The organism is Rhizobium sp. NZLR8 (assembly GCF_019685025.1).
Lineage (GTDB): Bacteria > Pseudomonadota > Alphaproteobacteria > Rhizobiales > Rhizobiaceae > Rhizobium.
Genome location: NZ_JABDVY010000020.1, coordinates 56994 through 113000 on the forward strand (window position 1 = coordinate 56994; position 56007 = coordinate 113000).

Sequence of the window (56007 nt, forward strand, 5' to 3'; positions counted from 1 at the left end):
GAGCAGCGCCCTGCCCTCGACGCTGTTTTCGACGAAGAGCGCATGACGACAGCCGCGTGAAACGGCTTCGAGGCCAACGGCGCCGGTTCCGGCAAAAAGGTCGAGTATCCGGGTGCCGTCGACACATTCCGGATAGGCATGGCTCAATATATTGAACAGGCTCTCGCGCGTCCGGTCGGCAGTCGGCCGGATATCGTTGGATTTTGGCACGGCGAGAGGCCGTCCGCGAAATTCACCGCCGACGATCCGCACCGCGTGTCATTCCCTTTCCTTTTGCACCACCTCTGGACGGCCCGCCCGCAGGCCTGTCGCCGCCCGGCCTGTCACTGCCTGGCCTGTCACTGCCTGGCTTGGCGCCCTTCGGCTTACCGGAAAAATTCTTGGCCCCACCCGGCTTGGCACCAAAGCCCTTGCCGCGCGGCTTGTCACCCGAAGGCCTGCCGCCCGTAGATTTGTCGCCGAAGGTTCGTTCTCCACGTGGACGCTCAGAGCGGCCTTCGCCGGCGAAGGCCCTGGCTGCGCGCGGACGTTCATCACCGTCCTCGCGCGGTCTGCGATCACCATGCGGCTTGTCGCCGAAGGGGCGATCTCCGCGGGAAGGACGATCACCGAAAGGCCGGTCGCCGCGCGGACGCTCCGAACGGGCCTCACCGGTGGAGGCTCTGGCGGCACGAGGACGCTCGTCACCATCCGCACGCGGCTTGCGATCTCCACGCGGCTTGTCGCCGAAGGGGCGATCTCCGCGGGAAGGACGATCACCGAAAGGCCGGTCGCCGCGCGGACGCTCCGAACGGGCCTCACCGGTGGAGGCTCTGGCGGCACGAGGACGCTCGTCGCCATCCGCACGCGGTTTGCGATCACCACGCGGCTTGTCGCCGAAGGGCCGATCGCCGCGCGAGGGACGATCGCCGAAAGGCCGGTCGCCGCGCGGACGCTCCGCACGGCCTTCGCCGGCAGAGCTTCTGGTACGCGGACGTTCGTCACCCCCTTCACGGGGGGGGCGTTCGCCGCGCGCCGGGCGGTCGCCAAAACCGCGGTCTTCGCGGGCAGGCCGATCCCCGAACGAGCGCTTGCGGCCGGAGCCTTCGCCCTCATCCTTGCGGTGGGGCTGCTCGCTCGAACGGATCCATTCGCCGTCCTCCTCGCGCACGCGATTGATCTGCGTGCGCGGGCGATCCTCGATATGGTGGGAACCGGCACCCTTTGCCGGCGCCTGCTCGCCGCGCCGGCGCGCGGTCTGCTCATTCTTGGCGGCTTTCGCTGCAGCCTTTTCGCCAAGTGGCCGGGCGCCGGGCGCCATCCAGACATTGGCGCTGCGACGCTGGCCGAGCGGCTGAGGACGCTTGGGCTTGTCATCATCCCTGCGGCCGCTATCGCGGCGATCGTCATCTCTACGCCCGCCACCGTGGCGATCGTCGCGCTTGGTGTCGAGGCGGCTCAGCGCCCGTTCGCGCTTGTCTTCGTCGCGGCGCGGACGCTGCTCGCGCCTTTCCGGTACTGGGGCTTCAGCCTCTTCCTCGGCCGCGACGGCCGGCGCGTTGTAGAGCGGCGCGTCGAAATTCGCCTTGGCTTCCTCGATCAGGCGCGGGCCGAGCTGGTCGCGAAGCGTGCGGCCGCGCACTTCGATGACATGGCCTTCCGGCAAGTCGCCGAGCTGGAACGGGCCATAGGAAATGCGGATCAGGCGGTTGACGTCGAGGCCGAGCGCACCCATCACGTTCTTGATTTCGCGGTTCTTCCCTTCGCGAAGACCCATGGTGATCCAGACGTTCGACGCTTGCGTGCGGTCGAGCGTCGCCTCGATCGAGCCATAGAGCACGCCGTCAACGGCGATGCCGTCCTTCAGCTTGTCGAGCGCGTCCTGATCGATCTCGCCATGAGCGCGGACACGGTAGCGGCGCAGCCAACCGGTCGCCGGCAGCTCGAGCGCGCGGGCGAGACCGCCGTCATTGGTCAGCAGCAGCAGGCCTTCGGTGTTGATATCGAGGCGGCCGATCGACATGACGCGCGGCAGTTCTTCCGGCAGATTGTCGAAGACGGTCGACCGGCCTTCCGGATCGGCATTGGTCGTCACCAGACCGGCCGGCTTGTGATAGAGCCATAGCCTGGTGCGCTCGATGCCGCGGATCGGCACGCCGTCGACCTCGATGCGATCGGCGAGCGTGACGTTGACGACGGGGGTGTCGAGAACCCTGCCGTTCAGCGTTACACGGCCTTCCATGATCATCCGTTCGATGTCGCGGCGGGACGCGACGCCGGCGCGTGCCATCACCTTGGAAATGCGTTCGGCCTTGGCCTCGCTATCGGCCTCGGCGGCGATCGCAGCCTTTGCCGGCTTCGCGCCGCCAGGCTTCGCGCCGGCCTTCGGCCCGTCGTCCCGTGAAAAGGGCTTCGCGCCCGGGCGTTTTGGCTTGTCTTTGGGTGTCATTTGTTGTTTGCCTGCCTTTTGGGCCTGTCTATCAGGTCACGCATCTGCGGTTAAGTGGAAATTCTTGCGATCGTGAAGACAAATCGTTTCATGGAGATGGCGCTTGAAGAAGCGCGTGCCGCCGGAGAACGCGGCGAGGTGCCGATCGGCGCCGTCATCGTTATCGACGATATCGCCATTTCCCGGGCGGGAAACCGCACGCGCGAGCTTAAAGACGTGACCGCGCATGCCGAAATCGCTGCGATCCGGCTTGCCTGCGAAACGCTCGGACAGGAGCGTCTCGTCGGCGCCGATCTCTATGTGACGCTCGAGCCTTGCACCATGTGCGCGGCAGCCATCTCGTTTGCGCGTATCCGCAGGCTCTATTACGGCGCCGAAGACCCGAAGGGCGGCGGCGTCGACAATGGCGTGCGATTTTATGCGCAGCCCACCTGTCACCACGCTCCGGAGGTTTATTCCGGCTTCAACGAGGTGCAATCGGCCGACATCCTAAGACGATTCTTTTCGCAAAAGAGAGAGGCGCCGTAATCTTTACAGCGCCGCGCGTCTTTTCAAACGCTCAAAGGCCGCTATTGCAGGAGGTTCCACCACTGCTTGCCGGTGTTGGCGACCGCCGCATCCTTCTTGCGCTTTTTCTGCTTCTTGAGCTCGGGCTCGCCGACATCGTCGAGCTTTGCCGGATCGTCGACGGTGCGGTAGCCCGGCGGCGGATCGGAAATATAGCGGCGCTGATCGATATAGGAGCCCTTCTGCAGGGCGCGGGCTTCACGATAGGCCTTGGTCTGCGCTTCCGTCGTGCGCCGTCCGCCTTCGATTGCCGAGCTGGCGAGCGGCGAGCGGTAGTTCGGATTGTCGGAGTTCGCGTCTGCTTCCCCGACGAGGCGGGCGCGCGTTTCCTCCGGCGATTCAATCCATTGCGGATTGTCCTTGTTGGCGACCGTCTGCTGCGGCGCAACGAGGGTTTCCTTCTGCGCCTGGGCCGGCAGTACCAGCGTCGGGCGCGGCGTGTACTTGACGCCCTTGTTCTTCGGGTCGGGCCCGGTCAGCGACACGGACTGTCCGAGATCGTCGGTCAATTGCTCCATGGCAGTCTTGTCGGTGCCGTAGGTCGGGCTGCTGGCGCAGCTGGAGACCAGGGAGCATCCCGCCATGACGACAGACAGGCAGGCGCCCATACGGAACCAATGCGTTGCGAACATGAAAACCCTTCCAGCCACCGGTGCAATCGTTGCCCAACCGGACAACCGTCCCCCTGACGCAAAAATCCGGCCATTTTCAGGCAGCTTTTACCGGATGAACCGCGAAAACGCAATTCACCCGGCAATATTCTTCACGCGAGCAGCGCAAGCTCGCGAAGGGCTGCAGCATCACGGGCCGAGACGTCGGGATATTCGGGATCGGAACCGACGTCCCTGGTGATCCGCCAGGAGCGGGCGCATTTCTCACCCTCTGCAAGCTTCGGCACGACGCTAACCTCAGGCACTTCGGCCAGGCGGAAAGCTTCAGCCGGGCCTTCGCCGGCCCTGACCTCGATTGCCGAGGTGATGCAGACTTCGGTGAAGTCCTGGCCTTCCAGCGCCTTCAGCAATTCCGGATCGGCGATGTGGACGACCGGCGCCGCTTCCAGCGAGGAGCCGATGCGCTTGTCCTTGCGCTCGATTTCCAGCGCGCCTGTGACAACCGAGCGGACCGTGCGGATCTTCTTCCACTTCTCGGCCAGGGCATCGTTACGCCATTCCTTTGCAACCGGGGCAAATTGCTCCAGATGCACGGAAACGGCGGACGGATTGCGCGACAGCCAGGCCTCTTCGGTGGTGAAGGGCAGCATCGGGGCAAGCCAGGTCACCATGCAATCGAAAATCTGACGGATGACGTGCAGGCTGGCGCGCCGGCGCAGGCTCGATGGCGCGTCGCAGTAGAGCGCATCCTTGCGGACATCGAAATAGAAGGCCGACAGCTCGACATTGGCGAAATCGATCAGTGCGCGGGCGATCTTCTTGAAATCGAAGGCATCGTAGTTTTCGCGCACCAGCTCGTCGAGTTCGGCAAGCCGGTGCAACATTAACTGCTCCAGCTCCGGCAGATCGGCAAACTCGATCTCCTCGCCCGTGTCGTGGGCGAGCGTGCCGAGCATCCAGCGGATGGTGTTGCGCAGCTTGCGATAGGCATCGACATTGGTCTGGATGATCGTCTTGCCGACGCGCAGGTCGTCGGCATAGTCCGAGGTCATGACCCAGAGGCGCAGGATGTCGGCGCCGGCGTCCTTCATCACTTCCTGCGGCGCGGTGACATTGCCCTTCGACTTCGACATCTTTTCGCCCTTCTCGTCCATGGTGAAGCCATGGGTAAGGACGGCGTTATAAGGGGCGCGGCCACGGGTGGCCGCCGATTCCAGCAGTGACGAATGGAACCAGCCGCGATGCTGGTCGGAACCCTCGAGATAAAGGTCGGCCGGCCACTTCAGGTCCGGGCGGTCTTCGAGCGTGAAGGTGTGCGTCGAGCCAGAATCGAACCAGACATCGAGGATATCCATGACCTGCGTCCAGCGGGCATGGTCATGATCGTTGCCGAGGAAGCGCTCCTTGGCGCCTTCGGCAAACCAGGCGTCGGCGCCCTCCTGTTCGAAGGCGTCGAGGATGCGGGCGCTGACGGCTTCGTCGACGAGGACCTCGCCCTGCTCGTCGGCAAAGACGGCGATCGGTACGCCCCATGCTCTTTGACGAGAAAGAACCCAGTCCGGGCGGCCTTCGATCATGGCGCGCAGGCGGTTCTGGCCGGCGGCGGGCACGAAGCGGGTGTCGTCGATCGCACCGAGAGCGCGCGAACGCAGCGTCGTGCCGTCGGCAAGGGTCTTGTCCATATGGACGAACCATTGCGGCGTGTTGCGGAAGATCACCGGCTTCTTCGAGCGCCAGGAATGCGGATACTGATGCTTCAGCCGGCCGCGGGCAAAGAGCGCGCCGCGGGCGATCAGTTCCTTGATGACGCGGTCGTTGGCATCGCCCTTCTTGCCGTTATCGTCGATGACGCGTGCGCCCTCGAGGCCGGGGGCATCCGATGTGTAGAAGCCGCCGTCGTCGACCGGGAACGGGATTTTGGAGTCGATGCCACGAGCCTCCAGCGTGCGGACGGCCGACATCCAGGCATCGAAGTCTTCGCGGCCGTGGCTGGGTGCCGTGTGCACGAAACCGGTGCCGGCATCATCGGTGACGTGATCGCCATCAAGCAATGGCACGGCGAATTCATAGCCTCCGTCCAGACCCTTGAAGGGATGGGCACAGGCCATCGCTGCGAAGTCGGCCGCAGAGACATCGCTCAGGCGCTTGTACTGCAGCTTGGACTTGGCGAAGGATTCCTCAGCCAGCTTGTCGGCAAAGATCAGCTTTTCGCCGGGACGCGGACCAAAATCGTTCTCGGCAGCCGTTACCTCGTAGAGACCGTAGGAGACACGTGCGGAAAAAGAGATCGCGCGGTTGCCGGGGATCGTCCAGGGCGTGGTCGTCCAGATGACCACGAACGCATCCTTGAGCGCAGCCGGACCTTCGACAACGGGGAATTTCACCCAGATCGTGTCGCTCTCGTAATCCTGGTATTCGACTTCGGCCTCGGCCAGCGCCGTGCGCTCGACGACCGACCACATGATCGGCTTGGAGCCGCGATAAAGCTGGCCGCTTGCGGCGATCTTCAGGAGTTCGCCGGCGATGCGCGCTTCCGCGTGGAAGTTCATCGTCGTATAGGGATTGTCGAAGTCGCCTTCGATGCCGAGACGCTTGAACTCTTCGGCCTGGGTCTTGATCCAGCCGGTGGCAAACTCACGGCATTCGCGGCGGAATTCGTTGACCGGGACCTCGTCCTTGTTCTTTCCCTTCTCGCGGTACTTCTCTTCGATCTTCCATTCGATCGGCAGGCCGTGGCAATCCCAGCCGGGCACGTAATTGGCGTCGTAACCGCGCATCTGGAACGAGCGGTTGATGACATCCTTGAGGATCTTGTTCAGCGCGTGGCCGATATGGATGTTGCCATTGGCATAGGGCGGGCCGTCGTGAAGCACGAACTTTTCGCGGCCGGCGGCCGAAGCGCGCAATTTCTTGTAGAGACCCATCTCCTGCCAGCGTTTGACCAGCTCCGGCTCCTTCTGCGGCAGGCCGGCGCGCATGGGGAAATCGGTTTCGGGCAAATAGAGGGTCTTCGAATAGTCGATCTTTTCGGCTGTGTCGGTCATATCGGACAATCGTTTCTGGCGGCCCAGGAAGGGGCGCAACGGGCGTGAAAAAGCTGGTGACGGAAGCGCTTGTATCCAAGCGCCAAAAACCCGGACCTTCCGGCCGCTTAGCGCGCGCGGAAGGCCGGGCCGATAATTCGCATCGTCATCGCCAGCCGAAATTTCGTCATAGCGGCGGTTCATAGGCGTTTTTGCCTGGAAAAGGAAGAGCAGAATTCGCGGTTGCGCCATCGGCATCGGTGGCAGGAATCGCTGGTCTCCCCGCTGCCGCCACGCTCACGGCGACGTCAGGAAAAACAAAGCTTCCGGTCGAGTTCGCCCAGCGGTTTCACACCGGAAAGCAGCGCCCTCGCCTCCTCCTCGTCGCGCTTGATCTGGGCGACCAGCGGATCGAGGCCGTCGAATTTCAGCTCCGGTCTGATATAGCCGAAGAAGGAGACGGCGCAGCGCTGGCCGTAGAGATCGCCACTGAAATCGAAAAGGTAGGTTTCGAGCAACGGTGCACCGTTTTCCGTAACCGTCGGGCGGCGGCCGTAGCTTGCGACGGCGTCGTGCAGCGTGCCGTCCTGGCGGCGGAAGCGGACGGCGTAGATACCGGCGGCGAGTTCGACCTCCGGCGGCAGGCGCATGTTGGCGGTGGGAAACCCGAGCTGCCGGCCGAGCTTTTCGCCGTCGATCACCTCGGCCTCAACCGTATAATGATAGCCCAGCATGCCGGCGACTTCGCTGACATTGCCGTCGCTTAAAAGCGCGCGGATATGGCTCGAAGAGACGACGTCGGCGTTTTCGTCGCGGAAGGCGTCGATCAGGGTGACGCCGAAGCCATAGGTCTGGCCGGCATTCATCAGGAAGGCCGGACCGCCCTCGCGGCCGCGGCCGAAATGGAAATCGAAGCCGGTGACGACCTCTGAGGCGCCGAGCCAATCCTTGAGGATCGAATGGATGAAATCATCGGCCGAGCGCTGCGAAAACTCATAATCGAAGGGATATTCGATGACGGCGCCGAAACCGAGCGTTTCCAGGATGCGGGCCTTCAATGGTGCGGGCGTCAGGCGGAAGACCGGTGTCTCAGGCCGGAAGACCGTGCGCGGATGCGGCTCGAACGTCAGCACCAAAGCGGGGATACCGCGGGCCCTGGAGATTTCGAGCGCGCGGCTGAGCACCGATTGGTGGCCACGGTGCACGCCGTCGAAATTGCCGATGGCAATGACGCCGCCCTTTAGATGGGCAGGCAAGGGTTCCCGGGTTTCATTGCGGTGGAAGACGGTCATCGGCTGGCTTCTCTTTATGCAAGGCGTGGCATCCACCACTTCGGCGCGGCTTTTTCCCGATCGAGATAGGCGTTGAGGATCGCCTCGTCGGTCTCGCCGTTCAGGGTGTATTCCTTGGCGTGGATACCGCCGCTGATGTAGAGAAGGTCGAGGCCGTAATTCAAGGCGCCGCGCACATCGGTCGGCATGCCGTCGCCGATCGCCAGCACGCGGTCGACCGAGAAATCGCCGCGAAGCTCGCGGGCAGCGGCCAGCGTCGCCTCATAGATCGGCCGGTGCGGTTTTCCGGCGATGCGGGTGCTGCCGCCAAGCTGCTCATAATAGGCGGCCATGGCACCGGCGCAGGGGATGATGCGGTGACCACGCTCGACGACGAGGTCGGGATTGGCGCAGATCATCGGCACCTCGCGGGCTTTGAATTCCAGAAGCATGTCGGTGTAATCCTCCGGCTTCTCAGTCTCGTCGTCGAAAAAGCCGGTGCAGACGAGCGATTGCGCTTCGCCCGCCGGCTTGCGCTCGACGCCGATGCCTTCGAGAAGCGCCTTGTCGCGCTCGGGGCCGAGCAGAAAGACCGTCTTCGGCCCTTCGGCGATCAGCCGGCGCGTGACGTCGCCGGAGGTGACGATCCTATCATAGGCGCCGTCGGGAACGCCGATCTGGCGCAACTGCTCGACCACCTGCCAGGAAAGGCGCGGCGAATTGGTGATGAGGACGACGACGACGCCGTTGGCGCGCGCCGCCTCAAGGGCTGCGGCTGCCTTCGGAAACGGATCGACGCCATTGTGAACGACGCCCCAGACATCGCAGAGCACCACGTCGTAATGGCCTGTTATCTCCGAGAAGTTTTCTATCCGCCTGGCCATTCCGATTTCCCGATTTGCTGCAGTCACCGGTGACATTGCAAAGGCGCAAGGCGATGGCAAGGCATTTTCTTCGCCGTCGACCCGCCGCGCCGGTTTCGGCGGCAATCTCCGCAATTCTTCCGCCTCTTCACAATTCCGGCACAAAAATTCGTGATTGCTCTCATTGACTCCTTTCGGAGCCATCCCTAAATGCTCGTCGCTAGCACTCACCGCAAGGGAGTGCTAACATCTATCCATGTGGGCCGCTCCGGCCCGCGAATGTCATTCGATCGAGGGATTAGACAATGGCAAGCACCAACTTCCGCCCCCTTCACGACCGCGTCGTTGTTCGCCGCGTTGAGTCCGAAGCCAAGACCAAGGGTGGCATCATCATTCCCGATACCGCCAAGGAAAAGCCGCAGGAAGGCGAAATCGTCGCCGTCGGTTCCGGCGCGCGCGATGAGTCCGGCAAGGTCGTCGCACTCGACGTCAAGGCTGGCGACCGCATTCTGTTCGGCAAGTGGTCCGGCACCGAAGTCAAGATCGACGGCGAAGACCTTCTGATCATGAAGGAAGCCGACATTATGGGCATCATCGGCTGATCAGCCGCTGGCCTTCCGACGTAGCCGACGGGTCCAGAACCCGGACACTCGAAATGAGGAGTTTCAATCATGGCATCTAAAGAAATCAAGTTTGGTCGCACCGCGCGCGAAAAAATGCTGCGTGGCGTCGACATTCTCGCCGATGCAGTCAAGGTAACGCTCGGCCCGAAGGGCCGTAACGTCATCATCGACAAGTCCTTCGGCGCTCCGCGCATCACAAAGGACGGCGTTTCCGTCGCCAAGGAAATCGAACTCGAAGACAAGTTCGAAAACATGGGCGCACAGATGGTCCGCGAAGTTGCTTCGAAGACCAACGACATCGCCGGTGACGGCACCACGACCGCAACTGTTCTTGCCCAGGCGATCGTTCGCGAAGGCAACAAGGCTGTTGCAGCCGGCATGAACCCGATGGACCTGAAGCGCGGCATCGACCTCGCTGTTGCTGACGTCGTGAAGGATCTCCAGGCCAAGGCCAAGAAGATCTCCACTTCGGAAGAAGTTGCACAGGTCGGCACGATTTCGGCAAACGGCGACAAGCAGGTCGGTCTCGACATTGCTGAAGCCATGCAGAAGGTCGGCAACGAAGGCGTCATCACGGTTGAAGAAGCCAAGACCGCCGAAACCGAACTCGAAGTCGTCGAAGGCATGCAGTTCGACCGCGGCTACCTCAGCCCCTACTTCGTGACCAACCCGGAAAAGATGATCGCCGACCTCGAAGACGTCTTCATTCTCCTTCACGAGAAGAAGCTCTCGAACCTGCAGTCGATGCTTCCGGTTCTCGAAGCTGTCGTTCAGACCGGCAAGCCGCTCCTGATCATCGCTGAAGACGTCGAAGGCGAAGCCCTCGCAACGCTCGTCGTCAACAAGCTGCGCGGCGGCCTCAAGATCGCTGCCGTCAAGGCTCCTGGCTTCGGCGACCGCCGCAAGGCCATGCTCGAAGACATCGCCATCCTGACCGGCGGCACCGTGATCTCCGAAGACCTCGGCATCAAGCTCGAATCCGTCACGCTGGACATGCTCGGCCGTGCGAAGAAGGTTTCGATCTCCAAGGAAAACACCACGATCGTCGACGGTTCGGGCGCCAAGTCCGACATCGAAGGCCGTGTTGCCCAGATCAAGGCTCAGATCGAAGAAACCACCTCCGACTACGACCGCGAGAAGCTGCAGGAACGTCTTGCCAAGCTCGCCGGCGGCGTCGCCGTCATCCGCGTCGGCGGCTCGACGGAAGTTGAAGTGAAGGAAAAGAAGGACCGCATCGACGACGCGCTCAACGCGACGCGCGCTGCCGTTCAGGAAGGTATCGTCCCCGGCGGCGGTATCGCTCTGCTGCGCTCTTCCACGAAGATCACCGTCAAGGGTGCAAACGACGACCAGGAAGCCGGCATCAACATCGTTCGCCGCGCCCTGCAGTCGCTCGTTCGTCAGATCGCTGAAAACGCAGGCGACGAAGCCTCGATCGTTGTCGGCAAGGTCCTCGACAAGAACGAAGACAACTACGGCTACAACGCCCAGACATCCGAATATGGCGACATGATCGCCATGGGTATCGTCGACCCGCTCAAGGTTGTCCGCACGGCGCTGCAGAACGCTGCTTCTGTCGCATCGCTGCTGATCACCACCGAAGCCATGATCGCCGAACTGCCGAAGAAAGACTCGGCTGGCGGCGGCATGCCGGGCGGCATGGGCGGCATGGGCGGAATGGACATGATGTGATAGGCCTACGGCCTTCACAGCATCGTTCATGAAACCGCCCATCATCTAAAATGGGTCAGCGCGTCAAGCGCGCTGAACGGGCGGAATGGACATGATGTGATAGGCGAAAGCCTGCACTGCCATCATTCCGGTCTCCGGAACAGGAAGGGCGATCCCCGGGTCGCCCTTTTCTTTTGCGCGCATTCCCGTCTCCGGCGATTCGGTCCGTTGTGCGCAATTTCATGGCGCGTCGCGCGCTCCCGCCCGGGAAGCTTTCGCGAAGCTTGCGTCGCCGCGCTTTTTCAGGCCGCCGATCTCGGTGGGAGATTGCAGCGTTGCGGCGCCATTTCTCACCGCATGTCGAGTGGAACCGCATTCAAAGCCCGCAAAATTGATGTTTCGGCGCCGCTTCCCCGCTGGATAGGCTGAGGATGCCGGCATCCCAGGAAAAATACCGATCCGAACACCCCTTAAAAAGCCGTTGCCGTTTGTTCAAAAGCTCCTATAAATCCGCGCTGCAATTAAGCGCGCCCACCAAACGGGCGCGAGAGTCGATCCTTGACGTTCCGCAGGCTCGATGGCCGCGGCAACGATCGCAGGTAAAAGCACGGGCATCATGCCTGCTGCTGCGTGATCCTGTTTTTGTGTTTACCGAGCGTGCGGCGGAGGAGCTGCATGCGAACGGGGGAACGCCTTGTTTAAGATCGCCAAAGCCAATGCAGCCGTACCTTTGACACCCGGCTCGCTTGAGCACCACAATCAAAATGACGAGATCGTGGCGCAGTTTTCGATTTCCGAAGCCTGGACCGGAGATTTGTCGAGCGGCATGTTACGTCTCGGCGAATGGAGCGCGATGCTGCACGGCCTCTCCGCACAGGAATGCGGGCTCCTAAGCCTGATCCGCTGCTACGATACCAAGGACCGCGGCCACATCTTGGAACTGTTCGAGCAGGCGGCGACACGCTGCTCCTCCTTCTGTTTTTCGACGACGATCATCACGCCGAACGGCTTGCGCCAGCCGCTGTTCTGCATGGGCGAGTCGAACGGGCTCGAAGAGAAATACAGCGGCAGCATGGTCGGCGTCTTCATCTTTCCGCGCTTCAAGCTTGAAGGCGCAAGGCAGATTGCAAGCCACCGATAGTGGCCGGGGGTAGAACACCAAGGCCGTCCCGATGGGCGGCCTTTCTGCTTTGCGGCGGGCCTGTTCGTCACTCCGGCTTGACCGGAATGTTGAGCCCCTTCTCGCTGGCCGGGCGGGCGATGCAGCGCTGCAGCCAGTCCATGACGGCGGGGAATTTCGCATAGTCGAGAACCTCGCGGCCGCCATAGAAGATATCGGCGCCGCGAACCCAGGTGAAGCTGGTGATGTCGGCAATCGTATACTGGTCGCCCATGATCCACTGCCGACCCTTCAGCCGGTCTTCGAGCACGCCGAGCAGCCGTTTGGACTCGTCGCGATAGCGCTCCACCGGATAGGAATTATTGGCGACCTTGTCGGCGGCGAACTTGTAGAAATGTCCGAACTGGCCGAACATCGGGCCGATGCCGGCCATTTGGAAAAACACCCATTGGATGCACTCGTAGCGGCCAGCGGCGTCTTCAGGAATGAGCTTGCCGGTTTTTTCGGCGAGATAAAGCAGGATGGCGCCGGATTCGAACAGGCCGATCGGCTTACCATCAGGCCCGTTCGGATCGATGATCGCCGGAATGCGGCCGTTCGGGTTGAGAGATTCGAATTCCGGCGATTTCTGCTCGTTGGCGGCGAAGGAAATATAATGCGCCTCGTAGGCAAGGCCGAGCTCCTCGAGCGCGACTGATACCTTCACCCCATTCGGCGTCTGCAGCGAATAAAGCTGGATGATGTCGGAATTTTTCGCCGGCCAGCGCGCCGTGATCGGAAATGCGGACAGATCTGCCATCGGATTCTCCTTGTTGGGCGCCGACCATAAGAGACCGGGCGCGGCAAAGGCAAGCGGCCGCCTGTAGGGCATCGTTCTATATTATTGAACAAAGTGTCCCCGTTCGTTTATCTTTCCACAATGGGAGAAATGAGCGACATAGGAGGCATCAGAGGTCCACACGGTGCCGGGGCACCAAGATCTCCAGAACCAGTCAAACGGAGACAACGTCCATGTCGAACAACGTCATTACCCTGATTGCCCGTATCCTGCTTTCCTTCATGTTCATCTTCGCCGGCTTCGGCAAGCTGACCGATCCGGCTTCGACCGCCGGCATGATCGCCGGTGCAGGTCTGCCCGCTTCCACGGCGCTCACCTATCTCGCCGGCCTGTTCGAACTTGCAACCGGTCTCGCCGTGCTCGTCGGCTTTCAGGTCCGCATCGTCGGCTGGCTGCTCGCCGTGTTCTGTGTGTTCACCGGCGTCGTCTTCCACCTTTCGCCGGTCAACGTTCCTGATTTCCCGGCCGCTGCCAACGGTTGGATCAACGCCCTGAACTTCGTCAACTTCATGAAGAACGTCACGCTCGCCGGCGCCTATATCATGCTCGCCACCAACGGCGCAGGCGCCTACTCGCTCGACGCCCGCCGCGGCGCCTACGCGGCCGCCTGAACAAGCAGACATCCTCCCAGACATAGAGAACCCGCCGTCACATCCGACGGCGGGTTTTTCTTATGCCTGGAGATCAGAGGGCGGCGCGCACCGCGTCGATGATTGCCTGCACCGCGGGTTCGTCCGCATGGCTTTCCCTGCGGGCGCGCACGAGGCAGGCCTGCGAATGCAGGATGACGCCGTCCTGAAGCACTTTCAGGCGATTGGCGCGCAGCGTCGAGCCTGTGGAGGTGATATCGACGATGATATCGGCCGAGCCGGACGCCGGAGCCCCCTCGGTGGCGCCGAGGCTTTCGACGATACGATAAAGCTGGATGCCGTGCTGGCTCGAAAAGAACTGCTGGGTCAGCCGCCAGTATTTGGTGGCGATGGCAAGGCGCCGGCCATGACGGGCACGGAAATCGGCGGCGACATCGACCAAATCGGCCATGGTCTCGACATCCAGCCAGATCTCCGGCACGGCGACGACGACATCGGCATGGCCAAAGCCGAGGCGGGCGCAGAATTCGACGCGCTTGTCGACTTCGGCAAACCCTTCCCGCATCAGATCTTCGCCGGTGACGCCGAAATCGACGGTGCCGTTGCCGAGTTCGCGGGAGATTTCGGAGGCCGAGAGGAAGGCGATTTCGACATCGTCCCAGCCTTCGACGCGGCCGCGATAGGAGCGGTCGTTGCCGACGGCTGCGATCGGCATGCCGGCCCGCTCGAAGATTGCCGACGCATCGTCCTTCATCCGGCCCTTGGAGGGAAGCGCGATGGTGATGGTCATACGGCTGCCCTTTCGGTTTCGATGCGGTCGAGCCAGAAGGAGAAGCCGACGGCCGGAATGCGGTCCGTTGCGCCGAGGAAGGTCAGCAGCCGGTCGAAGCGGCCACCACCGGCCAGAACCGCCGCCGAGCCTTCCGCCGTCACCTCGAAGACGAGGCCGGTGTAATAATCGAGCGGCCGTCCGAAGGCGGCGCGGTAGTCAACGCAAGAGAGGTCGACACCTGCATTGGCAAGGGCGGCAACGCGGCCGTTGAAGCGGGATAGTGCGTTGCCGAGTTTCAGGCCGGCCGCATCGGCGAAACCGGCCAGGGCCGCGGACGCATTGACGAGCGGCACGTGGAGCGACAAGAACTCCTCCAGCACATGGAAGGCCGCGTCGTCGAGACGCGTTTCGGAGAGGATGAGCTTTTCCTTGAGCCGCCGGGCAATTTCCAGCGGCGAGCGGCCGGCATTGGCCGAATAACCCGTGGTCTGCATTTCCTGCTCGATATGGGCGACCAGCGCCTGCTCATCGCCTGACGCGACAAGCTTGGCAATATCGTCGTCCAGCCCGGTGACGAATTGCGGGCTGACGAGGCCGGCAAGCAGGGCTTCCAGCTGCGTCATGTTGCCGAAGGCGTGGATCAGGCGCTTCTGCCAGCCGAGCGGCAGGCCGAGCGCCTGGACGACGGCTTCGAACACCGCCTGGTCGCCTAATGTCACCGACAGGCGCCGGCCCGGCAGCAGGCGGGCGAGAATGCCGGTGGCATCGCCGATGGCGCGGGCGTCGGCGCCGGACAGGTTGATATCGCCGAGATCTTCGATGCCGGCCTGATAGAATTCATTGGCGCCGTCGCGGCGCTGACGGAAAACCTCGCCGAGATAGGCGTAACGCTTCGGCGTGCCGGTTGCCGTCTCGATATGGCGCAGGCAGACGGGGATGGTGAATTCGGGACGCAGGCAAAGGCTCGCCCCGGTTTCGCTCTCCGTCATGAAGATGCGGCGGCGCAGGTCCTCGCCAGCGATATCGAGAAAGGGTTCGGCCGGCTGGATCACCGGCGTGTCGATGCGCTCGGTGTTGCGGGCGGTAAATTCGGCCAGCAGATCGTTGGCAAATTCGGGGAGGTTGATCAGGGGCATGCCGCGCTCCGAACGGTAAGCGACGAGCGTGTCGGAACGGCCTCAGACATCGCCGCCCGCCCTCTTCCGATCCTCTGCCTGCTCCGCAAGGATCTCCCTCACCTTGGCGACGAGGTCGGCTTCCGGCGCTGTCTCCTGCGCCACACGCGCCTCGCGCCAGCTGGCATTGTCCTCGATCTCGCCGGAAAGCCGCTTGCCCTCGATCAGATCCTTGATCTGCACGACGCCGTCGGCGCGCTCGTCGCCGCCCTGGATGATGGCGACGGGGCAGCCGCGGCGATCGGCGTATTTCAGCTGGTTGCCGAACTTCTTCCAGTTGCCCTGGAACATCTCGGCGCGGATGCCGGCGGCGCGCAGCTCTTGGGTCATCTTCTGATAGCGGCCCATCGCCTCGACATCGCCGTCCATGACGGTTACCAGCACGGGCTCGATCACTTCGCTGGCGCCGAGCTTGCCGAGGTTCTTCAGCGCCGTCATCAGCCTGGAGACGCCGATCGAAAAGCCCGTTGCCGGAACCGGCTGACCCATGAAGCGGGAGACCAGGCCATCATAGCGGCCGCCGCCGCCGACCGAACCGAAGACGACCTTTTCGCCCTTTTCGTTGGTGACGTCGAAACTGAGCTCGGCCTCGTAGACCGGGCCGGTATAATATTCGAGGCCGCGCACGACCGAGGGATCGATCTTGATGCGGTCGGACTGATAGCCGGCGCTCGTGACCAACGCCCCGATGAAATTCAGCTCGTCGACGCCTTCGACGCCCTTCGAGGTTCCGGCGACGAGCTCGGCCAGGCGCGAAGCACTTTCGGCATAGTCCTTGATGCCGACGAAGAACAGCACCTTGTCGATCTGCGCCTGGTCGAGGCCGGCGCCCTTGGTGAAGTCGCCGGATTCATCCTTGCGGCCGGGACCGAGCAGCAGGGCCACACCTTCCGGCCCGAACTTCTCGAGCTTGTCGATGGCGCGCAACACGTTGAGCCGCTGGCCGGCCTTGTCGTCGCCGCCGAGGCCGATCGCCTCCAGCACGCCGTCCAGAACCTTGCGGTTGTTGACGCGGATGACATAGTCGCCGCGCTTGATCCCGAGCGCCTCAAGCGTATCGGCCATCATCATGCACATTTCGGCATCGGCCTGGACGCCCGGCGCGCCGACCGTATCGGCATCGAACTGCATGAACTGGCGGAAGCGGCCGGGGCCGGGCTTCTCGTTGCGGAAGACGTAACCGGCGCGGTAGGTGCGGTAGGGAAGCTGGATTTCGTTGAAATTCTCGGCGACATGACGGGCGAGCGGCGCGGTCAGGTCGTAACGCAGCGACATCCACTGCTCGTCGTCGTCCTGCAGCGAGAAGACGCCCTCATTCGGCCGGTCGCTGTCGGGCAAGAATTTGCCCAGCGCATCGGTATATTCGAACAGCGGCGTTTCGAGCGGATCGAAACCATAATGCTCGTAGACTTCCCGGATCTTTGCCGTCATCTCATTGACGGCACGGATATCGGCGGCCGTGCGGTCGACGAAGCCGCGCGGCAGGCGGGCCTTGAGCTTTTGCGGTTTCTTCTGCTTATCGTTCATTTCCGGGAATTCCGCTGACTGTGACAGTGGCGGTTTCCTAGCGGATTGGGCCGGGAGCGGCAAGGGCGAAGGGTCTTGAAGCCGCAGGCAGAATCGATTGAAGCAGAGGCGTCCATCAGAAATGCGGATATGCTCATGATCGCCGAGGCGCTTCTCTATACCGCGACATTGCCGTTGACCGGCAAGTCCTACAGAAAGTTCATCCGCTATTCCGTCAATCTGTGGTCCCGGGCCCGACGTTGCTCCAAGGATTGGGCCGAACACGAAGAGAAGAGCCGGAATGCGATACGCGCGGCGGCAGCCGATCTCAGGCAGAAACGGACGGCGGTCGTGCTCGGTTCGGGCCTGCTGCGCGACGTGCCGATCAAAGAGTTGGCGAGAGACTTCTACACTGTCGTGCTGGTCGACCTCGTCCATCTCGCCTCGGTGCGCCTGTGGCTGACGGCCAAGGGCTACCGCAATGTCCGGCTGATCGAGCGCGATCTCTCCGGCTATGACGATCTCGCCGCCGGCAGGGAGCCCGAACCACTGGGCTTCCTGCGTTCGGTGCCTTATCTCGATTTCGTCGTTTCGGCCAACCTGCTGTCGCAGATCGGCCGCGGCGTGAAACGGCGCCACGAGACCGAGGCAGGCCGCATGCCTAAAGATACGGTGGAAGGGTTGATCGCCGCGCATCTGACCGGGCTTTCGGGGCTTGCCTGCCGCAGCTGTCTGGTGACCGACATCGCATATGCCGTCATCGACCGCAACGGCAGGGTGCAGGAAGAGGCCGACCTGCTGCACGGTGTCTCGCAGCCACCGGCAAAAGCGACTTGGACATGGCCGGTCGCGCCGCTCGGCGAGGAGAGCCGGGATTACCGGATCGAGCACCAGGTGATCGCCGCCTGGTGAGAGGCATGACAATGCCGTGATCCGTCAGCCTGTCATCGTCGGCCAGCTTGGCGTGCGGCCCGCATTCGCCTATATGAAACATCATGCGGACACTCGCCCTCATCACGATGTTACTCGGCTGGCTGGTCTACAGCGCCATGTCTGCATGGGCGGGCTGTCCGACATGCGCGTCGATGAATGCGCCGGTCACCGTCGAGGCCGGCAGCATGCACCATCAGATGGCCGGCATGGATGTGTCCAAAGGGAATATGCCCGAGGGGCCAAGGCAAATCGCTCCCCTGAAAGATCCCTGCGCTAGCGGCGACGTTGCGCATATGCCGCTTTGCGCCGCCTGTCTTCTGCTGCCGCCGACGGTGACGGTCATGGACGGCGGAAAATCCGTTTTCGGCTATCCTGCCCCGGCACTTGCCCGCGCCCTGGATGATAAAAGGCCCGCGCCGCAGGCGCCCCCTCCCCGACTGTCCTGACACCCCATCCATGCCAATCAGGTAGCCCTGCTGCCTGGAAGACCTATTGTCAGACAGAGGAAGGATCTCTCATGTCTCTGAAAATCGTTACGCTTGCTACAATGCTTGCCTTCGTTGCCGCCCCCAGCCTTGCCGAAGACATGTCGATGGACATGAGCAAGCCGATGGGCAGTCACGATGCAGCAAGCCACGCATTCAGCGAGGCCAACGCCAAGATGCACAAGGATATGACGATCAAATATAGCGGCAATCCCGATGTGGATTTCGTCCGCGGCATGATCCCGCACCATCAAGGCGCGATCGACATGGCGAGGATCGAACTTCAATACGGCAAGGATGCCGATATCCGCAAACTCGCCGAAGGCGTCATCAAGGCGCAGGAAGCCGAGATCACCGAGATGAATGCCTGGCTTAAAGCCCACGGCAAATAACCGATCGTCTGCAAAAAAAGAACGCCGGATATCTCCGGCGTTCCCTCACCGAAATGCCCTTGGACTTGCAAATCAATCCTTCGGCTCGAAATCGGCCGGGCGGCGGCCGGCGCCCTGTCGCGCCAGCATCCAGCCCGGATATTCGGGAGCAAGGGCGCTGACCTCGTCGAGCCTTTTCATATCGTCGCCGTCGAGCTTCAGCTTGACGGCGGCAAGGTTCTGGTCGAGTTGGTCGACACGCTTGGCGCCGATGATGACTGTCGTGACGAAAGGCTTGGCGAGGATATAGGCGAGCGCCACGGTGGCGACGCTGACGCCGTGCTTTTCGGCGACTTCGCGCATGACGGCAACGCAGGCCCAGGCCTTGTCCTGGTCGACGGGCGGAAAGTCGAAACTGGCGCGACGGCCCTCGCCGTTGCCGGGCGCGCCGGGACCGTACTTACCGGAGAGCAGACCGCCGGCGAGCGGCGACCAGACCATCAGCCCGAGCTTTTCCTCCTGCATCATCGGCACGATGTCGCGCTCGAGATCGCGGCCGGCGATCGAATAATAGGCCTGCACCGTTTCGAAACGGGCAAAGCCGCGGCGTTCGGAGAGGCCGAGCGCCTTGGAGATGCGCCAGGCCTGCCAGTTGGAGACGCCGATATAGCGCACGAGACCGCGGGAAACGAGATCGTCGAAGGCGCGCAGCGTCTCTTCGATCGGCGTCACCGTATCGGTGGCGTGGATCTGATAGAGGTCGATATGATCGGTCTTCAGGCGCTTGAGGCTCGCCTCGATCGAATCCATAATGTGGCCGCGCGAAGCGCCGCGGTCATTCGGCTTGTCGCCCATGACGCCGTAGACCTTGGTGGCGATGACGACGTCCTTGCGAGGGATGTCGAGGTTCTTCAGCGCCTGGCCGAGCAGCCTTTCGGACTCGCCGGATGAATAGACGTCGGCCGTGTCGATGAAATTGACGCCTGATGCAAGCGAGCGCTCGACAATCCGGTCGGCGGCATTCTGGTCGACATCGGCGATGGCGCCCCACATGCTGCCCTGTTTGGCTTCGCCGAAGGTCATGGTGCCCAGGCAGATTTCCGAGACGAAAAGTCCCGTATTTCCAAGTTGATTGTAACGCATGGTCGAAAAAATCCTTTGTGTCTGCCGCAAGAGGGGCTTGCGAACTTAAGAACTTCATTTTTTGATTATTGGCCTGCGCGTGACAGGCACAGCCGTGGCTGGCTGCAAGGTGAGGCAAACTCGATGTAGTGCGGCGGCGGCGATTTTCAACGTTGCGCCTTCCAAGCGGAGATGAGTGCCCTTGTCTCCATACAGCCCTTGTCTCCACACAGCCCTTGTCTCCACACAGCCCTTGTCTCGACACAGGCGAGCGATAGATTGCCGGCCATATTTCAAGAACAGGATGATTTTAGGCCGAGCGGCCTAAAATCTGAATCCTGTTCTCAATGAAAGAGTTAGAGCATGATGTCATAAGAAGACCGCTCACACTTTTCGGCATCATGCTCAAAGGTACGCATATGACGACGCGACCACTGACCACGATCGGCTTCGATGCCGACGACACGCTCTGGCAGAACGAACAATATTATCGGCTGACGGAAGCGCATTTCACCGGGCTTCTTGCCGATTTCGCCGAAGGGCCGAAGATTTCCGAGCGGCTGCTGGAAGCCGAGAAACGCAACCTTCGCCACTACGGCTTCGGCATCAAGGGCTTCACGCTGTCGATGATCGAGACGGCGATCGAGATCACCGAGGGTAAGATTCCCTCGAGCGTGATCGCCAAAATCCTCGATACCGGCCGCGACCTCCTCAGCCATCCCGTCGAGACCATGCCGCATGTGCGCGACACGCTGGAGGCGCTTGCCGGCAAATACCTGCTGGTGATGATCACCAAGGGCGATCTGTTCGACCAGGAGCGCAAGCTCGCCCAATCCGGGCTCGGCGACTTCTTCGATGCCGTCGAGATCGTCTCCGACAAGACCGCCGTCACCTATCGGCGCATCTTCGCCAAGGTCGGCGACGGGCCGGAGCGGGCGATGATGGTCGGCAATTCGCTGAAATCCGACATCGTGCCGGCGATCGCCGCCGGCAGCTACGGCGTCTTCGTGCCGCACGAACTCACCTGGGTGCTGGAACATGTGGAAGAGCCGACGGAGGCGCCGCGTTTCCGCAAGATCGGCCATCTCGGCGAGTTGCGCGACCTGATCGACCGGCTGGCATAGGCGGACAAAAGCGCTCTGTTTTATTACGGCTTGGCTGGCGCCTTCGGAAACAGCGACGGGCGTTCCGGCTCGGCTGGTGGCTGCGGCTGCTTCGGCGCAGTGGCCAAAGGCTCGATCAGAATACTGAAGGGGGCGCCAAGGCCGCGGCGCGGCGAGACCTTGGAATAATAGGGACGCAACAGCCAAGTGGTGTTTTCCTTGACCGTCGTCTCGAAGCTCAAGCCGTCCTCGTCGGTGCCGAAAAAGGCCTCGTCATCCGGTTTCGACAGGTCGAAGATCGCCAGGTAGGCGAACTTACTCTTGGTGGCAAAGTCGATCTTCAGGTGCTGGCCGGTGCGCACCGGCAGCGTATAGACATGGCCGTTGCCGAACTTCGTCCAGCCCTTCAGCTGCATGGTGACAGCCGGGAACTGCAGTTTCTCGAGCTTCTCGCCAGGATCGAGCTGCGGCGTCTGCGCCATGGCTGAGACCGATAGGAAAAACAGGGCAGCGGCGGTGATCAATATTCTCACGGATGCATCTTCTTTCATGGGCGAACCAAAGCGGCGCGCATCGCCTCGACCTCGGGCCGGCAGAAGCAGCCCTCCAGATGATCGTTGACGAGACCCATCGCCTGCATGAAAGCATAAACTGTGGTCGGGCCGACAAAGGTCCAGCCGCGTTTCTTCAGATCCTTTGAAATCACCGTCGAGGTCGGCGTCGTCGGATTTGCGACGATATGCTCACGGTCGACCACTCCAGGTCGCTCGTTATGACCCGGTTCGTAGCACCAGAAATAATGGGCGAGCGAGCCGAATTCGTCCCTGAGCGCAATGGCGCGCCTGGCATTGTTGATGGTCGAGACGATCTTGCCGCGATGGCGGATAATGCCGGCATCGGCCAGGCAGCGAGCGATGTCCTCGTCGCCGAAGAGAGCGACCTTCTCGAAATCGAAGCCGGAAAAGGCGGCGCGAAAATTCTCTCGCTTGCGCAGGATGGTCAGCCAGGAAAGACCGGACTGGAAGCCTTCGAGACAGATCTTCTCGAAGAGGCGAATGTCATCGGTGACAGGGCGGCCCCATTCCTCGTCATGATATCTGAGATAATCGGGCAGATTGGCGTGCCAGTGGCATCGGCTCCTGCCGTCCTCGCCGATGATGATGCCTGTCTCGCTCATGTCCGCTTCATTCCCGGGTCCGTCTGTTCGCCGGGTCCGCTTCGTTTTCCGGTCATGATTCCGGCTTTACCATTTGCAAACCGTCTTTCCAAACCGAACGGTAACCCTGACGAAAAGTTTATCCGGTCGGTCGGCTTTTCATGAATCGATCTTTACCATTCGCTGGCGGATTGGGTGGCAGCGTCTTTGCAGGCGGATGTATCCCGCCAACGTTTTCGGTCATTTGTAGAGAGTCCGTCCGATGATGAAACCGCTTGTTCTTGCTGCAGCCCTGCTCGGCGTTCTTTCCACGGCCGCCCTTGCAGACGACCGCTATGCTACCCGCCCACCGGTCGTGCTAAGCCCCGACCTGACCGCGCCTTGGGTCTACCAGCTCGGCGGCGGTACGGTTCGTCCCGTCGTCTACCAGCGGCCGGTCATCCAGCCGCAGCAGCGTGGCCTTTTCCAGCGCCGCGTGCTCCGCCAGGCGCCGCCAGTGTCACCGCAGACCGTTTCGGCGATCAATCCCGGCATACCGGCGATCCGCCATCCGATCGAGCCGCAATACCTGCCGCAGATGGTCGACTACGACACCCAGGAAAAGCCCGGCACGATCGTCATCGATACCAACAACCGCTTCCTCTATCTGGTGATGCAGGGCGGCAAGGCGCGGCGTTACGGCGTCGGCGTCGGCAAGCCCGGCTTCGAATGGGCAGGCGCCCACAAGATCACCCGTAAGCAGGAATGGCCGGACTGGACGCCGCCGTCCGAGATGATCAGCCGCGAAGCCGCCAAGGGCCACTACCTGCCGGCGCGTATGGACGGCGGTGCGGAAAACCCGCTCGGCGCACGCGCCATGTATCTCGGCTCGACGCTTTACCGTATCCACGGCACCAACGCGCCCTGGTCGATCGGCAGCGCCGTCTCCTCCGGCTGCATTCGTCTGCGCAACGAAGACGTCGTCGACCTCTATGACCGCGTCAGCGTCGGAACCCGCGTCATCGTCATCTAACGGCACACGTAGTAGCTAGAGCAATTTCCAGCAAAAGTGTGCAGCGGTTTTGCTTCCGGAATTGCGTAAAAACAAAAGGATAGAGCATTTCCGCGTTTCGTAGAAAACGGGAATGCTCTAGAACAGGATGATTTTAGGCTCGATCGGCCTAAAATCTGAATCCTGTTCTAAATTAAATAGTTAGAGCATGCTGTCGTTCGAAAACCGCACACACTCTTCGGCATCATGTTCTAGATAGCCGCAAGAACAGGCGGCTCCCTTCTCCAAAAATGTTTTATCCGGCCACGCCGATCTTGAATCGGGCAGAAGTTCATGTAGCCTCGGGCGGATTTGCTTGAGGGGAATCGATTCATGATCAAATTAATGCCGGGTCTGGCTGCCGCCGGACTTGTCCTGTCCTTGATGTCTACATCAGCCTTTGCAGCGCCGGCCGGCTCCACGCCCGACAATACACGGCATCCGACGCAGATCGTGCGTGTCGCGCAGATGCCGAAATATGTGAAGCCGGAGTTCAAGCGTAAGAAAGTGCGGCTGGTGACGCCGGAAGCGGCCGGCACCGTGATCATCGATACCAACAACAAGTATCTCTACCTCGTCGAAGGCAACAACCGGGCCACCCGCTACGGCATCGGCGTCGGCCGTGACGGCTTCGGCTGGTCGGGTGTGGTCAAGATCGGCCGCAAGGCCGAATGGCCGGGCTGGACGCCGCCGGCCGAGATGCGCCGCCGCGAAGCCGCCAAGGGCCATATGATTCCTGCCTTCCAGGAAGGCGGCGAGGACAATCCGCTCGGCGCCCGCGCCATGTATCTCTACCAGGGCGGCCGCGACACCATTTTCCGCATCCATGGCACCAACCAGCCCTGGACCATCGGCCTCAACATGTCTTCCGGCTGCATCCGGATGATGAACGAGGATGTGACGCATCTCTATGATCGCGCGCCCGTCGGCACCAAGGTGATCGTCATCGGTCCCGGCAACAGGCAGGGCACGGTCGCGTTCGAGGACAGAGGCATCGACGTGCTGCGGACGATATTCGGCGGCTGAGCAACACTCACGAAAAAAACGAAAGGCGCTCTTTGACGCGCCTTTTATTTTTCTTAGACATTGCGGCGGAAAGCTGGCACATCTGCGGCAAGGACGACTTATTTTTACAATATCGGGGCTATTCAATGACATATGCGCTGCGTTCTTCCGCTTCGCTGCTTGCGGGCATCGCCTTCTTCACGATCTGTTCGGCAGCCTCCGCCTCGGCGGAAGACCTGCAATTCTCTGTCTACGGCGGCTACCAGACGGCACCGCATAGCGGCGTCGATCTTTCCGACGGCACGCATTTCACCGCCGGCTGGGAAGGCAAGTCCTTCGGCAGCCCGCCTTACTACGGCGGCCGCGTCACCTGGTGGCTCGAGAACTTCAACAAGCCGAACTGGGGTATTTCGCTCGATTATACCCATGACAAGGTCTATGCCGACGACGACACGCTCGCCAAGACCGGCTGGTCGCATTTCGAATTCACCGACGGCCTGAACCTGCTGACGGTGAATGGGCTCTATCGCTTCCAGGATCCGGCTCGCCGCTGGACTCCCTATCTCGGCGCCGGTGTCGGCGTGAACATTCCGCATGTCGAAGTGATTCGTCCCGAGGGCAAGACCTGGGCTTATGAATTCGGCGGCGTGACGCTACAGGCCCAGGCCGGCGTCGACTTCAAGGTGACCGATCGCTGGTCGACCTTCGTCGAATACAAGGGCACCTATTCGCGCATCGACGTTCCGATCGATAGCGGCGTGGACCTGAAGACCAACATCTTCACGAATGCCGTCAACGTCGGCGTCGCGTTCCATTGGTAATTGAATAATTGAGTTTCGGCTGCGGTGCTATTTGGTGCCGCAGCTGACCTTGCCCTCGACGGCATAGGGTTTGCTGCCGCCTTCGATCGTCAGGGAATAGGTGCCGCTGAAAGTTGCAGCCGGCTTGCCGCGTTCGCCGGCAACCACGACCAGATCCAGCGTTGCTCCGCCGGTTTCATCTTCGCCGCCGTCGAAGACTTCCAGCAGCAGATCGCCGTCGCGCGACCAATGGTTGGTCAGATGCTGCGATTCGAAGACACGCTTGCCGAACACGGTCGATTGCGCCGGATCCTTGACAACAAGCGCGCCGCGGAAATGGTTGAGCTTGTGACCGGCTTGGCTTTCGAAACCGCTTTCGAGCGTGAAGCGCGCTTCTTTGTCATCGGCGGAACAGAAAAAGCGGCTATTCGCATGGGCAGTCCCTGCCGCACAGAGCAGTCCCGCAAGCACAATCATTCCCCGCCACATCGTCTAAACTCCCGAGACCGGCCCGATCGGCCTTTCTCGTCAGCCTAAGGGCAAACCTCTTAATTTTTCCGGCACAGTGCCGCCGTAGGCCCAATCGAGCAGCTCGACCGTATGCAGGATCGGCATGCCGGTGCTGGTGGCGATCTGGGTGATGCAGCCGATATTGCCGGTGGCGATGACGTCGGCCTTGGTCGCCTCGATATTCTTGACCTTGCGTGCCTTCAAGGCAGCCGAGATCTCCGGCTGCATGATGTTGTAGGTGCCGGCCGAGCCGCAGCAGAGATGGCCTTCCGCCGGATCGCGCACGGTAAAACCCGCCGCTTTCAGCAATTGCTTCGGCGCCAGCGTGATGCGCTGGCCGTGCTGCATGGAACAGGCGGAGTGATAGGCGACGGTGATGCCCTTCGGCATATGCGCCGGCAGGTCGAGGGTTGCGAGATATTCGGTGACGTCCTTAGCGAGGCCCGAAACCCTCGCCGCCTTTGCGGCATAGGCGGGATCGAGGCGCAGCATATGGCCGTAATCCTTGATCGTCGTGCCGCAGCCCGAGGCAGTGATGATGATGGCATCGAGCCCCTGCCCGTCGATTTCGCGCGTCCAGATATCGACATTGGCCCGCGCGCTGGCGAGCGCCTGTTCGGCGCGGCCCATGTGATGGACGAGCGAACCGCAGCAGACTTCGCCTTCCGGCAGCACGACCTCGACGCCGAGCCGGGTCAGCAGCCGGATCGCCGCCGCATTGATGCCGGGATCGAGCACCGGTTGGGCGCAGCCGGAAAGCATCGCCACCCGGCCACGCCGTTCCGTCTCGGGCGGGTAGCTGCCGGGTTTTGCGAAGGCCGAAGCTGCGGGGATGCGGCGCGGCGCAAGCGCCAGCATGGCGGCGAAGGGTTTCAGCGCAGCTCCCCGCATCAGGCCGGCAAAAGGTCGGCCGAGGCGGGCGAGATTGAGCGCCAGACGGAAACGGCCGGGATAGGGCAGCACGGCGGCAAGAATGGCACGCGTCAGCCTGTTCATCAACGGACGCTTGTAGGTCTTTTCGATATGGGCGCGGGCGTGATCGACCAGGTGCATGTAGTCGACACCAGAGGGACAGGTTGTGACGCAGGCAAGGCAGGAGAGACAGCGGTCGATATGGGTAACGACCTCGGCATCGGCGGGCCGGCCGTTTTCCAACATATCCTTGATCAGGTAGATGCGGCCGCGCGGACTGTCGAGCTCGTTGCCGAGCGTCACATAGGTGGGACAGGTGGCGGTGCAGAAGCCGCAATGGACACATTTGCGCAGAATCTGCTCTGATTCGGCGACATCAGGGTCGAGAAGCTGGGTGGGAGTGAAGTTGGTTTGCATCTAGCGGAGCCTCCGCTTCGGGAGGATCTCGGGGGTTGGGCCGTTGTTACCCCCCTCTGTCCTGCCGGACATCTCCCCCACAAGGAGGGAGATTGGCAAGAGGTTGGACGATCGGTCCCGCTCTGTCGTGTTGGCGTCGCAGTTCCGGAGTTGTTCGGGCCTAAATTGTTTGGGGAAGCCGTCAACCCCATCCGATCTCCCCCCTTGTGGGGGAGATGTCCGGCAGGACAGAGGGGGGTACTCCGCGCACAGACTCATCTTCTCACCCCATCTTCCCCGGATTAAAAATCCCCGCCGGATCGAACTTCTCCTTCACCCGCCGCGACAGCGTCGCCACCGCCTCGGGCTCGGGTTGGAAGGCGGCGGTGACCGCCCTTGCTTCGCCTGATGCGCGGATCAGCGTCGCATGGCCGCCGCCAAGCGCCTTGATATAGCGGCGGACCAGGTCGGCTTCGGGGCCGGCCTCCATGCGCATCCAGACGAGTCCGCCCTGCCAATCGTAGAAGGCGTCGACGCCGGCTTCCAGGCGCAGCGCTGCGACCAGTTGATGGCCGGTGCCGGGGGCGACCGAGACGCGCCAGACCGGCCGCAAAGTCGTATCGGCATAGGGCAGCACGTCACGGATTTCCTGCCAGAGCTTGCGGCTTTCCGGCTCATCCAGCCGCGTCACCGTCGCAAAGGCCGACATTGCCGCCGCAAGCTTTTCGATGCGCGCGTCGACCGAGCTCGCCAGGCCTTCAATGCGCAGAACCGTCGCCTCGCCCTCCGGCAATTTGCCGGCGAGGAATTTCCACGTCACCGTCAGTGGCAGGTGGGCGGCACCCGAGACTTCGACCGGCAGCGCCATCGTCGCCGCCATGGCGTTTGCCGCCTCGGCGTCGTTGAGACCGGATAGAACCACCGTACGCTCGGTCTTCGGACGCGGCGGCACACGGAAGGTGACTTCGGTGAGGAAGCCCAGCGTGCCGTGCGAGCCGGCGATCAGCTTGACCAGGTCGAGGCCGGTGACATTCTTCATCACCCGGCCGCCGGCCTTGATGATCTCACCGCGGCCGTTGACGAAGCGTACACCGAGCAGGCTGTCGCGGGCGGCTCCCGCGATCAGCCGACGCGGGCCGGAGACATTGGCGGCAAAGACACCGCCGATCGTCGGCTCACCCGAGGTTCCCATGACAGGGCGATGGTCCATCGGCTCGAAGGCGAGCATCTGGCCGCTGTCGGAAAGTGCCGCCTCGACCTCTGCAAGCGGCGTACCCGATCGCACGGTCATGACCATTTCGCCGGGTTTGTAGGCGACGATGCCGGCAAGCCCGGTCGAGCGCAGCCGGTCTTCGGCGATGACGGCATTGCCGAAGCCCGAGCGGGTATCGCCGCCGCAGATTGCAAGCGGCCGGCCGGCCTCGACATGGGCGCGGACGATCGCCGCCGCCTCTTCCTCGCTCGTCGGCATCAGATCGATCATGCGGGGGGACGCCCTTCGAGCGGGAAGACCTTCGACGGGTTGAGGAGCCACCCGGGATCGAAGGCGGCGCGCGCCGCCATCTGCTGGGCGAGATCGGCCTCGGAATATTGATGTCGCATCAGGTCGCGTTTCTCGATGCCGACGCCATGTTCGCCGGTGAGGCAGCCGCCGGCATCGACGCAGAGCCTGAGGATATCGTTGCCGGCCGCCTCGGCACGGGCGGCATCCTCCGGATCGTTGGCGTTAAAGAGGATCAGCGGATGCATGTTGCCGTCGCCGGCATGGAAGACGTTGGCGACCCGCAGGCCGTAATGATCGATGATCTCGGCGGTCCTCTTCAGCACGTGCGAAAGCTGGCTGAGCGGCACCGTGCCGTCCATGCAGATATAGTCGGCGATGCGGCCGGTGGCGCCGAAGGCGGATTTGCGGCCCTTCCAGATCAGCGCCGCTTCGGTCGCCGACTGGCATTCGCGCACGGTCTTGACGCCGTGGCGGCGGGCGATCTCGACGATGTCCTTCAGCGTGGCGTCCATTTCCGCTTCCGACCCTTCGACCTCGACGATCAGCAGCGCGCCGACATCGAGGGGATAACCGGCATGGGCAAAAGCTTCGCAGATCTCGATGGCCGGTTTGTCCATGAATTCGATCGCGACCGGAACGATGCCGGCGGCGATGACATCGGCAACGCAGGCGCCGGCCTCTTCCGAAGTCTCGAAGCCGAAGAGCACAGGGCGGGCACCCTCCGGCTTGGCGATCAGCCGTACCGTCGCCTCGGTGACGATGCCGAGCTGGCCTTCATGGCCGCAGACGAGGCCGAGCAGGTCATAACCCGCCGCATCCAGCGCCTTGCCGCCGAGTTCGATTACCGTGCCGTCGACCAGCACCATCCTGACGCCGAGCAGATTGTTGGTGGTGACGCCATATTTCAGGCAGTGGGCGCCGCCGGAATTCATGCCGATATTGCCGCCGATGGTACAGGCGAGCTGCGAACTCGGATCGGGGGCGTAGAAAAAGCCGTCAGCGAAGACGGATTCCGAGATATTGAGGTTGGTGACGCCAGCCTGCACCACGGCGCCGCGGTTCGGCAAGTCGATTTCGAGGATGCGGTTCATCTTCGACAGGCCGAGCACGACGGCGTCCTCTTGCGGAATGGCGCCACCGGAAAGCGAGGTGCCGGCGCCGCGCGGCACGACCGGAATGCCGTAACGGTGGCAATAACGCATGATGGCCGAAACCTCGGCCGTGGTGCGCGGCAGGGCGACGGCGAGCGGCAGACGACGGTAGGAAACGAATGCGTCGGTCTCGAACGGCACCAGTTCACGCGCCTCATGGACCAGGCATTCCGGTGGCAGAAGTTCGGTCAGATCGGCGACGATCTGGGCTCGGCGCGCCAGCACATCGGCGCGCGGCTCGAGAAACGATATGGCGTCGGACATGGCGTTCTCCCTGATTCTCTTTCATCGGGAAAATGACAACAGGAAATGGCAGCGGAAACCGGCCGCGAACCTCCCTGCCGCCGATAGACCCGGCTTAACACTTTCCCGAAATTGGCGCAAATGCTAAGCACTTATGACAAAAAGGGAAAAAGTCACAAAACCTTATGACCAATCTGGGTGATCTCGAAATCTTTGCCAAGGTCGTTTCGACAGGCAGCATGTCGCTCGCCGGGCGCGCGCTCGGCTTTTCTCCCGCCGTCGTCTCCAAACGGATCAAGCGGCTGGAGGATCGGCTCGGCACCCGGCTTTTGCAGCGCACGACGCGGCAAATCTCGCTGACGGAGGCCGGACAGGGTTTCTACGACCGCGTTCTTGGCATTCTCGCCGGGTTGGAGGAGGCGGAATTCTACATTTCCGGCCGCTCGGCGCAGATGCACGGCACGCTGAAGATCTCGGCGCCGACCTCTTTCGGACGCATGCACATCGCGCCGCATCTGAAGACGTTTATGCAGGCGCATCCGGAGCTTACGATCAACCTGGTGCTGACGGACGAATTCAGCGACATCGTCGGCGGTGGTTTCGATCTGGCGATCCGCATCGCGGAACTCACCGATTCGAGCCTCGTCGCTCGCCGGCTGGCGCCAGTGCGCCGGCTGCTCTGCGCCTCGCCGGATTATCTGACGGCACATGGCGAACCCAGGCATATCGACGAGTTGAAACACCACCGCTGCCTGCCGGCGCATAATAACGACACCTGGCGGCTGAACGGGCCGGGCGGGATGCTCAGCCTGAAGCCGGAAGGCATGTTGATCACCAATTCCAGCGAGGTGATCCGCGAGGCGGTCATCTCAGGCCTCGGGATCGCCCTGCGCTCCACCTGGGATATCGGCGAAGAGCTCAAAGCCGGCCAGCTGGTGCAGGTGCTGCCGGCCTATGAAGGCTCGCACAATGTAGCACTTTCGGCCGTCTATCCCAGCCGGCAGTTCCTGCCGGCCAAGGTGCGGCTGTTCATCGATTATCTCGCGGAGCTTTACGGCCCCGTCCCCTATTGGGAGATATGACTGCAGACCCAACTGGAAATTGGAGCGTGATGTCGCTCCGAAAATCGCTCACATTTTCGGGATCATTTTCCAGCGTCGGTTCAGCCCGCCAATCTCTCAATGACAAGATCCAGCAGGGCGCGCAGCCGCGCCAGGCGTTTCATGTCGCGGTGATAGCCGACCCAGGTGTCGCGGCCGGGCGGTGCCTCGCCGAGACCGACCAGTTCGATGGCAGCAATGGAATCACCGAGCGGCCGCGGCAGGACCGCGAGCCCTGCTCCATTGGCACAGAGCGCCGCCTGCACATCGCGGCTGTTGCTGCGCAAGACGATTTCAGCCCGCGGCAAGAGGCGCTGCAGCCAGCCGACATCCGGCATGTCGCCGAAAGCCTCGTCCATGGTGACGAGGCGGGCGCCGGCGCCATCGAATGCTTTCGGGTGCGGCGCGCCGCGACGGATGTAAAGGCCGTATTCGATATGGATGAGCTTGCGCGATATGATCTCCGCTTCCGTAAAGGGCTGAATGCGGAAAACGAGGTCGGCTTCGCGTCGCGGCAGGCTGAGAAGCCGGCTGTCGGTCAATAATTCAACCACCACCTTGGGATGGACTTGGGAGAATTCCGCCAGCACCGGCGAAAGCATATGCACGCCGAACCAGTCGGATGAGGATAGCCTGAGAAAACCACCGAGCTGGCGGCTGCCGCCGGTAAGGACGCGCTCCACAGCAAGCGCCTCCTCCTCGATGCGTTCGGCACCGGCGAGCACGACCGCGCCTTCCTCGGTCAACACAAAGCCCTCCGTGGTGCGCTGAAATAACGTCTGGCCAAGAGAGGCTTCAAGGGCACGCAACCGCCGGCCCATCGTCGGCTGCGTCAGCCCGAGGCTGCGGGCTGCTGCCCCCAGCGTGCCGAACCGTGCGATCGCCAGAAACAGCTTCAGGTCGCTCCATTCCATCACTCGTATCCATCAAACAAAAATGCATGAGCTTCAGTCGTTGTCTTTTATTTTCATTCGCGTTTCAATGAGCGATCTTTCTTCCAGAAGACCCGTTGCGACCGTAGGCGCCACACTGCGAACGAAGGAGAGTTGCATGTCGATACAATCAACGATGAAAGTGCTGCTGGCGGAATCGCCGAATTCGCCATTGCGGATCGCCGATGTTCCGAAGCCGGTGCCCGTCGAAGGCCAGGTCCTGGTGCGCATCACGGCGAGCGGCGTCAATCCGCTCGACCTCAAGATCCGAGCCGGCAATGCGGCCCATGCGCGCCACCCGCTTCCGGCCATTCTTGGCATCGATATGGCAGGTATCGTCGAAGAGATCGGACCCGGCGTCGGCGGTTTCCGTCGCGGCGACGCGGTCTATGGCATGACCGGCGGGGTCGGCGGCGTTCAGGGATCGCTTGCCGAATTCGCAGCCGTCGACGCCGCACTGTTGGCGCCAAAGCCGCAGAACGTTTCGATGCGCGAGGCCGCAGCATTGCCGCTGGTCGCAATTACCGCCTGGGAAGGACTCGTCGACCGCGCCGGAGTGAGAGCCGATCACAAGGTGCTGGTGTTGGGCGGCGGCGGTGTCGGCCATATCGTCGCCCAGATCGCCAAGGCCGTCGGGGCGCAGGTCTATGTCGTCGACGGCGCTTCGAAAATGGACTATCTCGCCGGTCTCGATGCAACGCCGATCGATCGTGCCGCGGAAGCGGTGGAAACCTATGTCGCTAGACATACCGGCGGCGAGGGTTTCGATCTGGTCTACGATACGGTCGGCGGCCAGGGGCTCGATACGGCGTTCCAGGCGGTTAACCGGTTCGGTCATGTCGTGAGCTGCCTTGGCTGGGGAAATCACGCGCTGGCGCCGCTCTCCTTCAAGGCGGCGACCTATTCCGGCGTCTTCACGCTGCTGCCGCTTCTGACCGGCGAAGGACGCCCCCATCACGGCGAGATCATGCGTGAAATGACGAAGCTGGTCGAAGCCGGCAAGGTGGTGCCAAGGCTCGACCCGCACCGCTTCACACTGGGCGATACCGACGAGGCACATCGGCTGATCGAAAACCGGCAGGCGGACGGGAAGCTCGTCGTCGAGATCGACTGATCTCTTCGCTGAATGCTCACATCTAGCGCGCCAAATCCAGATAAGCGTTGGCCACCATCGCGTCGATATCGCCGGGGACCGGCACGATGCAGGATTGGGGAGCGGCCTCGCCCTTGGCGATGCGTTCCAGGCAGCGGGCCTGAAGGGTGAAGCCGAGATCCATCGATTCGACGGTATTGCCGAGCGGCCGCGGACCGGCGAGATTGGCCATGTGGCCGCCGCCCAGCACATGGAAGGAACGACCGTCGATCAGATGGAAGGTCTCGATATGGTCGGCCTCGTAACAATCGATGCCGACGACATCCGAATGGCGACGGAAAGCCTCGACATCGATCTCATGCGGGAAATGGCCGCCATTCATCAGGATCGCGCCGTGCTTGATGAGGAGCAGGTCGGCCGCCGTGACGATGCCGGCAAAGCCGGTGACAGTGACGATTATGTCGGCCGAGCGAATCGCATCGTCACGCAGCGGCGTGACGAAACCGTCGAGATGGGCTTCGAGCGTCGTCACCGGATCGATATCGACGACGCTGACGGTGGAAAAGGCGTTGCGGAAACAGGCGGCCGTGCCCTTGCCGCAGGCGCCGTAGCCGAAGACCGTCACACGTTTGCCGTTGGTCGAGCGGTTGGTGAAGCGCAAATAGCTTTCGAACAGGCTCTGGCCGACGGCATGCCGGTTTTCGGCGAACTGCTTGATCGGGCTGTCGTTGATGACGAGGATCGGCATGTTCAGGCGTTCGCGCAACGGCAGCAGCCGCGTGCGCCCCGAGGTGGTCTCCTCGGTGCCGCCACGGAGATTGGCGTAGGGCCTCTCCGCCGCCATGGCGAAGAGATCGCCGCCATTGTCGAGCAGCAGATCCGGCTTTTCAGCAATTACTGCTTCGAGGCTGCCATGATGGGCGGCGGGATCGGTCGTCTGCGTGGCGAAAACGGTGATGCCCTGGGACCGCAGGAACTCGACCGTCGAAGGCTGGGTGCTGTTGAGATTGCCGGTGCAGACAAGATGCGCGCCGCCGGCGCGAAGCGTCATCAGCAGCGCCACCGTCTTCGGTTCCAGATGAATGCCGGTGCCGATCGACAGGCCAGCGAAGGGACGCGTCCGCTCGAATTCGGCCGCGGTCGCCTTCAACAGCCGACAGCTGCTGCCGATCCAGTCGATGCGTGTCGCAGTCTTTTCCATCATTTCATCCCTGTTGCCGATGCTCCCATATTTTTTAGCGGAGCGGCAGGGCGGCGACTATGGAGGTTATTCTGGCGAAGGAGCAGAAAATCTGCCCTTTCAGCTCGCTTTCCCGCAACGGTGCAGCCAGCCGGACAGGGCCGCAAAACCCGGTCGCTTGGCATCCGGCGTGCGGCAGCAGAGGCTGTAGCCGGACGGACGGGAGACGAAGCCGTAGGGTGCCACCAGTTGACCGCGCAGAAGATCGTCCTCGATCGAGGCGCGCGGCGCAAGGGCGATGCCGAGCCCCGAGCGGGCGGCACCGAGCGCCAGCAGCAGATCCTCGAATTCCTGGCGGCGGGAAAAGGCAACCGGCGGCGTGCCGCTTTCGACAAACCACTCGTCCCAGAGCTTGGGAACGCTGCGGCTGGCAAGCATGGTGAGCCGGCCCATTGCCGCCGGGTCGGGCGACAGTGTCGCGGCAAGCGCCGGCGTGGCGACCGGGCCGAACTCGTCCTCCATGAACCGCACGGCGCTAATCCCCGCGGACGGCCGGTATTCGCCGCCCATGATCACGGCGTCCAATTCCGGGTGCATCTGCAACGGTTCGACCACCGTCTTCGGTACGATGTCGACCACCACATCGCCGAGACTCGTCTGCATATCCGCGACACGCGGCATCAGCCACCAGACCGCGAAAGCGGAGGGCACGCCGAGCCGGATGCAGCCCGGCACCGTGCCTTCAAGCTCGCAAGCAGCGCGCTGCAGAATGTCGAAAGCCGCGCCCGACGCCTCGGCGAAAGCGCTGGCCTCCGCGGTGGGGACCAGCCTGCGGCCATCGCGCAGAAAGAGCTTGCGGCCGAAGTGGCCCTCCAGTGTGGCAATCTGCTGGCGCACAGCGCCGCGCACCACATTCAGCTCTTCGGCAGCCTTGAGAATGCTGCCGTGACGGCAGACTGCCTCGAAGGCGCGGACGGCATTGAGCGGTGGAAGGCGCATGTTGACGACATTCAAAAATGATGGTGGATCACTTGATCTTGCGATTGAACGAAAGGCAAGACCACGCCATATTGTACACCTGTGCAATGTGGCGCATTCGAAACAGGACGTGACGGATTTTTAAGGCTGGCCCAGCCTGATTTCCTCTATGATCGGGGGTCGAATCGCGTTCGGAGCGTTTGCGGCTTTTGGATTGTGTAAGCTTTTCGTGATACACGTATATGAGTGATTCCTAACAACCACTGCGAAGGTGACCCGACAATTGACTCTTCTCGCCCGATTGGCATCCGATGTGCAGCTGATGTTCCGGCGTCCGCCGCGACAGCAATATGGTGCGATCTGCTATCGGGTGAAGAAGAAGAGCGGTGATGCCGAGGTCCTTTTGATGACAAGCCGCGATACCGGCCGCTGGGTCATTCCCAAGGGCTGGCCGATGACAGGCAAATGCGCCCATGAGGTCGCCGCACAGGAAGCATTTGAGGAAGCCGGTGTCCGCGGCGCGGTCGAGACGGAAACGCTTGGCGCCTACAGCTATTCGAAAGTCCTGCGCGACGGCGTGCAGGTGGCCTGCAAGGTGCAGGTCTATGCGCTCGAAGTCACCGACATGGCGAAGAACTTCAAGGAAAAGGGCGAACGCCGCATCGAATGGGTCTCACTCGACGAGGCGGCCGGGCGCGTGCGCGAACCGGAGCTTCGCACCCTCTTGCTTGCCTTCAAGCAGACGGTATCGGAAAGATTTACGACCCGACGGGCCAAACAGGCTCCTGCGGCCAAACAGATTTCGACGGCCAAACAGATTTCGGCGGCCAAACCAATTTCGGCGGAATGAATCCTGCCATCTTGCGGTGCTAGAAAAGCAACGTAGAAGCAGATTTCATACCTCGGAAAACGAATGCCGCCACGTCCCACAGTCCTGACGAAACGCACGCTCGACAAAGACCTCGCCAAGATCACCCATGCCGAGGACGCAACGAAGCATGTCTTGCGGCGGCTGGTGGCGCCTGGTCTCGGGCTGATCTTCGTCGGTCTGGCCATGCTGTTTGCCGGCGTCTATGTGTTCGACCAGCCAGGAGCGGTGCTCGTCGTGGCGGCGGCAGCCCTTGCCGGCTACATGGCGATGAACATCGGCGCCAATGACGTTACCAACAATGTCGGCGCTGCCGTCGGGGCGCGCGCGATGACGATGGGCCAGGCGCTGGTCATCGCTGCTATTTTCGAAGTTCTCGGCGCCACGATCGCCGGCGGCGATGTCGTCAAGACGATTTCCTCGAACATCGTCGACACGGTCCAGGTGCCGCCGGCGATGCTCGGCTGGATCATGATGGCGGCACTGACGGCGGCAGCCCTCTGGATCAATCTCGCAACCTGGTTGAACGCGCCGGTTTCGACCACCCATGCGATCGTCGGCGCGGTGATCGGCGCCGGTATCGCGGCCGTCGGGCCGGAACCGGTAAATTGGCGGGTGATGCTGGAGATCACCTCGAGCTGGATCACCTCGCCGCTGATCGGCGGACTGATCGCGGCCGGGCTGCTCTACCTCGTCAAGACCTTGATTATCTATCGCGACGACAAGGTCGCGGCCGCCCAGCGCTGGGTGCCGGTGCTGGTCGCAGTGATGGCCGGCGGCTTCATGGCCTATATGGTGCTGCAACTGTCGCCTACCGGCAAATTTCCGTCTTTTACCATCATCCTCATCGGCATCGGCATCGGGCTGGTCAGCTGGCTTGCCGCCCGGCCGCTTGTGCTCGCCCAGGCGCGCAATCTCGAAAACCGCAACAGCTCGCTGCGGGTGCTGTTCCGGCTGCCGCTGATCGGCTCTGCGGCGCTGCTTTCCTTTGCGCATGGCGCCAACGACGTTTCGAACGCGGTCGGGCCGCTTTCGGCGATCGTCCACTCTGTCGGTATCGGCGGCGGTGACGGCATCGGCCATCCACCGCTCTGGGTGATGCTGATCGGCGCCTTCGGCATCTCCGTCGGCCTGCTGCTGTTCGGGCCGCGCCTCATCCGCCTGGTCGGCGAGGAGATCACCAAGCTCAATCCGATGCGGGCCTATTGCGTCGCGCTGTCGACCGCCTTCACCGTCATCGTCGCCTCCTGGCTCGGCCTGCCGGTCAGCACCACACATATCGCCGTCGGCGCCGTCTTCGGCGTCGGCTTCTTCCGCGAATGGTACACGCGCCATTCGAAGCGCCGCATCGCCTATATCAGGCGCAAGGCCGAAAGCTTCGATATCGACGAGCCGGAGGAGCCGAATATCCACGAGACACGCCGGCGCTATCTCGTGCGTCGCTCGCATTTCATGACGATCATCGCTGCCTGGATCGTCACCGTGCCGGTTTCGGCAGCGCTTGCGGCAATGATATATTGGGTTATGTTCGCGCTCTTCGTCTAGAACAGGATGATTTTAGGCCCGCTCGGCCTAAAATCTGAATCCTGTTCTAAATTAAAGAGTTAGAGCATGATGCCATAAGAAAATCGCACACACTTTTCGGCATCATGCTCTAAAACCCGCGAGTTTTTAAATGCGCGCCAATTTCCGCATGCAACGGCTTTTCGTCGACGCGCCGCTTTCCAGCGGCGCCGCCCTCGAGGCGAATGCCGACCAGTTCAACTATCTCGCCAATGTGCTGAGGATGGAGGAAAGTGGGGAGATCCTGCTCTTCAACGGCCGCGACGGCGAGTGGAAGGCGACCCTCTCCTTCCCCACGCGCAAACGCATCCTGCTGAGAGCAATCGAAGAGACGCGGCCGCAGCCGCAGCCGTGCGACCTGCATTATCTCTTTGCGCCGCTCAAGGTCGGCCGCCTGGATTATCTCGTGCAGAAGGCGGTGGAAATGGGCGCCGGGCTGCTGCAGCCGGTCATGACCCAGCACGTCCAGGGTAAGATCACCAATCTCGACAAGCTGCGCGCCAATGTCGTCGAAGCGGCGGAGCAATGCGGCGTTCTCGGCATTCCCGATGTCGCCGAGCCCGTGAGACTTCTCGACCTGCTTGACCGCTGGCCGAGGGAGCGCCGCATCATCTATTGCGACGAGGGCGATGCCGGGCAAAATCCGCTGCCGGTGCTTTCAGCGATCAAGGAAAGGCATCTCGCTCTGTTGGTCGGGCCGGAAGGCGGCTTTTCCGAAGAAGAACGGACGCGGCTTCGAAGCCTCGATTTCGTCACCGCAATTCCGCTCGGACCGCGCATCCTGCGAGCCGATACGGCAGCCGTTGCAGCCTTGGCGCTGGTCCAGGCGGCGATCGGCGACTGGACCTGACGCCGAAAACGGGTGGACACGGAAATTGCTGCTATTTTTTTGATGCGTCGTTGAAAGAATTTCACTTGCAACATGGGTGGCTTGGGTCCAAATCACCCTTCCAATTGCCCGGCCCCCTGGGCGCCTTTTTCAATGCAGGTATCCCGCATGGCCCGCGACACCACCGACCAGACACCGCTCTCTTCGGTCCAGGATCTGACCGATTATATTGCCGCGGGCAACAAGCCGCGGGAGCGTTTCCGGATCGGCACCGAACATGAGAAATTCGCCTTCTTCCGCGCCGACAACAGCCCGGTTCCCTATTTCGGCGATGCCAGCATTTCGGCCCTGCTGACCGGCCTGCAGAAGAAAAACGGCTGGGAGCCGATCACGGACGGCGGCAACATCATCGGCCTTGCCGAGCAGAGCGGCATGGGCGCCATCTCGATCGAGCCCGGCGGTCAGTTCGAACTCTCCGGAGCACCGCTGGAGACGATCCATGAGACCTGCAAGGAATCGAACCAACACCTGGCGACGCTGCGCGAAATCGCCGAGCCGATGGGCATCCGCTTCCTCGGCATCGGCGGCAGTCCGAAATGGACCTATGCGGAAACCCCGCAGATGCCGAAATCACGCTACGAGATCATGACCCGCTATATGCCGAAGGTCGGCACCATGGGTCTCGACATGATGTACCGCACCTGCACCATCCAGGTGAATCTCGATTTCTCCTCGGAAGCCGACATGCGCAAAAAGATGCGCGTCTCGATGAAGCTGCAATCGCTGGCGACCGCCCTCTTCGCATCCTCACCCTTTACCGAGGGCAAGCCGAACGGGCTGCTCTCTTGGCGGGGCGATATCTGGCGCGATGTCGACAACCGGCGGGCCGGCCTGCTCGATTTCACTTTCCGCGACGACTTCGGCTTCCGCGACTATGCCGAATGGGCGCTCGACGCGCCGATGTATTTCATCGTCCGCGACGGCCGCTATCACGACTGCACCCACGTCACTTTCCGTCAGTTCATGAATGGCGCGTTGAAGGGTGAGATCGCCGATCCGGCGCCGACGATGGGCGACTGGACGAACCATCTCTCGACACTCTTCCCCGACGTGCGGCTGAAGCGTTTCCTCGAAATGCGCGGCGCCGACGGCGGCCCGTGGCGGCGCATCTGCGCACTGCCGGCCTTCTGGGTCGGCCTGCTCTATGACGATGCCGCACTCGAGGCCGCCGACGCGTTGACGAAGGATTGGAGCTTTGCCGAGGTCGGCGCCCTGCGCAATGCTGTTCCGGCGCAAGGGTTGAAAGCGCAATTCCGCGGACATTCGCTGTTCGACATGGCGCGCGAAGTGGTCGGCATATCGAAGGCTGGCCTCAAGGCCCGCGGCAAGCTCAACGGCGAAGGCCAGGACGAGAGCATCTTCCTGGCGCCGCTCGACGAGGTGCTCGCCAAGAAGGCGACGCTCGCCGAAGATCTGCTGTCGCTCTACCACGGCCGCTGGCACGGCTCCGTGGAACCTGTCTTCGAGGACTATCAGTACTGAGCCTGGCCAAAATTTCTCTCTAAAGCGCCTCGCGATCTTTCAGATTCGCTCCTAGCGCTTTAGCCCTTTGTTTTTACGCATGTCGTTATCGCAAAACCGCTGCACACTTTTGCGCGACATGCTCTAAGTTCTTATGGCAAAAAGCGGTTTGCGCTCTGCCATTTCCGGTTATAGTGACGTTACAATACGCCGCGAACCGGGAAAGGGACTTCCATGCTGCCACTCTTCGACATGATGATGCAGGCGCAGAACGGCGCGGCGATGGAGGCAGTCGCCCGGCAGTTCAACCTCGCCCAGGAACAGGCGACCAAGGCGATGGCTGCGCTGATGCCTGCCTTTTCCGCCGGCCTGAAACGCAGCACCAGCAACCCTTATGATTTCGTCGGGCTGATGCAGGCTGTCTCCTCCGGCAATTATGCACGATATTTCGAGGATATGAGCCGGGCCTTCACGCCGGAGGGCATTTCCGACGGCAACAACATCCTTGCCCAGCTTTTCGGCTCGAAGGAGGTTTCGCGCGCAGTGGCCGCGCAGGCCGCACAGATGACCGGCATCGGCCAGGACATCTACCAGCGGATGCTGCCGGTGCTCGCCGATACGCTGATGGGCGGGCTCTTCAAGCAGACGACCGGCCAGATGGCCTCACCGGTCAACCCCTTCGTCAACACGGCGATGGGCGAGACCATCCAGAAATGGCTTGAGAGTACCGGCTTTGCGCCGAAACCGAAGATGGCCCCAGAGGCCAGCATCTTCGACAATCCCTTCACCCAGGCGATGCAGCAGATGTTTTCGGTACCGAGGGCGGAACCGGCGTCTCAGCCAAACCCCTTCCTCGACAATCCCTTTGCCAAGGCCTTTCAGGAGATGATGGGCGGGCTTGGCCAGCCACCGGCGGCCAAACAGCCGACGACGAAGACGCTGGAGGCGCCGACGGAAGAGGCGAAGGTTGCCGACAGCTATACCGAGATGCTGAACGCGATGTTCGACAGCGGATTGGAAGTGCAGAAGACCTACCAGAGGAACCTGGAAGCGATTTTCGAGACCTATCGGCCGAAGGCGCCTGAAACCAAGGCATAAAAAAACCCGGCGATGGCTTGGGAAAGCCGATCACCGGGTCAAGCAGCAGGGCTATTGGCTATCACCCTGCGGGGAAACTCGACGCTCCTACTCCTCGTAGGAGCGGAAGAGCGACAGGCGCCAGCGATTGCGCGCTGAGCGCGTCAGATGTTCCGAGGGGTCCTCGAAGAAGGTCGAGGCCAGGAACGCAGAGGTCAGGTCGGCCCTGCTAAGGCCGATATCCCTAAGCTGCGTCTCGTTCAGATCATGCAGCGCGTTGATCTCCATGCGATTGCGGAACCCGCGAAAGAGGGAGACCAGCGGAGCGAGGCCTGCCGCCAGGCGCTGGGAAAGCGTCGGGGTAAGCTTGCTGCAGTCGAGTTCTAGTGTTCGGTCTGTCGTGTGCATCGAACTCTCCTTTCTCGGGCACGCAACAACCCAACCCCTTCCGCGAGGTCGTGCGGAAAGGGATAAGGCTGAATTCTGCTTGGACAGGCAGGGTGTCTGTCCTTCACTTTGCTTGATTTGCATCCCGAAGATGCCAAAGAGCTATTGATCAGTCCAACGAATGTTTCTAATGATTATCATCAGCTATCTTTATGGGTGACACCATGGCCGCGCCTCTTGATCTCGACCAGTTGCAGACTTTCATCGCCATCGTCGATTCCGGCAGCTTCACCAAGGCCGCCGACAGGGTCTACAAGACCCAATCGGCCGTCTCCATGCAGATGCGCCGTCTCGAAGAGCGCATCGGCAAGCAGCTGTTCATCAAGGACGGCCGCGGCAACCGACTGACGGTCGAGGGTGAAAAACTGCTCAACTATGCACGTCGCATCATCCGCCTCAACAATGAGGCGATCGCGGCGTTCGACGATAACAGGCTGGAAGGGACGCTGCGTATCGGCACGCCGGACGATTATGCCGACCGCTACATGCCCGAGATCATCGGCCGCTTCGCCAAGACGCATCCGAATGTCGAACTCTACATCGTCTGCGAGCCCTCGGTGGATCTGGCCGAGCGCATGCACAAGGGCGAGCTCGACATCGCGCTCGTCACCCATAATCCGCGCGAGCGCATGTCCGATGTGGTGAGAACCGAGCCGCTTTGCTGGGTTGGTTCGGCAAACCATCCGATCCGCGACGACGCGCCAGTGCCGCTTGCCGTCGGCCGGCGTGATTGTCAGTGGCGCCAGCTTGCCTGTTCGGCGCTCGATGCTGTCGGACGCGAACACCAGATCCTGTTCACCAGCTGGTCCTGCACCGTCGTTGCCGCCGCCGTACTTGCCGGCATGGCGGTTTCGGTGATGCCGGAATCGGCGCTGCGAACCGGCATGAAAGTGCTGAGCCAGGCGGACGGCTTTCCGGCGCTGCCGCCGGTGCAGATCGGCATTATGAAACGGCCGGGCGTTTCGCTCTCGCTGATGAACGCGATCACGGCGCATATCACCGCCTGCCTCGACAACATCACGCCTGCTGTCGTCGACGACAACCTCGATGCGGACGTCAAATCCGCCCAGGCACGCCTTTATCCGCGGCTGAAGGCCGCCAATATGGTACCGAGCTGGTAAGTTTTTAGGCGGCGTTCGGCAGGGTCGTGGCGAAAAGGGAGGCGCGGATGACGCGTTTCCACTCGTCGAGCATGCGCCGCGCCAAAGTCTCCTCGCTGACGGCGGCAAGCCGGATGACGGCGCCGATCAGGTGGCTGAACAGGTAAGTGCGCGCATATATCTGCTCGTCGCAAAGGCTGGGCGCCAGCCTGCGCACGGCCTGATGAAAGATACCGGCGACGCGGGCGCTATGCTCGATATTCAGCTGAAGCAGATCCTGGTCGGTCTCCGTTCCCATCCAGACGCCGAGATAGACGGGATCATTGTGGTAGGAATCGTAGTACCAGTCGATGATGTCGCAGACGAGGTCGAGCGCCTGGTCGAGCGACCGCACGTCGGCAAACATCGCCGCCGTCTTCGCCTGGATTGCCGAGGCGTGCTGGTCGAACAAGGCTTTGACGATCGCCGCCTTCTCGGGAAAATACTGGTAGACCGAGCCGATCGGCACCTTGGCAGCGACGGCAAGTTCCGTCATCCGCATGGCGCTGACGCCCTTTTCGGCAATGATCTTGGCGGCGGCGGCGAGAATGAGGTCCAGCCTCTGGATGCTGCGCTCCTGCTTCGGCTGCCTGCGCAGGCCTATCCGATCCATGCTTTCCGCGCCCATGTCGTTCCCGTTCTTATCGTTCGCGCGGGCAGGCATCATGCCAAGCCAGCGCGTCGGGCGGATATGACATTGCAGGTCTTCATCAGTCGTAAATGAAAACGCTCGCATTTTAACGACCGGCAAAAGCGTGTGAAATCAGGCGCCTAGATCATATCATGCTAATTGATCAGCAACCGAAAGACCTGAAATAGTTGCAGAATTCTTCGAGCGAAGTGATATCCATGCCGCTGCCCGAGACGAGTGACAATGCTGGCCACCGGACGCCTGGCGAGGCACTCCGCGCCGGCCCTCAGCTCATGGCCATCCATAGGGCGAGCCAGACCCACATAGCTCCTAACACCAGGTATCCGGCGGCAAAGATCGGGCTGCGGTAGCGCAGATCGTTGCTGGAGACATGGATGGCGGCATGGGCGTAACGCAGCGCGACGAAGGTCCAAGCGAGGCCGACGGCGACGATATTGTCGGCCTCGGTGGTATAGAGAAGAATACAACAGGCGTAGAACAGCACCGGCAGTTCGAACTGGTTGGCGAGGCAGTTCTTGACGACGAGGCTTTCGGCCGGCTCATCACGATTTTCGCGGTAGTCCGATTTATCGATATTGCCGGCGCGGACCATTTTTGCGCGCCGCAGCCCAAGAAGCGCATAAAGACCGTAGACCAGGGCGGCATGGGCGAGGAGTGGCCAGAAGATTTGATAGCCGGTCATATGGTTCCTAAGTCTTTTCGCTTCCGAATTCGTTGCGAGCAGTAGCCGAAAGGGAAGCCGGATACCAGCGCCCGATAAAGCCGCTCAGTCCTCGCGCGCCGAAAGCCAGCGGGCGATGGCAAGCCGGGCGATGAGGATGAAGCAGATGGCGAGGCTTACGAATTTCAGCCGTGTCATCCATGGCAGCAGCTCGGCTGCGAGACTTGCGGACGCACCGTTGCCGAAGGCGGCCAGGCTCGCAATATTCTCGCCGTAGTCGGCGATGCCGTAGATCAACGGCAGCAGATAGACCGCTTTGCCTGCGAGCGGATGCAGCGATCGGCCGAACCACGCGCCGGCGGGACCAAGCTTGGCGAAGGCGAGGAACAGCAGCGCTGTCAGCAATGCCGGAAAGATCAGCTCCGGCCCGAAATACATGGCCCGGAGCAGCTTGGTCGCCGTCTCGTTCTCATCGAGCAGTTTCTGCATATGAAAGACGGCCGACTCGTCGTAACCGGCGAAATAGGTATCGAGAACCGCCTGTCCGGTTTCGTGCTTGAAGGGCACAACGAAGCCGAAAGTCGTCCAGGCAAGCACGGCAAGGCAGAGGGCTGCGAGCAGCGCGACGATCCAGAGAGGAATCCCGCTGCCCGCTTTCATGATCAGAGGCCGGCGCCCGGATAGTTCGGGCTCTCACGGGTGATGGTCACGTCATGGGCGTGGCTTTCGCGAAGACCGGCGCCGGAGATACGCACGAAGGTCGCCCGCTCCTGGAAATCCTTCAGGTCCTTGCCGCCGACATAACCCATGGCCGCCTTGAGGCCGCCGGCGAGCTGGTGGACGACGGCCGCGACTGGTCCCTTGTACGGCACCTGGCCCTCGATACCTTCGGGCACGAGCTTCAGCGTGTCGCGCACCTCCGCCTGGAAATAACGGTCAGCCGAGCCGCGGGCCATGGCGCCGACGGAGCCCATGCCGCGATAGGCCTTGAAGGAACGGCCCTGGTAGAGATAGACCTCGCCCGGGCTCTCATCGGTGCCGGCCAGCAGCGAACCGATCATGACGGCGGAAGCGCCGGCGGCGATCGCCTTGGCAAGATCGCCGGAGAATTTGATGCCGCCATCGGCGATAACGGGCACGTCCTGAGCCTGCGCTGCCTGAACGGCCGACATGATGGCCGCGAGCTGCGGAACGCCGACGCCGGCAACGATCCGTGTCGTGCAGATCGAACCCGGGCCGATACCGACCTTGACGGCATCCGCGCCGGCATCGATCAGCGCTCTGGTGCCGTCATAGGTGGCGACGTTGCCGGCCATGATGCGCACCGAGTTGGACAGCTTCTTGACACGGGTGACGGCATCGAGGACGCGCTGCGAATGGCCGTGGGCGGTATCGACGACCAGAAGATCAACGCCGGCCTCGATCAGCCGTTCGGCGCGCTCGAAACCGTCATCGCCGACGCTGATGGCGGCAGCGGCGCGAAGCCTGCCCTGGGCATCCTTGGAGGCATTCGGGTTCAGCTGTGACTTTTCGATATCCTTGACGGTGATCAGGCCGACGCAGCGGCCTTCGGTATCGACGACCAGCAGCTTTTCGATGCGATGCGAATGCAGCAGGCGCTTGGCCTCCTGCTGATCGACGCTCTCCTTGACGGTGACCAGACTGTCCTTGGTCATCAGCTCGTGGATCTTCTGCTCAGGATCGGAGGCGAAGCGGACGTCGCGGTTGGTCAGGATGCCGACGAGGCGGCCCGACTTCTCGACGACGGGAATGCCGGAGATGCTGTGCGATTTCATCAGGCCCAGCGCTTCGGCAAGCTTTGCATCCGGGCCGATGGTGACCGGATTGACGACCATGCCGCTTTCGAACTTCTTGACCTGGCGGACCTCTTCGGCCTGCTCGATCGGCGTCAGGTTGCGGTGGATGACGCCGAGGCCGCCGGCCTGCGCCATGGCGATCGCCAGGCGGCTTTCGGTGACGGTATCCATGGCCGAAGAAAGGATCGGGATGTTGAGATCGAAATCCCGGGCGATGCGGGTGGAGATGTTCGTCTGGCCGGGCATGACCTCGGAGTGGCCGGGCTGCAGCAGCACGTCGTCGAAGGTAAGCGCGTCTGCGCCGGTTGCCGTTTCAATGATGCGTGCCATGGCCAAATTCCTTCGTTTAATAAAAATGCGAGCCCGCCCGGAAACGAATCGTCCGCCCCGGCGGTGTGCATGGGATTGCTTGGAAGTTGGCGAGGGCTGGTAACACGTCTATGACAGGAAGGAAATAGCAAAAAGCCCGGCCTGTCCGCCGGGCTCGGCATGGGTGCCATGCGCCTGGAGCATCTCCTGATTTCCCCAGGTCAAGGAGATGCTCTATCTCTTTGTTTTCATGCATTCCCGGCAAAAGCGCTTTGCGCTTTGCCTGGCAAAACTGCGGCGCAGCTTTGCTGGAATTGCTCCAGATCAGATGTCGAACTGATAGGTCTTCGGCACGAAGCGATAACCGCCATCCTGCCTTTCGACGAAGCCGACGGCGGGGAACGGCATGTGGTAGCCGAGGAAGGCGATCTTTTCGGCCGCGATCATCTCGAAAACCTTGCGGCGGGTGGCGGCTGCCTGCGTCTTGTCCATATCGAAGCGCACTTCCCAATCCGGCCGCAGCAGCGACAGGATATAATGGTTGGCGGTATCGCCTGTGAGAACCAGGCGTTTGCCCTCGGATTCGACGTGGAACACCATATGCCCCGGCGAGTGTCCGGCCGCCAGCATCGCCGTTACGCCGGGCGCGAAACTGTCGCCGTCCTTGATGAACGTGGTCTTTTCGGCAAGCGGCGCGACATTGGCGAGCACCGCCTTGTGGCCGCCTTCGGCCGGCGTGCCCTCGCGTGATTTGTCCGACCAGAAATCATACTCGGTCTGGCCGACGACATAGCGGGCATTCTTAAAGGCCGCCGCGCCATTTTCCATCAGGCCGCCGATATGATCGCCGTGCAGATGGGTCAGCGCCACCAAGGTGACGTCGTCGGCTGAATAGCCTGCGGCCTTCAGGCCTTCGGTAAGCTGGCCGGCGCCCCTTGCGCGACCGCCAGCGCCGAAGCCGGTATCGACGAGAATGACCTCCGAACCGGTATCGATGAGAGCCGGCGTATATCCGTTCATGAACTTGTCGGCCGGCAGGAAGTTTGCGGTCAGCAATGCTTTGACGGTTTCGGGGTCCTGATTGCTGCCGAAGGTTTCGTGCGGGTTTTCCGAGACATTGGTGCCGTCGCGCACGACGGTGAACTTATAGGAACCGAGCTTGAATTGATTGATCTCGGGCAACGGCGTTAAATCCATCTTACTGCTTTCTCCAGTCGCGGCCGCTTCGGCCCTCTCTCTTAAAATGACCGGCGCTGCGAACAGGCCGAGGCCTGCGGCAAAAAGGGCGCGCCGTTTTATTCCCGACGAATTTCCACATGTCCATCCTCTTATGACCTGCGGTGCGTCACCGCACTGGCCCCGATGTCGATTCCGGCCGGATTTCTTGCCCCGGCAGGGTACACACATGTCAATCTTGACAGTTGATGTTGTCGGACAAGCCGTCTCACGCAGACGTGAAGCAAACATGTCGTCGAACCGGATTTGAGCATTGGCAGGCCTCTGAAGTGGGTCTAAACAGCACGGGCCTTCCCAGCTCCCATCCGCAGCCCATCAAGGCCTCCCGCCTATGAACCGCATCGTCCCGCTGATCCTTGCCGTCGCTCTTTTCATGGAACAGATGGACTCCACCGTCATTGCCACGGCGCTGCCGGCGATCGCGGCGGATCTCAATGTCGGGCCGATCACGCTGAAGCTGGCGCTGACCTCCTATATGGTGGCGCTGGCGGTGTTCATCCCGGTCAGCGGCTGGATGGCCGACAGGTTCGGCGCCAAGAAGATCTTCCGCCTTGCCATCTCCGTCTTCGTCATCGGCTCGATCTTTTGCGCCATCTCGTCTAACCTCGTCGAATTCGTCTTTGCCCGCTTCCTGCAGGGCATGGGCGGCGCGATGATGACGCCGGTCGGCCGTCTCGTGCTGGTGCGCACGACGAAGCGCAGCGATCTGGTTTCAGCCATGGCGCTGCTGACCATCCCGGCGCTGGTCGGACCGCTCACCGGCCCGCCGCTCGGCGGCTTCATCACCACCTATTTCAGCTGGCACTGGATCTTCCTGATCAACGTGCCGGTCGGCATCATCGGCATCTGGCTTGCAACGATCTTCCTGCCGGAGGTCGAGGCGACGGCGCCGCCGAGGCTCGATTTCACCGGTTTCGTGCTCACCTCGCTTACGGCCGCCGGCGTCGTCTTCGGCTTGTCGGTCGTCAGCCTGCCGGCCCTGCCCCCGATCATCGGCGTCACCGCCACCATGATCGGCCTTATCTGCGGCTTCCTCTATATCAGCCATGCCAAACGCCACCCGGCGCCGATCCTCAACCTCAACCTGTTCAAGAACCCGACCTTCCGGGCCTCGACCTTGGGCGGCACGCTCTTTCGGATCTGCGTCGGCGCCATGCCCTTCCTGACGCCGCTGATGCTGCAGCTCGGCTTCGGGCTGACGCCATTCCAATCCGGCCTGATCACCTTTGCCGGAGCGATCGGGGCGATCACCACCAAGTTCATGGCAAAGCGCGTTTTCGCGGCCGCCGGCTTCCGCACGACACTGCTTTGCGCCGCCATGGTGACGACCCTCGTGACCATCGTCACCGGCCTGTTCACGCCGGCAACGCCGCATCTGGCCATCATCGGCGTGCTGCTGCTCGGCGGCTTCTCCCGCTCCTTCATGTTCACCGGCGTCAATGCGCTTGCCTTTGCCGACATCGATGATGCCGAAGCCAGCCAAGCGACATCGATGAGCTCGGTGATGCAGCAGGTCAGCCTGGCGCTCGGCGTTGCGGTCGCAGCCGCAATCCTGGAAAGCTCGATCTATATCAGGGGTGAAGCGTTGCAGGTCGCCGATTTCCACCTCGCCTTCTACATCATCGCCGGACTGACGGTCATTGCGACCATTCCCTTCATCCGGATGGATCGCAATGCCGGCGCGCTCGTTTCCGGCCACCGCGCAAAGCTGGTGACGGCGTCGACGATCGAAGCCGAGCAGCCGGCGGTGAAATAGGCTCCGAGTGCTCCAGCCTCCTTTGCGCGCCTGAAAAGACGCGCGGCGCTGTCGTCTATTCAGGGTTTTCGCAGACGGCAGAGAGCTTGTTGCCGTCGAGATCGCGCACATAAGCGGCATAGAAATGGGCGTGGTAGGAGCGCAGGCCCGGCCCGCCTTCATCGACGGCGCCTGCCGCCATCGCCGCCACATGGAAGGCGTCGACATCGGCTCGGCGTTCGGCTGCAAAGGCGACCATGGCGCCATTGCCAGACGTCGCCCGGCGGCAATTGAACGGCGTCACCAACCAGAAGCGGCAGCGCGTATCGCTCTCGGCGGAATAGCCGATTTCCTCTTCCGAATAATGCTGGCGGCGATAGCCGAGCAGAGGCAGCACGGCATCATAAAAATGTCCTGCGCGATAAAGATCGTTGGTTCCGAGCGTGACGTAAAGAAGCATGGGACCAGCAGCTCAGCTCTTGAGATCGTCATCATCGGCCGAGACCAGCCCAAGATCAAGCCTGCTCTGCGTCACCTTCGGCCTTGCGTCCCTTGAAGCCCTTGGCGAGCAGGAACATCTCGACCGATTCGGCGCGCGATGCGTTCGGCTTGACATGGACGACCTGGCGGAAATTCTGCTTCAGCATGGCGAGCAGCTCACGCTCGGTGCCGCCCTGGAAGGTCTTGGTGAGGAAATGTCCGCCCTCCCCCAGCACCTCGACGGCGAATTGGGCCGCGACTTCGCAGAGATGCATGGTGCGCAAATGGTCGGTGCGGTGGTGGCCGGTGGTCGGTGCTGCCATATCGGAGAAGACGAGATCTGGCGTGCCGCCGACCGCCTCCAGCAGCTTTTCCGGCGCCGTCGGATCGAGGAAATCGAGCTGCAGGATCTTGACGCCGGGCAGCTGGGCCATTTCGAGAAAATCGATCGCGGCCACACGGATATCCTCATCCGTCGAGCCGGTGACCTTGGCAGCGATCTGCGACCAGCTGCCGGGTGCAGCACCCAGATCGATGATGCGCTTGGCGCCGCGCAGGATATGGTGCTTCTCGTCGATCTCCAAAAGCTTGAAGGCGGCGCGGGCGCGATAGCCTTCCAGCTGGGCGCGCTGGACATAGGGATCGTTGATGTGGCGCTGCAGCCATTGGCGCGAGGAGGCCTTCATCTTCTTGTTCTTGACGCGCTGGCCGAGCTTGCGGCCGGTGCGGTTTCCCGCGATCGGTGCTTTGGTCATGCCTTTTCCTTATCTAGAGCATGATGCCGAAAAGTGTGCGCGGTTTTCGGACGACATCATGCTCTAACTCTTTGATTCATATCCGGATTCAGATTTCAGGTCGGCCTGAAATCATCCGGATCTGGCCCGCTGGCCGCGGCGGTTGCGATTACGCCGCCACACGCCGTCATCGGCCATCATGTCGGTGAGCAGGCCTTCCCTCAAGCCGCGATCGGCCACGCGCATGCGCGGGCTCGGCCAGCGGCGGCGGATCGCCTCCAGGATTGCGCAGCCGGCAAGCACCAGATCGGCCCGATCGGGCCCGATGCAGGGATTGGCGGCGCGGCTTTCGAAATTCCAGGAGAGCAGTTTTGCCTGCATGGCGGAGACCTCGTCATCGGACAGCCAGATGCCATCGACCTTGCGCCGGTCATAACGCGGCAGGTCGAGATGGACGCCGGCAAGCGTCGTCACCGTGCCTGATGTGCCGATCAGATGGAAGTCGCCGGCCTGGGCAACCTCGATCTCCGGGCAATCGAAACCTTCGAGCATGCCGCCGACTTCGCGGACCATGCCTTCGAAGGCCTCCGGCGTGACGTCGCGCCCGCCATGACGCTCCGACAACGTCACGACGCCGACCGGCAGCGAGGTCCAGTGAGTGATGTGATTGGCCAACCGGCTGAAACGATTGTCACCGATGCGGATGACGGCGATCTCCGACGAGCCGCCGCCGATATCGAAGAGCACGACGGAGCGTGTCTCACGCCCGACCAGCGAAGAGCAGCCGGAGACGGCCAGCCGTGCTTCGGTCTCGCGATCGATAATCTCCAGCGCGAGGCCGGTTTCGGCAACGACGCGGCTGAGGAACTCCTCACCATTGACCGCCTGGCGGCAGGCTTCGGTGGCGATCAGCCGCATGCGGCGGATCTCGCGGTTTCTGAGTTTGGAGGCGCAGATCCTCAGCGCTTCGACTGCCCTCTCCATCGCCTCGTCGGACAGACGGCCGCTGGCCGCAAGGCCCTCGCCAAGGCGTACGATGCGAGAGAACGCGTCGACCACCCGGAATTGCCCCGGGCGGGTCGGCTGGGCGATGAGCAGACGGCAATTGTTGGTGCCAAGGTCGAGAGCGGCGTAGAGTTCGTCCGGCCATGCATGTTCGCCGGCCTGGCGATCGCCCTGAAACCCGGGATGGCCGTGACTATCCTGGCGGCCCTTGCGGTTGGCGGCTGTGCTGTTCTGTGTTTCGCGCGGAACTGCAATGCGCAGCGTCTCATCCGCACGGCTTTCCTGTTGCGGGGCACTTGATGGTTTTGCCGACGTCAGCGGCCGGCCCTGAAGACCGCGCTTGCCGCGATGTTTGCGGCGGTTGCGCCGGCTCGGCGTCTGCTCGCCTTCGGACCGAGCAGCACTGTCCACCGCTTGGGTCTGCTCCATCGGATGGGCATGTGGGGAACCGTCCTGCGGCGCGCCATGGCCGCCACGACGGCGACGCTTTCGCTTGCGGGCCGGATTGCCGGCCGCATCTTCCATCGGGCGCGCAGGCTGTCCGGCACCGCCGGTAGGCTCATGCGAAGCGGGATGAGCCGCGCTGCGGGAATGCCCGCCACGCTTGCCCTTGCGGCGCCTGGACTTCTTGCCGTCCTTGCGCCCTTCCGCCGACGCCCCGTCAAATTGCGGCTTTGCGCCGCCTTCGGGGTCTTCCACGTTGTTTTTCCACCGCGCCGCGCAAGTTCTGAGATATGCAGCAGGCGCTCATTTGATTTTTGCGTTGCGGCAAGAATATCAGCGCCCGCAGAAATCGCCAAATTCTTTTTTGAACCGCGATTTGGAGCAGTTTCGCCTTTCTTAGGGAACACCGATTTTTTTCAGAACGGGTATTTGCAATCCACCGGCTTTTGGTTATAAGCGCCGCACAGCAGCCAAGCCATGCTTCGGCGGCAACTGCTGGGGAATAGTTCAATGGTAGAACGACGGACTCTGACTCCGTTAATCTTGGTTCGAGTCCAGGTTCCCCAGCCAATTTTTAGACCTATCCCTTTCTGTTTAATAGTTGCAATCCCACAAGAGAAAAAGTGACGTCTTTGCAGTTACTTGGCGCGGTTTCGCGTCAAGTACCATGTGACGTTCTCCAGATCCCAAGGATGCTTAGAGCTCTCTATAAGACGGCTGGGGACCCTATTCGAGTGCCTCAAGCCCTGACCAACGACGGCGTTGGGGCCGACAGTGGAACGGCCGCTTTTTAGATCGTAGCGCTGAAAGCCGACCTTTGTATTCAGCGTAGTGGGCCGACTGAAGGGACGACGAACGGAGCGACAGCCCCTACTTTACCGTGATGGCAATACCGCTGAGATCGGCGTTGACTTGCAGGCCTACCTGCTTGCCGGAGAGTTCGAGTTGGGCGCCCTTGTCATTGGTCATGACGATCACCTGGGCCCCTTTGCCGAGCGCGCCGCCACCGCCCGCCGCACCGTAGACCCCCGTCACATCTCGGGCGCGGCGAATATGGCGAACGGTACCATGAAAATAGGTCTTAGAAGCCCCGAAGGCGAGGCCGCCCGAGATGCCGCCGACAGAGACGGGATAGCGGCGACCATGGAAGGTCAGCATACCCTCGCCTCCAGAACCACCCACAAAGAAGGCAGCCTTGTAGACCGAGAAGCTGATCGTACCGCCGTCGGCATGCGCGGAGCCGGCAAAGCTGATTCCTGCTGCAGCGATAACCGCAGCCGCGACTGAACGAAATCTGGACGAAATCTTCATGATGCGAGTCTCCTCAAAATCGAGGCTTACCCAGCCAGGAGGGCACGTCTGCGTTATGCCAAAGTTACAGTCTGAAACAGTCTCGCCCGCCATTAGTTCCAAGCACGCGGCCAGAATCCGGCTGGGAGAAGGCCGCCACGAAACGAGGCTGGTGGCAAACATAGCCTCGGTGACAGGGCCGGTGGCCACGCTCGGCTGACTCATCTAGAGCACGAAAGCGAGGGATGCGCAAAGCTGTAAACATTTCACAACCCACAACCTTTGACGGCGTTGCTGAGATGCGCTCGGAGGCGCGTCGCGGCGTCACGTACAGCGCGGTCACAGCAGATGTCTGCTTCCGGGCAAGGTCAAGATCGACTTCTACGGCCGATATGAGGCGCAAAGCGGAAATCATTTCCGCTTTGCGCCCAGAGTGGACACCTGTAGCAGGTATGACTTGCTACAGGATCGCGGAACGTCTACCACAACATTATATACAGATGCACTGTATATAATGTTGTCGTTTGTGCGAAGGATCAATCATGTCTACCGACCGCAAAGAGGTGGTTCGCCGCTTCAACATCGAGGTCATTCAAAATGGGAGCGAAACAGAATTTCATGCCTTGATGGCTCCCCACTTTGTGAATCACGCCGCGCCGCAGGGAATGCCGAACGGCCCGGAAAGCATGTGGCACACCTTCCAGAATATTCTTCGTCCGGCTCTATCGAACCTGGAGGTAACGATCCATGACCAGATCGCCGAGGGAGATAAGGTCACAACTCGAAAGACGATAAGCGGAGTTCACACCGGTACTTTGCTGGGCGTTCCGGCGACGGGACGGGACGTTTCCATTAGCGTTATAGATATTGTGCGAGTTCAGGACGGCAAATATGCTGAGCATTGGGGCGTGAACACCTTGCCCAACGTGCTCGCTGCATTGTCCAAGCTTGATGCGAAGAGCTAGCACAGCCGTTCGATAACACGGATTGCGGCTTCGAGCGTTCGTCTGTCCTTGCCGGACAGGCGTTCCTCGATCAAGTTGGCAATCTGCGACGTTCGGGCTTCGCGGGCGCGGGATAGTACCTCCTTTCCCTTCTCGGTGATTGAAAGAAGCTGGCTGCGCCCGTCCGCTGGATTTGGTGTCTTGCTGATCAGTCCATCAGATTCCAACTGAGCGGTAACCAGTCGCATGCTCTGATGCCTAACGTTGCGGCGGCCTGCGAGTTCGGCGACACTGAGCGACCCCGCCCGATCCAGAAGCGACAGCGTTTCCGACTGCGAGGTTGTCGGTGTATTTGCTTGCGTCTTCAGGCCGCGAACGAATCTGCCGAGCGTGACACGAAGTTTTTCCGCAAGCGCTAGCGCATCGGTGTCTTTTTCGGAGTTGGCTTCTTCGCTGGTCAATTTCTTTTTCCGCCTAAGCTGAACACTCTGAACCTTTCCATAGAACGAGAAAACTAGAAGAGAAATAGCCTCGGCACTTGTGACCGCTTCTGGCGCACAAGCGACGTGACGCCGCTCCCATGACCACGTCTGCTTTCAGGCAGGAGCGACGGCTGCCTCTATGACCGAGATGAAGGCGCGAGGCCGACGTTCAGCGAGCTGATCTTCTATTTCCGATTGGGCGCCATTGCGAAAGTGAGCGATGCTCGCCTTGAGGAGGATCGAACCGCCGGCCTGTGGATCGGGTTTTTCACGCGACGTTGTGGCAAACGGTCTGTGCCTTCGATCGCGGGATCCCCTTCCCTCTGGATCCGCCCGTTGATCGATGTCGGCAGTTCGCCATCTAAATCACCAAATGTGAGTCAGAGCCAATTTTCCACGCCGAAAGGCACTGCGGGCGCGGGAGGTGCCAAGTTTCTCCGGCATTACAGCGAGGAAGCGAATTGCTGGCCTCCTCTTTTGGGGGCCTGGCCATTGGCTGCTGATGAGCACGTATCGTTGTGGACCTCAACGTCCAATGCAAACCACCAACGGCCCGGCCTGTCCCACAGAACGCAACCACTCGATCACGAAATCGCGAGCATGTAACGAATCTCGATCTTGCTGCGTAGACCCTTTCGAGTGTGCGTAGAGAAGCACTAGGGAGCAGAGAAATGAAGCAGCTCAAATCGATTTTCATTGCAGGCCTTGCGCTACCGTCAGTCGCCGGCTTTGCAGATCTGGCGACCGCCGCCAATCGCGCGCCGACGGTGGTGGAACTATTTACCAGCCAAGGCTGCTCGTCTTGTCCGCCGGCAAACGCCAACCTGATAAAGTTGAGCCACCGCGAGGATGTCCTCACCTTGAGCTTTGCAGTGACTTATTGGGACTATCTCGGATGGAAAGACAGTTTTGGAAAACGAGAATTCACGGATCGCCAGGCCGATTATGAGCCCCGCCTTCGCCAATCCGGATCCTACACGCCGCAGGTGGTTGTCAACGGGACAACAACGACTGTTGGAAACGAATTATCCGAAATCAATCGACTGATTTCGGGCGCAATGCCACTGACGTCTCCATCGCTATCTCTCGGCAAGAATGAGGTTTCGGTGGGCAGCGGCCCTTCCCCGAAGTCAGAGGCTGACATCTGGCTTGTCCGCTACGATCCCAATCTCGTCGAGGTGCCTGTGGCGCGCGGTGAAAACAGCGGCACAACGTTGCCGCATATCCACGTCGTTCATGATCTCGTGCGTCTTGGCGGTTGGAATGGCCAACCAACTTCCTACCGGTTCGCGCCGGAACCCGGCCGATTGAAGACCGCCATCCTCGTTCAAGGCGATCATGGAGGGACAATCCTATCGGCGACGACCGACTGAAGACTGACTTATGCAAAATCCACCCTAATTAGAAATATGTACCAGGAAAAGAAAAGCGATTCTAATCGTGATTATGCCCGTGTATTTGGACTTCGGTTTATAAATCCGGGAAAATTAAGGCTGTAAAAAAGCCATTTTTCTTTTGTTACTATTATATCGATGGATTAATATTTTGTATTGCGTTTATTTCTCATGAACGGTTACCTCATTGCTTTCTATATGCAGAATTAACCGCACCGCAAAGGAGAATACCATGTTCAAGTCAGCCCTTGCCGCCGCAGTTCTAATGACGGCTGCGACTCTTCCCGCCCATTCGGCCACAATGGCGATGTCCAAGTG

The 56007-nt window shown here is 61.6% G+C and carries 55 protein-coding genes and 1 tRNA gene (2 of these 56 running past the window's edge); 25 read left to right on the forward strand and 31 right to left on the reverse strand.

What is annotated here, in order from left to right:
- A protein-coding gene (rsmD, locus tag HJB89_RS29955) for a 16S rRNA (guanine(966)-N(2))-methyltransferase RsmD (RefSeq protein WP_039618105.1) crosses the window boundary here: on the reverse strand, nt 1–252 show its 5' end (the start). The gene continues 309 nt to the left of window position 1, outside the view; 252 of the gene's 561 nt are visible here — the first part of the coding sequence; it begins with the start codon at nt 250–252; its stop codon lies beyond the left edge, outside the window.
- Nucleotides 233–2428: a pseudouridine synthase gene (locus HJB89_RS29960; protein ID WP_221150900.1), complete on the reverse strand. Its 2196-nt coding sequence runs from the start codon at nt 2426–2428 to the stop codon at nt 233–235. The genes rsmD and HJB89_RS29960 overlap by 20 nt, the downstream gene beginning before the upstream one ends.
- A gap of 90 nt (nt 2429–2518) precedes the next feature.
- Here HJB89_RS29960 and HJB89_RS29965 point away from each other — a divergent pair, with 90 nt between their 5' ends.
- Nucleotides 2519–2956: a nucleoside deaminase gene (locus HJB89_RS29965; RefSeq protein ID WP_209888859.1), complete on the forward strand. Its 438-nt coding sequence runs from the start codon at nt 2519–2521 to the stop codon at nt 2954–2956.
- 41 nt (nt 2957–2997) lie between these two features.
- Here the strand turns inward: HJB89_RS29965 and HJB89_RS29970 are convergent, their stop codons facing one another.
- From HJB89_RS29970 to HJB89_RS29985, 4 genes are all read right to left on the reverse strand, one after another.
- Nucleotides 2998–3627, reverse strand: coding sequence for a hypothetical protein (locus tag HJB89_RS29970; RefSeq protein ID WP_207583100.1), 630 nt, complete (start codon nt 3625–3627; stop codon nt 2998–3000).
- Between the two features lie 131 nt (nt 3628–3758).
- Nucleotides 3759–6650, reverse strand: a complete 2892-nt coding sequence (gene ileS, locus HJB89_RS29975; RefSeq protein ID WP_221117565.1) for an isoleucine--tRNA ligase — start codon at nt 6648–6650, stop codon at nt 3759–3761.
- Between the two features lie 287 nt (nt 6651–6937).
- Nucleotides 6938–7921 (reverse strand): bifunctional riboflavin kinase/FAD synthetase, encoded by a 984-nt coding sequence (locus HJB89_RS29980; protein ID WP_207583098.1) that lies wholly within the window; start codon nt 7919–7921, stop codon nt 6938–6940.
- Nucleotides 7922–7935: 14 nt separating this feature from the next.
- The gene (locus HJB89_RS29985; protein ID WP_207583097.1) at nt 7936–8784 is read right to left on the reverse strand and encodes a TIGR01459 family HAD-type hydrolase; all 849 of its coding nucleotides are present in this window, start codon (nt 8782–8784) and stop codon (nt 7936–7938) included.
- Nucleotides 8785–9068: 284 nt separating this feature from the next.
- Here HJB89_RS29985 and groES point away from each other — a divergent pair, with 284 nt between their 5' ends.
- From groES to HJB89_RS30000, 3 genes are all read left to right on the forward strand, one after another.
- Nucleotides 9069–9365 (forward strand): co-chaperone GroES, encoded by a 297-nt coding sequence (gene groES / locus HJB89_RS29990; RefSeq protein WP_003545797.1) that lies wholly within the window; start codon nt 9069–9071, stop codon nt 9363–9365.
- A 69-nt stretch (nt 9366–9434) separates the two neighbouring features.
- Entirely contained in the window at nt 9435–11078 is a 1644-nt protein-coding gene (gene groL, locus HJB89_RS29995; protein ID WP_207583096.1) for a chaperonin GroEL, read from the forward strand.
- A gap of 673 nt (nt 11079–11751) precedes the next feature.
- The gene (locus HJB89_RS30000) at nt 11752–12198 is read left to right on the forward strand and encodes a hypothetical protein (protein ID WP_221150901.1); all 447 of its coding nucleotides are present in this window, start codon (nt 11752–11754) and stop codon (nt 12196–12198) included.
- A 67-nt stretch (nt 12199–12265) separates the two neighbouring features.
- Here HJB89_RS30000 and HJB89_RS30005 read toward each other — a convergent pair whose 3' ends face one another.
- Nucleotides 12266–12976 carry a glutathione binding-like protein gene (locus tag HJB89_RS30005; RefSeq protein WP_221150902.1) on the reverse strand — a complete coding sequence of 237 codons (711 nt, stop codon included), beginning with the start codon at nt 12974–12976 and terminating at the stop codon, nt 12266–12268.
- A 212-nt stretch (nt 12977–13188) separates the two neighbouring features.
- Between HJB89_RS30005 and HJB89_RS30010 the strand changes: the two genes are divergently transcribed.
- Nucleotides 13189–13626 carry a DoxX family protein gene (locus HJB89_RS30010; RefSeq protein WP_209887339.1) on the forward strand — a complete coding sequence of 146 codons (438 nt, stop codon included), beginning with the start codon at nt 13189–13191 and terminating at the stop codon, nt 13624–13626.
- 73 nt (nt 13627–13699) lie between these two features.
- Here HJB89_RS30010 and hisG read toward each other — a convergent pair whose 3' ends face one another.
- Genes hisG through hisS form a run of 3 tightly spaced genes read right to left on the reverse strand, consistent with a single transcriptional unit; the run spans nt 13700 to nt 17079 of the window.
- Complete coding sequence (gene hisG / locus HJB89_RS30015) at nt 13700–14395, reverse strand: ATP phosphoribosyltransferase (protein WP_207583092.1); 696 nt, start codon at nt 14393–14395, stop codon at nt 13700–13702.
- The gene (locus HJB89_RS30020) at nt 14392–15513 is read right to left on the reverse strand and encodes an ATP phosphoribosyltransferase regulatory subunit (protein ID WP_207583091.1); all 1122 of its coding nucleotides are present in this window, start codon (nt 15511–15513) and stop codon (nt 14392–14394) included. Before HJB89_RS30020 ends, hisG begins: the two co-directional genes overlap by 4 nt.
- Before the next feature lie 42 nt (nt 15514–15555).
- Nucleotides 15556–17079: a histidine--tRNA ligase gene (gene hisS / locus HJB89_RS30025; RefSeq protein ID WP_207583090.1), complete on the reverse strand. Its 1524-nt coding sequence runs from the start codon at nt 17077–17079 to the stop codon at nt 15556–15558.
- A gap of 129 nt (nt 17080–17208) precedes the next feature.
- Here hisS and HJB89_RS30030 point away from each other — a divergent pair, with 129 nt between their 5' ends.
- The 3 genes from HJB89_RS30030 to HJB89_RS30040 all read left to right on the forward strand — a co-directional run bounded on the left by HJB89_RS30030 (nt 17209) and on the right by HJB89_RS30040 (nt 18868).
- The gene (locus HJB89_RS30030; RefSeq protein WP_221150903.1) at nt 17209–17970 is read left to right on the forward strand and encodes a hypothetical protein; all 762 of its coding nucleotides are present in this window, start codon (nt 17209–17211) and stop codon (nt 17968–17970) included.
- Nucleotides 17971–18053: 83 nt separating this feature from the next.
- The gene (locus HJB89_RS30035) at nt 18054–18437 is read left to right on the forward strand and encodes a hypothetical protein (RefSeq protein ID WP_207583088.1); all 384 of its coding nucleotides are present in this window, start codon (nt 18054–18056) and stop codon (nt 18435–18437) included.
- Nucleotides 18438–18508: 71 nt separating this feature from the next.
- Complete coding sequence (locus HJB89_RS30040; RefSeq protein ID WP_207583087.1) at nt 18509–18868, forward strand: DUF305 domain-containing protein; 360 nt, start codon at nt 18509–18511, stop codon at nt 18866–18868.
- A 72-nt stretch (nt 18869–18940) separates the two neighbouring features.
- Here the strand turns inward: HJB89_RS30040 and HJB89_RS30045 are convergent, their stop codons facing one another.
- Nucleotides 18941–19990: an aldo/keto reductase gene (locus HJB89_RS30045; protein WP_207583086.1), complete on the reverse strand. Its 1050-nt coding sequence runs from the start codon at nt 19988–19990 to the stop codon at nt 18941–18943.
- A gap of 398 nt (nt 19991–20388) precedes the next feature.
- Here HJB89_RS30045 and HJB89_RS30050 point away from each other — a divergent pair, with 398 nt between their 5' ends.
- Nucleotides 20389–21093, forward strand: coding sequence for an HAD family hydrolase (locus HJB89_RS30050; RefSeq protein WP_207583085.1), 705 nt, complete (start codon nt 20389–20391; stop codon nt 21091–21093).
- A gap of 23 nt (nt 21094–21116) precedes the next feature.
- Here HJB89_RS30050 and HJB89_RS30055 read toward each other — a convergent pair whose 3' ends face one another.
- Together HJB89_RS30055 and HJB89_RS30060 are read right to left on the reverse strand one after the other, a co-directional pair.
- Nucleotides 21117–21623: a hypothetical protein gene (locus HJB89_RS30055; protein ID WP_207583084.1), complete on the reverse strand. Its 507-nt coding sequence runs from the start codon at nt 21621–21623 to the stop codon at nt 21117–21119.
- A complete protein-coding gene (locus tag HJB89_RS30060; protein ID WP_207583083.1) occupies nt 21620–22249 on the reverse strand; it encodes a DNA-3-methyladenine glycosylase I in 630 nt (209 codons plus the stop codon). The genes HJB89_RS30055 and HJB89_RS30060 overlap by 4 nt, the downstream gene beginning before the upstream one ends.
- Nucleotides 22250–22490: 241 nt before the next feature.
- Here HJB89_RS30060 and HJB89_RS30065 point away from each other — a divergent pair, with 241 nt between their 5' ends.
- The 3 genes from HJB89_RS30065 to HJB89_RS30075 all read left to right on the forward strand — a co-directional run bounded on the left by HJB89_RS30065 (nt 22491) and on the right by HJB89_RS30075 (nt 25084).
- Nucleotides 22491–23240, forward strand: a complete 750-nt coding sequence (locus HJB89_RS30065; protein ID WP_207583082.1) for a L,D-transpeptidase — start codon at nt 22491–22493, stop codon at nt 23238–23240.
- A 351-nt stretch (nt 23241–23591) separates the two neighbouring features.
- A complete protein-coding gene (locus HJB89_RS30070) occupies nt 23592–24284 on the forward strand; it encodes a L,D-transpeptidase (RefSeq protein ID WP_207583081.1) in 693 nt (230 codons plus the stop codon).
- A 125-nt stretch (nt 24285–24409) separates the two neighbouring features.
- Nucleotides 24410–25084, forward strand: coding sequence for an outer membrane protein (locus HJB89_RS30075; RefSeq protein ID WP_207583080.1), 675 nt, complete (start codon nt 24410–24412; stop codon nt 25082–25084).
- Between the two features lie 27 nt (nt 25085–25111).
- Here the strand turns inward: HJB89_RS30075 and HJB89_RS30080 are convergent, their stop codons facing one another.
- The 4 genes from HJB89_RS30080 to HJB89_RS30095 all read right to left on the reverse strand — a co-directional run bounded on the left by HJB89_RS30080 (nt 25112) and on the right by HJB89_RS30095 (nt 29800).
- The gene (locus HJB89_RS30080; RefSeq protein WP_207583079.1) at nt 25112–25552 is read right to left on the reverse strand and encodes a hypothetical protein; all 441 of its coding nucleotides are present in this window, start codon (nt 25550–25552) and stop codon (nt 25112–25114) included.
- 39 nt (nt 25553–25591) lie between these two features.
- Entirely contained in the window at nt 25592–26902 is a 1311-nt protein-coding gene (gene glcF, locus HJB89_RS30085) for a glycolate oxidase subunit GlcF (RefSeq protein WP_221150904.1), read from the reverse strand.
- 262 nt (nt 26903–27164) lie between these two features.
- The gene (gene glcE, locus HJB89_RS30090) at nt 27165–28364 is read right to left on the reverse strand and encodes a glycolate oxidase subunit GlcE (RefSeq protein WP_221117576.1); all 1200 of its coding nucleotides are present in this window, start codon (nt 28362–28364) and stop codon (nt 27165–27167) included.
- Nucleotides 28361–29800 (reverse strand): FAD-linked oxidase C-terminal domain-containing protein, encoded by a 1440-nt coding sequence (locus tag HJB89_RS30095; RefSeq protein WP_207583076.1) that lies wholly within the window; start codon nt 29798–29800, stop codon nt 28361–28363. Before HJB89_RS30095 ends, glcE begins: the two co-directional genes overlap by 4 nt.
- Nucleotides 29801–29964: 164 nt before the next feature.
- Here HJB89_RS30095 and HJB89_RS30100 point away from each other — a divergent pair, with 164 nt between their 5' ends.
- Nucleotides 29965–30861, forward strand: a complete 897-nt coding sequence (locus HJB89_RS30100; RefSeq protein WP_207583075.1) for a LysR family transcriptional regulator — start codon at nt 29965–29967, stop codon at nt 30859–30861.
- A gap of 80 nt (nt 30862–30941) precedes the next feature.
- On the opposite strand, the gene HJB89_RS30105 is transcribed toward HJB89_RS30100, so the two are convergent.
- A complete protein-coding gene (locus tag HJB89_RS30105) occupies nt 30942–31793 on the reverse strand; it encodes a LysR family transcriptional regulator (protein WP_207583074.1) in 852 nt (283 codons plus the stop codon).
- 136 nt (nt 31794–31929) lie between these two features.
- Between HJB89_RS30105 and HJB89_RS30110 the strand changes: the two genes are divergently transcribed.
- Nucleotides 31930–32925, forward strand: coding sequence for a zinc-dependent alcohol dehydrogenase family protein (locus HJB89_RS30110; protein ID WP_221150905.1), 996 nt, complete (start codon nt 31930–31932; stop codon nt 32923–32925).
- A 22-nt stretch (nt 32926–32947) separates the two neighbouring features.
- Here HJB89_RS30110 and HJB89_RS30115 read toward each other — a convergent pair whose 3' ends face one another.
- Nucleotides 32948–34105 carry an adenosylhomocysteinase gene (locus tag HJB89_RS30115; RefSeq protein ID WP_207583072.1) on the reverse strand — a complete coding sequence of 386 codons (1158 nt, stop codon included), beginning with the start codon at nt 34103–34105 and terminating at the stop codon, nt 32948–32950.
- Between the two features lie 99 nt (nt 34106–34204).
- Nucleotides 34205–35083 (reverse strand): LysR substrate-binding domain-containing protein, encoded by an 879-nt coding sequence (locus HJB89_RS30120; protein WP_221150906.1) that lies wholly within the window; start codon nt 35081–35083, stop codon nt 34205–34207.
- A 262-nt stretch (nt 35084–35345) separates the two neighbouring features.
- On the opposite strand from HJB89_RS30120, the gene HJB89_RS30125 reads away from it, so the two are divergent.
- The 5 genes from HJB89_RS30125 to HJB89_RS30145 all read left to right on the forward strand — a co-directional run bounded on the left by HJB89_RS30125 (nt 35346) and on the right by HJB89_RS30145 (nt 40941).
- Nucleotides 35346–35912: an NUDIX hydrolase gene (locus tag HJB89_RS30125; RefSeq protein ID WP_221150907.1), complete on the forward strand. Its 567-nt coding sequence runs from the start codon at nt 35346–35348 to the stop codon at nt 35910–35912.
- A 63-nt stretch (nt 35913–35975) separates the two neighbouring features.
- Entirely contained in the window at nt 35976–37475 is a 1500-nt protein-coding gene (locus tag HJB89_RS30130) for an inorganic phosphate transporter (protein WP_221117579.1), read from the forward strand.
- Between the two features lie 130 nt (nt 37476–37605).
- Nucleotides 37606–38343 carry a 16S rRNA (uracil(1498)-N(3))-methyltransferase gene (locus HJB89_RS30135; protein WP_221117580.1) on the forward strand — a complete coding sequence of 246 codons (738 nt, stop codon included), beginning with the start codon at nt 37606–37608 and terminating at the stop codon, nt 38341–38343.
- Nucleotides 38344–38490: 147 nt separating this feature from the next.
- Entirely contained in the window at nt 38491–39864 is a 1374-nt protein-coding gene (locus HJB89_RS30140; RefSeq protein ID WP_221117581.1) for a glutamate--cysteine ligase, read from the forward strand.
- Nucleotides 39865–40077: 213 nt separating this feature from the next.
- Nucleotides 40078–40941, forward strand: a complete 864-nt coding sequence (locus HJB89_RS30145; protein WP_221150908.1) for a DUF937 domain-containing protein — start codon at nt 40078–40080, stop codon at nt 40939–40941.
- A gap of 87 nt (nt 40942–41028) precedes the next feature.
- On the opposite strand, the gene HJB89_RS30150 is transcribed toward HJB89_RS30145, so the two are convergent.
- On the reverse strand, nt 41029–41328 hold the full coding sequence (locus tag HJB89_RS30150; RefSeq protein ID WP_221150909.1) for a DUF1127 domain-containing protein: 300 nt from the start codon (nt 41326–41328) through the stop codon (nt 41029–41031).
- A 203-nt stretch (nt 41329–41531) separates the two neighbouring features.
- Here HJB89_RS30150 and HJB89_RS30155 point away from each other — a divergent pair, with 203 nt between their 5' ends.
- The gene (locus HJB89_RS30155; RefSeq protein WP_164010060.1) at nt 41532–42488 is read left to right on the forward strand and encodes a LysR substrate-binding domain-containing protein; all 957 of its coding nucleotides are present in this window, start codon (nt 41532–41534) and stop codon (nt 42486–42488) included.
- Nucleotides 42489–42492: 4 nt separating this feature from the next.
- Here the strand turns inward: HJB89_RS30155 and HJB89_RS30160 are convergent, their stop codons facing one another.
- From HJB89_RS30160 to HJB89_RS30180, 5 genes are all read right to left on the reverse strand, one after another.
- Entirely contained in the window at nt 42493–43134 is a 642-nt protein-coding gene (locus tag HJB89_RS30160) for a TetR family transcriptional regulator (protein ID WP_207583065.1), read from the reverse strand.
- A 289-nt stretch (nt 43135–43423) separates the two neighbouring features.
- Nucleotides 43424–43840, reverse strand: coding sequence for an MAPEG family protein (locus HJB89_RS30165; RefSeq protein ID WP_221117583.1), 417 nt, complete (start codon nt 43838–43840; stop codon nt 43424–43426).
- Between the two features lie 84 nt (nt 43841–43924).
- Nucleotides 43925–44479 (reverse strand): hypothetical protein, encoded by a 555-nt coding sequence (locus HJB89_RS30170; protein ID WP_207583063.1) that lies wholly within the window; start codon nt 44477–44479, stop codon nt 43925–43927.
- A 2-nt stretch (nt 44480–44481) separates the two neighbouring features.
- Entirely contained in the window at nt 44482–45966 is a 1485-nt protein-coding gene (guaB, locus tag HJB89_RS30175) for an IMP dehydrogenase (protein ID WP_221117584.1), read from the reverse strand.
- 303 nt (nt 45967–46269) lie between these two features.
- Entirely contained in the window at nt 46270–47277 is a 1008-nt protein-coding gene (locus HJB89_RS30180) for an MBL fold metallo-hydrolase (RefSeq protein ID WP_221150911.1), read from the reverse strand.
- Between the two features lie 235 nt (nt 47278–47512).
- Here HJB89_RS30180 and HJB89_RS30185 point away from each other — a divergent pair, with 235 nt between their 5' ends.
- Nucleotides 47513–48937, forward strand: coding sequence for a DHA2 family efflux MFS transporter permease subunit (locus HJB89_RS30185; protein ID WP_221117585.1), 1425 nt, complete (start codon nt 47513–47515; stop codon nt 48935–48937).
- A gap of 55 nt (nt 48938–48992) precedes the next feature.
- On the opposite strand, the gene HJB89_RS30190 is transcribed toward HJB89_RS30185, so the two are convergent.
- From HJB89_RS30190 to HJB89_RS30200, 3 genes are all read right to left on the reverse strand, one after another.
- Nucleotides 48993–49376 carry a VOC family protein gene (locus HJB89_RS30190; protein WP_221131119.1) on the reverse strand — a complete coding sequence of 128 codons (384 nt, stop codon included), beginning with the start codon at nt 49374–49376 and terminating at the stop codon, nt 48993–48995.
- Nucleotides 49377–49431: 55 nt separating this feature from the next.
- A complete protein-coding gene (locus HJB89_RS30195) occupies nt 49432–50151 on the reverse strand; it encodes an RlmE family RNA methyltransferase (RefSeq protein WP_207583058.1) in 720 nt (239 codons plus the stop codon).
- A 111-nt stretch (nt 50152–50262) separates the two neighbouring features.
- Nucleotides 50263–51834: a Ppx/GppA phosphatase family protein gene (locus HJB89_RS30200; protein WP_207583057.1), complete on the reverse strand. Its 1572-nt coding sequence runs from the start codon at nt 51832–51834 to the stop codon at nt 50263–50265.
- Nucleotides 51835–52075: 241 nt separating this feature from the next.
- Here HJB89_RS30200 and HJB89_RS30205 point away from each other — a divergent pair.
- Nucleotides 52076–52149 (forward strand) — tRNA-Gln (locus tag HJB89_RS30205).
- A gap of 300 nt (nt 52150–52449) precedes the next feature.
- Here the strand turns inward: HJB89_RS30205 and HJB89_RS30210 are convergent.
- Nucleotides 52450–52890, reverse strand: a complete 441-nt coding sequence (locus tag HJB89_RS30210; protein ID WP_221117586.1) for a hypothetical protein — start codon at nt 52888–52890, stop codon at nt 52450–52452.
- Between the two features lie 521 nt (nt 52891–53411).
- Here HJB89_RS30210 and HJB89_RS30215 point away from each other — a divergent pair.
- Nucleotides 53412–53834: an ester cyclase gene (locus HJB89_RS30215; protein ID WP_221117587.1), complete on the forward strand. Its 423-nt coding sequence runs from the start codon at nt 53412–53414 to the stop codon at nt 53832–53834.
- Here the strand turns inward: HJB89_RS30215 and HJB89_RS30220 are convergent.
- Nucleotides 53831–54274 carry a MarR family winged helix-turn-helix transcriptional regulator gene (locus HJB89_RS30220; protein WP_259669391.1) on the reverse strand — a complete coding sequence of 148 codons (444 nt, stop codon included), beginning with the start codon at nt 54272–54274 and terminating at the stop codon, nt 53831–53833. The two genes, HJB89_RS30215 and HJB89_RS30220, sit on opposite strands and share 4 nt — an antisense overlap.
- 692 nt (nt 54275–54966) lie before the next feature.
- Between HJB89_RS30220 and HJB89_RS30225 the strand changes: the two genes are divergently transcribed.
- Together HJB89_RS30225 and HJB89_RS30230 are read left to right on the forward strand one after the other, a co-directional pair.
- Entirely contained in the window at nt 54967–55668 is a 702-nt protein-coding gene (locus HJB89_RS30225; RefSeq protein ID WP_221117588.1) for a thioredoxin family protein, read from the forward strand.
- A 253-nt stretch (nt 55669–55921) separates the two neighbouring features.
- Nucleotides 55922–56007, forward strand: partial view of a hypothetical protein gene (locus HJB89_RS30230; RefSeq protein WP_207583052.1) — the 5' end (the start) only. 175 nt of this gene lie beyond the right edge of the window; 86 of the gene's 261 nt are visible here — the first part of the coding sequence; it begins with the start codon at nt 55922–55924; the stop codon falls past the right edge of the window.

Bases quoted from the DNA above. Each gene is read 5' to 3' on its own strand.
- HJB89_RS29960 (WP_221150900.1), bottom strand. From the start codon at position 2,428: ATGACACCCAAAGACAAGCCAAAACGCCCGGGCGCGAAGCCCTTTTCA.
- HJB89_RS29965 (WP_209888859.1), top strand. From the start codon at position 2,519: ATGGAGATGGCGCTTGAAGAAGCGCGTGCCGCCGGAGAACGCGGCGAG.
- HJB89_RS29970 (WP_207583100.1), bottom strand. From the start codon at position 3,627: ATGTTCGCAACGCATTGGTTCCGTATGGGCGCCTGCCTGTCTGTCGTC.
- ileS (WP_221117565.1), bottom strand. From the start codon at position 6,650: ATGACCGACACAGCCGAAAAGATCGACTATTCGAAGACCCTCTATTTG.
- HJB89_RS29980 (WP_207583098.1), bottom strand. From the start codon at position 7,921: ATGACCGTCTTCCACCGCAATGAAACCCGGGAACCCTTGCCTGCCCAT.
- HJB89_RS29985 (WP_207583097.1), bottom strand. From the start codon at position 8,784: ATGGCCAGGCGGATAGAAAACTTCTCGGAGATAACAGGCCATTACGAC.
- groES (WP_003545797.1), top strand. From the start codon at position 9,069: ATGGCAAGCACCAACTTCCGCCCCCTTCACGACCGCGTCGTTGTTCGC.
- groL (WP_207583096.1), top strand. From the start codon at position 9,435: ATGGCATCTAAAGAAATCAAGTTTGGTCGCACCGCGCGCGAAAAAATG.
- HJB89_RS30005 (WP_221150902.1), bottom strand. From the start codon at position 12,976: ATGGCAGATCTGTCCGCATTTCCGATCACGGCGCGCTGGCCGGCGAAA.
- HJB89_RS30010 (WP_209887339.1), top strand. From the start codon at position 13,189: ATGTCGAACAACGTCATTACCCTGATTGCCCGTATCCTGCTTTCCTTC.
- hisG (WP_207583092.1), bottom strand. From the start codon at position 14,395: ATGACCATCACCATCGCGCTTCCCTCCAAGGGCCGGATGAAGGACGAT.
- HJB89_RS30020 (WP_207583091.1), bottom strand. From the start codon at position 15,513: ATGCCCCTGATCAACCTCCCCGAATTTGCCAACGATCTGCTGGCCGAA.
- hisS (WP_207583090.1), bottom strand. From the start codon at position 17,079: ATGAACGATAAGCAGAAGAAACCGCAAAAGCTCAAGGCCCGCCTGCCG.
- HJB89_RS30030 (WP_221150903.1), top strand. From the start codon at position 17,209: ATGCTCATGATCGCCGAGGCGCTTCTCTATACCGCGACATTGCCGTTG.
- HJB89_RS30035 (WP_207583088.1), top strand. From the start codon at position 18,054: ATGCGGACACTCGCCCTCATCACGATGTTACTCGGCTGGCTGGTCTAC.
- HJB89_RS30040 (WP_207583087.1), top strand. From the start codon at position 18,509: ATGTCTCTGAAAATCGTTACGCTTGCTACAATGCTTGCCTTCGTTGCC.
- HJB89_RS30045 (WP_207583086.1), bottom strand. From the start codon at position 19,990: ATGCGTTACAATCAACTTGGAAATACGGGACTTTTCGTCTCGGAAATC.
- HJB89_RS30050 (WP_207583085.1), top strand. From the start codon at position 20,389: ATGACGACGCGACCACTGACCACGATCGGCTTCGATGCCGACGACACG.
- HJB89_RS30055 (WP_207583084.1), bottom strand. From the start codon at position 21,623: ATGAAAGAAGATGCATCCGTGAGAATATTGATCACCGCCGCTGCCCTG.
- HJB89_RS30060 (WP_207583083.1), bottom strand. From the start codon at position 22,249: ATGAGCGAGACAGGCATCATCATCGGCGAGGACGGCAGGAGCCGATGC.
- HJB89_RS30065 (WP_207583082.1), top strand. From the start codon at position 22,491: ATGATGAAACCGCTTGTTCTTGCTGCAGCCCTGCTCGGCGTTCTTTCC.
- HJB89_RS30070 (WP_207583081.1), top strand. From the start codon at position 23,592: ATGATCAAATTAATGCCGGGTCTGGCTGCCGCCGGACTTGTCCTGTCC.
- HJB89_RS30075 (WP_207583080.1), top strand. From the start codon at position 24,410: ATGACATATGCGCTGCGTTCTTCCGCTTCGCTGCTTGCGGGCATCGCC.
- HJB89_RS30080 (WP_207583079.1), bottom strand. From the start codon at position 25,552: ATGTGGCGGGGAATGATTGTGCTTGCGGGACTGCTCTGTGCGGCAGGG.
- glcF (WP_221150904.1), bottom strand. From the start codon at position 26,902: ATGCAAACCAACTTCACTCCCACCCAGCTTCTCGACCCTGATGTCGCC.
- glcE (WP_221117576.1), bottom strand. From the start codon at position 28,364: ATGATCGATCTGATGCCGACGAGCGAGGAAGAGGCGGCGGCGATCGTC.
- HJB89_RS30095 (WP_207583076.1), bottom strand. From the start codon at position 29,800: ATGTCCGACGCCATATCGTTTCTCGAGCCGCGCGCCGATGTGCTGGCG.
- HJB89_RS30100 (WP_207583075.1), top strand. From the start codon at position 29,965: ATGACCAATCTGGGTGATCTCGAAATCTTTGCCAAGGTCGTTTCGACA.
- HJB89_RS30105 (WP_207583074.1), bottom strand. From the start codon at position 31,793: ATGGAATGGAGCGACCTGAAGCTGTTTCTGGCGATCGCACGGTTCGGC.
- HJB89_RS30110 (WP_221150905.1), top strand. From the start codon at position 31,930: ATGTCGATACAATCAACGATGAAAGTGCTGCTGGCGGAATCGCCGAAT.
- HJB89_RS30115 (WP_207583072.1), bottom strand. From the start codon at position 34,105: ATGGAAAAGACTGCGACACGCATCGACTGGATCGGCAGCAGCTGTCGG.
- HJB89_RS30120 (WP_221150906.1), bottom strand. From the start codon at position 35,083: ATGCGCCTTCCACCGCTCAATGCCGTCCGCGCCTTCGAGGCAGTCTGC.
- HJB89_RS30130 (WP_221117579.1), top strand. From the start codon at position 35,976: ATGCCGCCACGTCCCACAGTCCTGACGAAACGCACGCTCGACAAAGAC.
- HJB89_RS30135 (WP_221117580.1), top strand. From the start codon at position 37,606: ATGCGCGCCAATTTCCGCATGCAACGGCTTTTCGTCGACGCGCCGCTT.
- HJB89_RS30140 (WP_221117581.1), top strand. From the start codon at position 38,491: ATGGCCCGCGACACCACCGACCAGACACCGCTCTCTTCGGTCCAGGAT.
- HJB89_RS30145 (WP_221150908.1), top strand. From the start codon at position 40,078: ATGCTGCCACTCTTCGACATGATGATGCAGGCGCAGAACGGCGCGGCG.
- HJB89_RS30150 (WP_221150909.1), bottom strand. From the start codon at position 41,328: ATGCACACGACAGACCGAACACTAGAACTCGACTGCAGCAAGCTTACC.
- HJB89_RS30155 (WP_164010060.1), top strand. From the start codon at position 41,532: ATGGCCGCGCCTCTTGATCTCGACCAGTTGCAGACTTTCATCGCCATC.
- HJB89_RS30160 (WP_207583065.1), bottom strand. From the start codon at position 43,134: ATGGGCGCGGAAAGCATGGATCGGATAGGCCTGCGCAGGCAGCCGAAG.
- HJB89_RS30165 (WP_221117583.1), bottom strand. From the start codon at position 43,840: ATGACCGGCTATCAAATCTTCTGGCCACTCCTCGCCCATGCCGCCCTG.
- HJB89_RS30170 (WP_207583063.1), bottom strand. From the start codon at position 44,479: ATGAAAGCGGGCAGCGGGATTCCTCTCTGGATCGTCGCGCTGCTCGCA.
- guaB (WP_221117584.1), bottom strand. From the start codon at position 45,966: ATGGCACGCATCATTGAAACGGCAACCGGCGCAGACGCGCTTACCTTC.
- HJB89_RS30185 (WP_221117585.1), top strand. From the start codon at position 47,513: ATGAACCGCATCGTCCCGCTGATCCTTGCCGTCGCTCTTTTCATGGAA.
- HJB89_RS30190 (WP_221131119.1), bottom strand. From the start codon at position 49,376: ATGCTTCTTTACGTCACGCTCGGAACCAACGATCTTTATCGCGCAGGA.
- HJB89_RS30195 (WP_207583058.1), bottom strand. From the start codon at position 50,151: ATGACCAAAGCACCGATCGCGGGAAACCGCACCGGCCGCAAGCTCGGC.
- HJB89_RS30210 (WP_221117586.1), bottom strand. From the start codon at position 52,890: ATGAAGATTTCGTCCAGATTTCGTTCAGTCGCGGCTGCGGTTATCGCT.
- HJB89_RS30215 (WP_221117587.1), top strand. From the start codon at position 53,412: ATGTCTACCGACCGCAAAGAGGTGGTTCGCCGCTTCAACATCGAGGTC.
- HJB89_RS30225 (WP_221117588.1), top strand. From the start codon at position 54,967: ATGAAGCAGCTCAAATCGATTTTCATTGCAGGCCTTGCGCTACCGTCA.